The organism is Mesorhizobium sp. M1252 (assembly GCF_040318265.1).
Classification (GTDB): Bacteria; Pseudomonadota; Alphaproteobacteria; order Rhizobiales; family Rhizobiaceae; genus Mesorhizobium.
This window is the reverse complement of record NZ_JAMYLX010000013.1, coordinates 56,229-109,912: the sequence shown is the minus strand read 5'-3', so window position 1 is coordinate 109,912 and position 53,684 is coordinate 56,229. Positions and strand designations below refer to the sequence as shown.

The window sequence follows — 53,684 nt, the reverse complement described above, 5'->3', positions numbered from 1 at the left end:
GAGACGCTGCAGATCTCGCTTGCCGGCGCCATCTTCCAGATCCTGCTGCTCGATCTCGTCTTTTCGATCGATTCGATCATCACCGCCGTCGGCATGACCGACGAGATTGCCATCATGTACATCGCCGTGATCGTGGCGGTGAGCGTGATGATGCTGGCGGCCGGGCCGCTGGCCAACTTCATCGCCAAGAACCCGAGCATCGTCATGCTGGCGCTGGGCTTCCTGCTGATGATCGGCATGACGCTGATCGCCGACGGCATGGGCTATCATGTGCCGAAGGGCTACATCTACGCCGCGATGGGCTTTTCCGCCCTGGTCGAGGGCCTCAACATGCTGGCGCGGCGAAGGAAGAAACCCAGCGGTGGGCATTGAGGCTGGGCGATCGGGGCGATCCTAGCGCCCCGGCACGCCCTTCGGATAACGGTCGCCGATCAGGCCAAGCGACAGGCCCTGTTCCAGCCATGCTTTGGCACCAGCCAACACCAGTGCGAAGCCGTCGGTCGAGCCGACCGCCTGCTTGACCTGCTCGTCGGCGGTGCCGGCGAAGCCGAAATTGCTGACCTCAAGAAAGGTCGCACCGTCAGGCGTTTCGGCGCCGGGCATCTCCGTGAATGTCCAGACCACAGTGGTCGGCGGATCGCTCCATTGCATGACGATCTTCTTGTTCTCGACGATCTCGCTGACATTGACCATCGCCGAGGCGCCGTACATGCGCCACTCCCAGCGAACCTCTTTGCCGCTATCCAGCCGGCCGCTGCTGTGGGTAAACCAGAATTTCGTGGTGATGGCCGGGTTGACGATCGCCTCGAAGACCTCGTCGACCGGCCGCTTAATCAGCATGCCGGCTTCGGCAGTCGGCGTTTTGTGAATTTCCATCGATGCTCCTTCTTGTCCGGTTTGCGCTCACCAGGCGTCAGGCTCGCGCACCATGTGAACGATGCTGGCCGGGTTGGCGATCCAGAAGCCGCGAAAGCCTTCGCCCAGGGGCTCGACCGCGTCGCAACGGACGACGCCGGCCTTGGCGAGATGATCCGCAATGGCTGCAGAATCGTCGGTGAAAAGCTCAAGCCAGACTTCGGCCTGGCTCAGCATCGGCGCCTCGTCGATCCACAGACGGTTGGGGCCGAGCTCGAAGCCGATGGCCGGCGCCTTGGCGGTGAATGGATTCAAGCCGACGACGTCGCGATAGAAGGCGATCGTCGCCTCGTACTGATGCGACGGGACTTTCATGGCGATGTTGATTCCACCTGTCATTTTCGCGGTCATTGCGGGCTCCGTTGCGCGGTTCATCTGTTTGTCTCGTTGGCCGGCTCGCCCCTCATCTCGCCGCGGTAGTAGCCGTCGCGCAGGTTGATGCCGTATTCGACATAGGCCTTCATGCAGGCCAGCATCTGCGACCAGCCCTCGCAATTGAGGTAGGATTTCTGCAGGCCGACCACGCCTTCCGGCCAGCCGGATTCAGCAATGGTCACAAGGGTGCCGCCATCGTCCAGCGGCTCGAAGTTCATCTCGATGCGTGTCTTGTAGGCCGGCCTGTCGTCGGCATCTGTGGCATCCCAGCGCAACACGATGCGGCTGTCCTTGACCACTTCATCGACCTCGACCGGCACTTTTCCCCACCAGACGACACCGATGCCGGCTTCCAGCGGGGCGCTGGCGCCGCCGATGGTGGTGAAGTAGCCGCTGAGCTTCTCCGGATTGACGACTGCGTCGAAGACTTCTGCGACCGGTTTGCCGATGCGCCCGGAAACTCTGAATCCAAGAGACATATCCACAGCTCCTTTCTTGATTGGCTCGACGATATGTTATAGAAACATAACATGTCAAGCCAAACCGCGGACGATCACGTTTTCAAGGCGTTGGCGCATCCGCGCCGTCGCGAATTGCTGGATCGGCTGAAGGATGCGCCGCAGACGACCAGCATGTTGTGCGAGGCGTTTCCCGACATCGATCGCTGCACCGTCATGCTGCATCTCAAGGTGCTGGAAGAAGCTGAACTGGTGGTGGCAAAGCGCGAAGGGCGCGAGCGCTGGAACCATCTCAACGCGCTGCCGATCAAGCACATCCACGACCGCTGGATCAGCCAGTATGCCGGCCATGCGCTCAGCATTATCGACCGGCTGAAGTCCGATCTGGAGGGGTGAACCGGCGCGGCTGGACGAATTGAGCCGATTTATCTATAAGCCGGCCATTCCGACAGAGAACGCCGTGCATCCATCGCGTTGCACCTTGGACGGCTCTGAAAATTTGAGTTCGAGTATCGCGGAAGACGAGGTGAGATCACCTCGTTTCGGGATGCTCTTAGCCTAAGACGACAGGGGTGCCATGGCTGGCCATTCACAGTTCAAGAACATCATGCACCGCAAGGGCCGCCAAGATGCGGTGCGGTCGAAAATGTTTTCCAAGCTGGCGCGCGAAATCACCGTCGCCGCCAAGAGCGGAACACCGGATCCGTCGATGAACCCGCGTTTGCGCCTGGCCATCCAGAACGCCAAGGCGGTGTCGATGCCGAAGGACAACATCCAGCGCGCCATCAACAAGGCATCGATGGGCGATGCCGAGAATTACGAAGCGGTGCGCTATGAAGGCTATGGGCCAGGCGGCGTGGCGCTGATCGTCGAGGCGCTGACCGACAACCGCAACCGCTCGGCCTCGAATGTGCGCGCCGCCTTCACCAAAGCCGGCGGTGCGCTTGGTGAAACCGGCTCGGTGTCGTTCATGTGGAACCGCGCCGGCGAGATTTACTATCCGGCCTCCGCCGGCAGCGCCGACAAGGTGATGGACGCGGCGATCGAGGCCGGCGCCGATGACGTCGAGTCCGACGAGGAAGGCCACACCATCTACTGTGCGTTCGAGAGTATGGGCGAAGTGTCTAAGGCGCTGGAAGCCTCGCTTGGCGAGGCCGAATCGGTGAAGCCGATCTGGCAGCCGCAGAACAATGTCCCGGTCGACGAAGAGCGGGCGCAATCGCTGATGAAACTGGTGGCAACGCTCGAGGACGACGACGACGTGCAGAGCGTCTACGCCAATTTCGAGGTCGACGACGAGACCATGGCCAAGCTCAGCGCGGCGTAGGTCCGTGCAATACAGTCGGATGCGAATATTGCTGTATGACGGCGGCCTGCCTATAGATTAGTCAGTTATCAGGGGGGGGCCGATGACCGACTATAAAGAGGCAAGTTTTGCCGATGCGGTGGCCTGGCCTCGCCGGCCCGGCATATGGCGACGGTTTCTCGCTGCACTCATCGACTACCTTGTAATCCTGATCGCCCTCTATTTGCTCGTAGGGGCTCTATTTCTGCTGACCAACGGTGGCGTAAAAGGCAGCTTTTGGCTGAACTGGAAACTATGCCAGGAGGGTACGGTTCACGGTGCCCCGACACTTGCCCGTTATGATTGGCAGGTGTGTAGAACATCAGTACTCGGTTTGCCGGTCGCCATATGGAGCGTGGGTACGGCGCCGGGCTCAAAGCCTGGAGAAACCTCCTCCATCTCGATCGATTTGGATTCGCAAGGGAATTTCAGGCCTGCAGCATTGGACCTGGGTTTCCTCGAGCTGATCGCTCTGGCGTCTTATCTCCTCATTATGGAGTTGAAGTCCGGCCAATCAATCGGCAAGCGGCTCACGGAGCTCACTGTACATGATGAGGACGACAGACATAGGGTCGGCCTGCCGGCGAGAAAGGCTGTTCGGCGGCAACTTATCAAGTTTCTCGGCGCATTACCGATCGTCCTGACGGGAAGCTGGTATGCTTTTCAGGCTTGGGGCACCGCTCCCGGTGGCGTGCAGGATTACTCCAGCCTGGAAATAGTGGTTGCATCCGCTGCCCTCGTTTTGGTGCTGATCTGGCCGGTCTGGATTGCGATATCCATAGCTCTGGGCGACGACCCGATACACGATCGATTCGCAAATACCACGGTGCGCATACAGGAGGCCCAGACATGAGTGTGCCGGAGAGGCCCCGCGTGGTCATCACCTATTGCACGCAGTGCCAGTGGCTGTTGCGGGCCGGCTGGATGGCGCAGGAACTGCTCTCCACCTTCGGCACGGATCTTGGTGAAGTGACGCTGGTGCCGGGCACAGGCGGCATCTTCACCGTTTCCTGCAACGATGTGCTGGTCTGGGACCGCAAGCGCGACGGCGGCTTTCCCGATGCCGCCAAGCTCAAGCAGCTGGTGCGCGACGTCATCGATCCGGGCCGCGATCTCGGTCATTCCGACCGCAAGGGTCACACGCAAAAGGACCCCGCTTGAGGCGAGGTCCTTGCGTTTGCGAAGTGTCATTTTTCAGAGCAATGCGAACATGAAGCAGGCCATCGACACGATGGCGGTGATGGTGCGGACGTGGTTCCACATCACCCATTGATTCAGATGGTTCGCCCACACGGCTGCGCCATTGGCGCTGGCCGGGTCGACGGCGGCGAGCGCATCGTTGAGCGGCACATTGAAGACCATGGTCACGATCGGGTTGCCGATCAAATAGATCACGGCGCCGGCAAGCAGCCAGTATGAGCCGGACTGGCGCCACCCCATGAGAACGGCGGCGATAAGCACCAGACAGAGCAGGCCGGTGCCGAACAGCGCCGTCATGAAGGTGGGCGTGATCACCGTGATGTTGATCGAATTCATCGCTGCGATGCCTTGGGGGACCGGCAGCCGGGCAAGCGCCGCCATGATAAAGTTGGAAAAGGCGAAGAACACGCCGCCGACGACGCCCGAGCCGATGGCGGCGATGATGGTGAGGGTGGGAAGAAGCTTGATCATCTCAGTTGCTCCAGATGCCGGTTGCAGCGGTTTCATTTGCGTAGGCGGAAAAGTCTTTCGGCGCGCGGCCGAGCACACGCTGGACGCCGTCGGTCAGCGTCTCGTTGCGGCCGTCAAGCACTTCGGTGAACAGCTCGTTGAGCAGCCAGGCGATTTCGGGCGGCAGTTCGTATGCCGCCGTCGCGGCGGTGAATTCGTCATGCGAGATCTTGATATAGCGGATGTCGCGGCCGGTCGCCTTGGCGATCTCGGCAACCGCGTCGGCGAAGCTTAGCAGCCGCGGCCCGGTCAACTCATAGAGCTGGCCGACATGACCCGGTTCGGTCAGCGCAACGAAGGCAGCATCGGCGATGTCGTCGACATCGACGAAGGGCTCGCCAACAGGGCCGACAGGCAAAGCCACTTCGCCTTGCCGCAAGGACTCGACGAGAAAACCTTCACTGAAATTCTGCGAAAACCAAGCGCAACGCAGGAGTGGTCCAGTCAGCGCCCGAGGCTTTGACCATCTCTTCGGCGCGCTGGGCTTCGGTCTCGCCGCGGCCGGAGAGCAGCACCATGCGGGTGACGCCATTTGCCACCGCAAGCCTGGCGAAGGCGCCGACGGTCTCGGCGGCGCCCGGCACGGCGATGTCGGGATAGTAACTGATGTAGACGGCGCCCACGCCCTGCATGGCAGGCTCCCAGGTCGCCGGAACCTCCCAGTCGAAGCGAGGGCTGCCGGAACGCGAGCCGATGCGCACGGGAATGCCCTGTGAGGTCAGCCGCCCGGCGAGGCGACGGCCGGTCTTGCCAGTGCCACCGAGGATCAGGACTGGTTTGGTGTCGGTCATTGTGGTTTTCCTCTGTTTACAAATATGAGTAATCCTCACATTTGCAAAACGTGATAAACCCTCGTATTTTGGGAGTCAAGCCGTCTGTTGGCAGATTTTGTCGAGACCGGAGGCCGTCATGGAAGACACAGCAACGCCCGCATCTGCCCAGGAGCAGGTCGCATCGCCGCGACGGGCGCCCACCCAGCAGCGCAGCCGCGAGCGGGTCGAGCGCATGCTGGCCGCAGCCTCGGCGCTGATTGCCGAGCAAGGCAGCGACGCCATGCGCATGGGCGAGGTGGCGGAACGGGCCGCGGTGTCGATCGGCTCGCTCTACCAGTTCTTTCCCGACAAGCGGGCGATCGTCTGGGCGCTGGCCGAGCGCTACACCGCCGAAAGCCAGGCCTGCATCTCCTCGGCGCTCAAGGATGTCGTCGACGCCGAGGGCCTGCGGCAGGCGTTTTCGGAGCTGGTGGATATCTACTATCAGCTGTTCCTGGCCGAGCCGGTGATGCGCGACATCTGGTCGGGCACGCAGGCCGACAAGGCGCTGCGCCAGCTCGAACTCGCCGACAGCCGGGCAAATGCCGAATTCCTGACCATGGTGCTGAAGCGGCTGCATCCCGGCGCCGATCCGGTGGCGCTGGAGACCACAGCGTTTCTGGTCTGGCAGATGGGCGAGGCTGCCGTGCGGCTGGCGATCTCGGTCGACCGGCAGGAGGGCGACAGGCTGGTCGCCGCCTACAAGCGCATGGCGCTGCGGGAATTGGTGGACGGGTAGGCTCGCCCCACTCTGGGAAGGGTCGCTTCGAAGCAGCAGGGTGGAGGCGTCGGACCGCACCCGACCCTTGGGCCGACCTCCCCACAAGCGGGCGGTATCGGCGCGTAAGCTTGAAGCGACTGACTTTGGCGGCAACAAAAAACCCGCCACAAAGGCGGGTTCTTGATTCAGCGATACAGGTAAACTTTAAAGGCCGAACCCTTCGAAGCGCTTCTTGAACTTCGACAGGCGGCCGCCGCGGTCGAGCAGGGTCTGCTGGCCGCCGGTCCAGGCCGGGTGCGTGGTCGGGTCGATATCGAGGTTCATCGTATCGCCTTCCTTGCCCCAGGTCGAACGGGTCGAGTATTCGGTGCCATCGGTCATGACGACCTTGATGGTGTGGTAGTCGGGATGGATATCGGCCTTCATTGTCGTGCTTCCTGGCTTGTGGCGCTACAGACTGGCCCGCGGCCTGCGTCGATGCGCCCCTTTTTAAAACTCGAAGCCGCAGCTATTGAAAAGCCACGGCTTCTAAAACGGTCGGCGAGCCTATACATCAGCCGGAATTGAATCACAAGGCCACGGCAGGCGCATATTGAACGCGCCCACCTGGAAGCGGCCAGAGGAAACGGTCATGGCGGACATCAGCGGCGAGCAAGACGGGCGCAGGCGCTCGCTCGGGCCGCTCAGGCGCCTGTATCCCTATATATTCCGCTACCGCAAACTGGTCATAGGCGCCCTCATTTCGCTCGCCATCGCCGCGGCGACGACGCTGGCGCTGCCGCTGGCCGTGCGGCGCATGATCGACCACGGTTTCAGTGCTTCCGGCACCGTCTTCATCGCCGAATATTTCGCCGCTTTGGTGGCGATGGCAGCCATTCTGGCGGCGGCGTCGGCCGGACGCTACTACTTCGTCATCACGCTCGGCGAGCGGGTCGTCGCCGACATCCGCAGCGACGTGTTTTCGCATGTCACGACGCTTTCGCCGTCCTTCTTCGACACCGCGCAATCGGGCGAGATCGTCTCGCGGCTTGCCGCCGACACCACGCAGGTGAAATCCGCGGTCGGCGCCACCGCCTCCGTGGCGTTGCGCAACGTCATCCTCGGCCTTGGCGCGGTGGCGATGATGGTCGTCACCAGCCCGAAACTGTCGGGCCTGGTGATCGCGGCCATTCCGCTCATCGTGCTGCCGCTGGTCGCGTTCGGCCGTTCGGTGAGGCGCCGGTCACGGCAGGCGCAGGACACGCTGGCGCAAGCGACCGCCTATGCCAGCGAGCAGATCGGCGCGGTGCGCACGCTGCAGGCGTTCACCAACGAGACGCTGGTCACCGGGCGGTTCTCGGCCGCGGTGGAAGCCGCCTTCCAGGCGGCGCGCTCGTCGATCTTCTCCCGCTCGCTGCTCACCTTCTTTGCCATCTTCATGATCTTTTCCTCGGTCGTGGCGGTGTTGTGGTTCGGCTCGCGTGACGTGCTTGCCGGCACGATGTCGCCCGGCACGCTCGGCCAGTTCCTGCTTTACTCCGTGTTTGCCGCAGGCGCGCTGGGCGCACTGTCGGAAGTCTGGGGCGAGCTTGCCCAGGCGGCGGGTGCGGCCGAAAGGCTGACCGAGATACTCGACGAGACGCCGGCGATTCAACCGCCGGCCAATCCGCTGCCGCTGCCCGCCAAGGCGACAGGCGCGATCAGTTTCGACGACGTCTCCTTCTCCTACCCGGCAAGGCCGGACCGTGCCGCCGTCCACGGCTTGAGTTTTCAGGTCAAGCCCGGCGAGACGGTGGCGATCGTCGGCCCGTCGGGCGCCGGAAAGAGCACCGTCTTTTCGCTGATCCTGCGCTTCTACGATCCCGAAACCGGCCGCATCGCCATTGACGGCGTCGACGTGCGCAAAGCCGATCCGGCTGAAGTGCGGGAGCGCATTGCCATCGTGCCGCAGGATGTCACCATCTTTGCGGCAAGCGCGCGCGACAATATCGGCTTTGGCCGGCCGGGCGCGACGAATGCCGAGATCGAGGCCGCCGCCAGGGACGCGCTGGCCGACGAGTTCATCCTCAGGCTCGACAAGGGCTACGACAGCCAGGTCGGCGAGCGCGGTGTGACCTTGTCCGGCGGCCAGCGCCAGCGCGTGGCGATCGCCCGCGCCATCCTGCGCGACGCGCCGATCCTGCTGCTCGACGAGGCCACGTCGGCGCTCGACGCCGAAAGCGAAACGCTGGTGCAGACGGCGCTGGAACGGCTGATGCAGGGCCGCACCACCATCGTCATCGCCCACCGGCTGGCGACCGTGCTGAAGGCCGACCGCATCCTGGTCATGGATGGCGGCCGCATCGTCGAGGAAGGCACGCACCAGAGCCTGGTCGCCAAGGGCGGAATCTATGCAAGGCTGGCCAAGCTGCAGTTCGAAACCGGAGCAAGCGCCTTCAGGGGTGCCGCGGAGTAGCAACCCGCAATCAGGCGGGACCATACCGCTTGCGGAGATGCTCGGTGAAATACGCGGCGTTGAGCTTTTCCCCGGTGGCGCGCTCAAGCAGTTCGGGCGTCGACCAGCGCGATCCCTGCGACCAGATCTTGTCGCGGCGCCAGTCATTGATGGCGGCGAAATTGCCCCTGGCGAGATCGCTGTCGGCTGAAGGATGGTCGCGCGTCAGCGCAGCCCATTGCTGCGCCGCCATCATGGCGCCCAGCGTATAGGACGGGAAATAGCCGAAGGCGGCGCCCGGCCAATGCACGTCCTGCATCGGTCCGTCGGCTGGGTTGTCGATGGTCGAAAGGCCAAGATACTCCCGCATCTTGGCGTCCCACGCTTCGGGCAGGTCGGCCGCCTGCAGCCGCCCCGAGACCAGCTCCTGCTCCAACTCGTAGCGCAGGATGACATGCAGCGGGTAGGTGACCTCGTCGGCGTCGACGCGGATCAGGCCGCGCTCGACCCGGTGCACATGCGGCAGGATGTCGTCCAGCGACCAGGCCTCGCCGAGATGCTTTTCCACCACCGGCAGCGCCCAGCGCCAGAATTCGGGGTTGCGGCCGATCTGCTTTTCGACGAACAGGCTCTGGCTTTCATGCACCGCCATGCCGCGCGCCTTGCCCAGCGGCCAGTGCGCCCAGGCCTTCGGCAGGTTCTGCTCGTAGAGCGCATGGCCGGTCTCGTGCAGCACGCCCATCAAAGCCGACAGGAAATCGGAGGTCTTGTAGCGGGTGGTGATGCGAACGTCGCTCGGCACCCCGCCGCAGAAGGGATGGTGCGATACCGACAGCGAGCCATGTGTGAGGTCGAAGCCGACCGAAGCCATCATGGCGAGACCAAGCTCGCGCTGCCGGTCGATCGCATAGCTGCCGGAGAGCGGCTTCAGCGGGCGCTTGGCCAGTCGCGCTTCCTGTACGGCCAGCGCTTCCGGCACGAAGCCCTTCAGGAATGTCTTCAGCTCGGTGAACACCGGCGTGATGTCGGCGGCGCGGTTGCCAGGATCGTATTGCTCCATCAGTGCGTCGTAGGGATCGAGGCCGAGCGCGTCGGCGCGCAAAGCGGCTTCCTCGCGCACCAGCGCGATGACACCTTCGAGCGCCGGCAGGAAGCCTGCCCAGTCATTCTTGGCGCGCAGGTCGCGCCAGAGCTGCTCGGAGCGCATACGCGCCACCGTCTGGCGCTCGACGAATTCGACCGGCAGGCAGGTCAGGTTGGTGTATTGGCGACGCAGTTCGCGGACCGCCGCCTGCTGCTCCTCGTTCAGCGCCTCCTGTTCGGCGGCGGCGAGCCAGTCGGCGATCTCCGGCGCGGTAGCCCTGATATGCAGCATCCCGGCCAGGGACGACATGGCTTCGGTGCGCTTCTCGCCGCCGCCGACGGCCATGTGGGTCGCCTCGTCGGCGCCGAGGATAGCGAGCGCATGTTCCAGCGCTTCGAGCTTGTGGCCGAGATCATCGAGCTTCTGAAAAGACATGGCAGGTTCCGCGTTTTGGACCGCGGGAAAAGATACCAACGCGCCAGGATTGGCAACCCTCAAAGGTGGCTTTCGCCGATGCAGCTTGCGCCGATGAGCTGGTGCGTGGAATGCTGGCTGGCGGTGGAACACCGCCATGCAGGGGAGACTAAGATGATCGGCAATATCCTGGTCGGGCTGGTGGCCCTGATCCACCTCTACATCGTCTATCTGGAGATGGTGGCGTGGGACACACCGCGCGGGCACAGGGCGTTCAACCTCAAGCCGGACTTCGCCAGCGCATCGAAGGTGCTCGCCGCCAATCAGGGGCTCTACAACGGCTTCCTTGCCGCCGGGCTGATCTGGGGCCTCTATCTCGGCGCAGCCGGATTCCAGATCAAGGTGTTCTTCCTGCTTTGCATCGCCGTCGCCGGCCTCTATGGCGCGGCGACTGCCAGCCGGAAGATCCTCTATATTCAGACCGTGCCGGCGGTGCTGGCCCTCGCTGCGCTGTGGCTGGGCTGGTGACAAAAAAGACGCCCTCGGAGCCAGATCCGGGGGCGTCAGACAGTCCCTTCCTCATTCCTGGAGATATCAGAGCGGATCTCAGCCGTTCGGATAATTCCCGCCGTCGGAGCCATCACCGATCATGAAGCCGCTGCCGGTGTCGGACATCAGCCTCTGATCGACATTGTCGAGGCGGCGCAGCAGATCGTGATATTGCGCGGCCGGGATCCGGCCATGGTCCGAAGCGGCGACCCGTTCGGCGGCCTGGCCGATATGCGCAGCACGCAGATGCAGCCACTGCGCTTCCGAGGTCGAGATGCCCTTCGTCTCGCGCGCATCCGTGATGCCCTGTTCGACGCCCCGCACCTGCTCGATCAGGCCGGTCACGCGCGGACCGGTCATGTCGGTCGGGTCGCTGGCGTCGAGGGCGCCCTTGTGATGTCCGGCGGCATAGGCGCCGGCGAGTGGAACAGTGATCAGAAGTGTCGTGAGGGTTGCGGTCCTGAGAGTCTTCAAAGAGCGCATGATGTGCGTCTCCTCCTGCTGTGGAAGGGGCAAGCGCTTTCGCTCCGCCTTCCGGAAGCGGGCCGTCCGGTTCCGTCGCGTCGCGATGGGAGGCATCGCCGGCGGTTCTCGGCCCTGCGCGTCAAAGTAGGAGCCCGGAAACGCGAAGTGTAATTAAAGAAAGATAATGTTTTCAGGCCTTGCCGACTTGGCGTTGCGCCCTAGAGCTGAGCCGGCAAACAATTTCGCGTGACTGAAAATCACCGTTCGGTGAGCTTCAGTTCAATGCGTCGGTTCTTGTTGCGGGCGTCTTCGGTGTCGGCGGGGTCGAGCGGTTGGAATTCGCCGAAGCCGGCCGCAACCAGCCGGTTGGCGGGGACGCCGTTCTCGATCAGGAACTTGACCACCGAGGTCGAACGCGCCGTCGACAATTCCCAATTGTCGCGATAGCGGCCGGCGCCGGACAGCGGCTTGTTGTCGGTGTGGCCGTCGACGCGCAGCACCCAGTTGATCTCGGGCGGGATTTCCTTTTGCAACTCGATGATGGCATCGGCGAGCTTCTTCATCTCGACCTTGCCGGCATCGTTGATCACTTCCGACCCGGTCGGGAACAGAACTTCCGACTGGAAGACGAAGCGGTCGCCGACGATGCGGATGTTCTCGCGGTCGGCGAGGATTTCGCGCAGGCGGCCGAAGAAGTCGGAGCGATAGCGGTTCAGCTCCTGCACGCGCTGCGCCAGCGCGACGTTGAGCCGACGGCCGAGATCGGCGATCTTGGTGTTGGAATCGCGGTCGCGCGTTTCGGACACATTGAGGGCGTCCTCGAGCGCGCCGATCTGCTTGCGCAGTGCCGCGATCTGCTGGTTGAGGATCTCGACCTGGCTCAGCGCCTGCTGGCTGATCTGGCGCTGGCTGTCGAGTTCGCCGCCGAGTTCCGCGGCGCGCTGGGTGGCGGCGTCGCCGGCGCCGGCACCTTGTGCCAGCAGCTGCTCGAGCCGGCTCTTCTCAGCTTCGGCGGCCGACAGCGACGCCTGCAGATTGGCCAGCGAATCGTCCTTGTCCTGCGCGCTCGAGCGCTCCAGCGCCAGCAACTGCGTCAGTTCGTTGATCTGCGAGTTGAGGCGCGTGAGCGCCGTATCTTTGCCGGAGAGTTCGCGTCCGAGCAGGAACTGCGCCAGCACGAAAACGGTGAGCAGGAACATGATGGCGAGCAGCAGCGTCGACAGCGCGTCGACGAAGCCCGGCCAATAGTCGATCCGGCGATCGGTGCGCCGGCCCCTGGCGAGAGCCATGCTAGTGGACCCCGGGTTTCTTCAGCGCGTCGGCGATCTTTTCCAGCGTGTTGCGCATCGCCTTCTGCTCGTCCGATTGGGCCTCGACCCAGTCGCGCATGATCTGCTGCTCGGAGCGCATGTTCTTGACCAGTCCGGAAATGCCGTCGGCGAGATTGGCCATGGCGGTGGCGACGCGCGGATTGGAGCCGCCGCCGCTTTCCTGCATGCTGCGCAGCCGTTCCGACAGGACCCGGATCTCGTCGGAGGATTCAGTCTTGGCCGGGTCGGCGACGGCGATGTCGGAGGAGAGATCGGTGACCGAGGACAGCCAGTTTTCAAGCTCGGTATAGAAGCGGGTCTGCGCGCGGCCGGCCTGCAGGTCGAGGAAGCCTAGCACCAGCGACCCGGAAAGGCCGAACAGCGAGGACGAAAAGGCCGTACCCATGCCGGCCAGCGGCGCCGACAGCCCCTGCTTCAGCGAATCGAGCACGGCGGCGGCGTCGCCGGTGCCGGGATCGAGCGATTCGATGGTTTCGCGGATCGAGCCGATGGTGTTGAGCAGGCCCCAGAAGGTGCCGAGCAGACCGAGGAACACCAGCAGGCCGACAAGATAGCGCGAGGTGTCGCGGCTTTCGTCGAGGCGGGTGGCGATCGAATCCAGCATGGTGCGCATCGAAGACGTCGAGAAGGCGACCGTCGAGGAGCGGCCGATCATCGCCTTCATCGGCGCCAGCAGCACCGGCTCGGTGGTTTCGGAACCGGCGCGGAAGGAATTGACCCAGCGCACTTCGCGAAACAGTCGTCCGACCTGGGCGAAGGCGAGCAGGATGCCGACCACAAGGACGCCGACGATGAGGCCGTTGAGGCCGGGATTGCTCCCGAAAGCGGTCGAGATCTGGCGGGTGAGGATGGCGGCGATGAAGGCGACGATGACCAGGAAGATGACCATGGTCAGGAGGAAGACCTGCGGGCTCGACAGTTTGTGCGGATCGTACATCAGGACATCAGAACGCCTGCCCACGCCGAAGGATCTGAGAAAAGCCATCCGTGCCCCGTTTCCGATGCTCTATTTGCCTTGACGCAATTCCGAACGGGAAGCCGCTCATACTTCCCTGGAACCGCTCCAGTGCCGCCGATCACGTAATTCGCGACTCTAAACGGAATTGTGACCAAATTGAATGGCGCTTGGCAATATTGCCCGACTGTCGGGCCGCACCACGCCGCTCAGAGGCGGTTGACGACCAGGCAGTCGACCATGGCGGCAAGATGCAGCCCGGCGCCGGTGACGACAAAGCCGTGCCAGAGGGCATTGTGAAAGTGCAGGCGTTTCCAGGCGAAGAAGATGACGCCGCAGGAGTACACGATGCCGCCGGCGACAATCAGCGCGATCGAGGTCGTCGGCAACGTCGCCACCAGCGGCTTGACCAGGACGACGCCGCTCCAGCCGGTGGCGAGATAGAAGACAATGGCCAGACGATCGAAGCGGCCGGGCAGGAACACTTTCATGGCAATGCCGGTCAAAGCAGCGGTCCAGACAAGGACAATCATCGGCAGCGCCAGCGGCGAGCCGTCGAGCTGGGCCAGAAAGGGCGTGTAGGTCGCGGCGATCAGGAGGTAGATCGCCGCATGATCGAAGCGCCGCAAGATCCACTTCGCCGGCGACGTCACCGGCCACAGATTGTAGGTCAGCGAAATCGACAGCACAGTCAGCAGCGACACCACAAAGAAGGCGGCGGCGATGTATTCGCCGGGACCGGCATGGAAGGCGGCCAGTGCCAGCAAGGCCGAGCCGGCGGCTATCGCCAGCACGATGCCGACCGCATGGACGATGCCATCGGCGATCATCTCCGCACGCGAATAGTGCCAACGCCCGACAAAAGGGATTTCAATTGGCTGGTCTGGCTGCGCTTCTCGCGAGGATAGTGAAGGTATGCTCGTCATAAAAGATCCTGCGTCACCCTTATCTGGGCGGCCGCCGGGCAGTATTTCAAGCTTTGATTGCGGATTTGCGACTGCGGCGCTTCAGCGCGCCGCGCCGGCATGCCAAGTGATCAGCGCGCCGAAAGCGGCTTCTTCACGGCCTTGAGCAGCGCGCGCTGGATGACCTCGTTGCCGGCGACGAGCGAACCCGCCTCGAGCATATCCTGGCCGCCATCCATGTCGGAGACGAAGCCACCGGCCTCGCGGATCAGCAGCAGGCCGGCGGCAATGTCCCAGGCCGAAAGGCCGGTTTCCCAAAAGCCGTCCATGCGGCCGGCGGCGACATAAGCGAGATCGAGCGCGGCGGAACCCAGGCGGCGCACGCCCGAGACCTCGGCCATCACATTGCGCAACTCGACGAGGAAATTGCCGTGCTGGCCGCGGCCGAGATGCGGCACGCCGCAGCCGATGACGCAGTCGGTGAGCTTGCTGCGGCCGGCAACGCGCAGCCGGCGATCGTTCATGAAGGCGCCGCCGCCGCGCTCGGCGGTGTAGAGCTCATCCATTGCCGGATTGTAGATGACGGCGGCGACCAACTGGCCCTGTCGCTCCAGCGCGATCGAGATGGAAAAGATCGGAATGCCGTGCAGGAAATTGGTGGTGCCGTCGAGCGGGTCGACGATCCAACGGTGCTGGTCGTCGTCCCCTGCGATCATGCCGCGCTCTTCCATCAGGAAGGCATAGCCCGGCCGTGCCTTCGACAGTTCGGCAAACAGAATGTCCTCGGCCTTGCGGTCGGCTTGGCTGACATAGTCGCCCGGTCCCTTCATCGACACCTGCAGGTTCTGCACCTCGCCGAAGTCGCGCGACAGCGAGCGGCCGGCCTTCATGGCGGCCTGGACCATGACATTGAGAAGTGCGGAGCGTGCCATCGTATCTGTTCCTGCCTACGCGTCAGTCTGCGCGGCGCATGTAGGTGAGTTCGTTGGTGTCGACGACGATGCGTTCGCCAGCGCCGATGAATGGCGGCACCAGCACGCGGATGCCGTTTTCCAGCACCGCCGGCTTGTACGAGGACGCGGCCGTCTGGCCCTTCACCACCGGGTCGGCCTCGGTGATGGTCAGCGTCACCTGGTCGGGCAGCGAAATGCCGATCGGCCTGTCCTCATAGAGCTGGACCGTCACCATCATGCCGTCCTGCAGGAAGGCGGCGCGGTCGCCGACGAAATCCTTCGCCAGCTCGAGCTGCTCGTAGCTCTGCGTGTCCATGAACACCAGTGCGTCGTCCTGGGCGTAGAGGAAGGAAAAATCCTTCAGGTCGAGCCGGATCTGCTCGACGGTCTCGGCCGAGCGGAAGCGCTCGTTGAGCTTGGTGCCGTTGATCAGGTTCTTCAGTTCGACCTGGTTATAGGCACCGCCCTTGCCGGGCTTGACGGTGTTGGTCCTGACCGCCACCCAAAGGCCGCCATCGTGCTCGATGACATAGCCGGGACGGATTTCGTTGCCATTGATCTTGGCCATGATGAGATTGATCCGGGATGCTACCAACGGCTTGGCCGTTGGTATGGGGATGGTCGCTGGACAAGCGATTTCGGGCTCCCAAGACCACAAATCGGCAGGAGAGGCAAGGGGATGCCAGATCGCCCGACAAGGGCTGGTAGCCTCAAACCTGGGCCGCAATGACTCTGCCGACAGCCTCGACGATGGCGTCCGCAGCCTCAGTCAGCCGGTTGAGATGAGGCGAACGAAGTGCGGCGACCTGCAAGGAAAGGTCGACATCTTCCGTGTTGACGAGCATGAGGCCGTCGGGAAGTCGGCGCCTTGCAAGACGCAACGGCATTAGCCCAAGGCCGTGCCCCCGACGGACCCATTCCATCTGCAAGGCCGGATCCTGTATCTCCGCCGCGATCTCGAAACAACGCCTTCCGCCGACCAGAACCGACATGAGTTTCTGGCGCGCGTCGCAAGGGGCCGGACTAAGCACCCACGGCATGGGTGTCCGGCCACCGTCTTCCGGATCGGGGACGGTGGACGCAGCTATGACGCCAAGACGTTCAGTGCCAAGCGCTTCCGGGCCTGGCTTATCCGACGATCGCAGAACAATCGTCACATCGAGCTCGCCGCGTTCGAACTGATCGATCAGTTCGGCGCTCCAGCCGGTCTTGAGCCGTAGCGACACTTTCGGGAACGCCGCCGCGGCGTTGGCGATGGCCCCGGCGATGTCGCGGTCCGAGAGGCCATGGGCGAGACCCAGGCGGAACAGTCCTTCCGGCTCGGTCTTTCCGGCGAAGGATTTCAGCGCTTCTACGGAAGCGATGATATCGCGGCCGCGCGCCAGCACTTCCAGCCCCGTCGGCGTCAGTCGCGGCGGCTTTTGCCGGCGGTCGAGCAGCGTCGTGCCAAGCATGTCCTCCAGCCGCTGGATCTGCCGGGTCACAGCGGGCTGGGTCAGCGGCAGGCGCCGGGCGACCTTCTGGATCGAGCCCTCCTCGGCAAACAGGGCGAGCGTGCGCAATTCCTCAAGCATAGCCAGAACCATGTCTCGTAGGCATAATCATTGTAAACATTATGAATTTGAAATCCATCGCCTGGCAAGCAATTTTCCTTTCAAACGAAAGGACGACGACAATGAAGGCAATCGAACTGCAGAAGCCGGGCGGCATCGACAATCTCGAGATGGTCGAACGGCCAATGCCGGAACCCGGCCGTCAGGAGATGATCGTCAGCGTCAGGGCGACGGCGCTCAACTACCGCGATGTCGAGATCGCGCGCGGCAGCTATCACACGACATTCCCCTTGCCGCTGGTGCCGCTTTCCGACGGCGTCGGCGAGGTCGTCGCGCTTGGCCCCGAGGTCAGCCGCTTCAAGGTCGGCGACCGGGTCTGCGGCACGTTCTGGCAGCGATGGGTCGGCGGCAGCTTCGCCATGGCCGAACCTTCCTACCAGCGCGGCGGCCCGATCGACGGTTTGCTGAGCGAATTCGCCCGGCTGGACGAACAGGCGGCTGTCATCGCGCCGGCGCATCTCAGCGACGTAGAGGCGGCGACATTGCCTTGCGCCGCCGTCACTGCCTGGCATGCGTTGTTCACCGAGGGCAAGCTCAAGCCAGGCGAAACCGTGCTCAGCCTCGGCACCGGCGGCGTGTCGCTGTTTGCCGTGCAGTTGGCAAGGGCGGCCGGCGCGCGCGTCATTGTTACGTCGAGCAGCGATGAGAAGCTTGCCCGGGCGAAGAGGCTTGGCGCGCATGATGGCGTCAACTACCGCGACGATCCGGATTGGTCGTCGGCCGTGCTGGCGCTGACCGATGGCCGCGGCGCGGATCACATCATCGAAGTCGGTGGTCCCCAAAGTTTCGCGCAGTCGCTCAAGGCGTCGGCGCGCGGCGCCCAGATCAACGTCATCGGTTATCTCGGCGGCAGCGAAGGGGTGATCAATCCGCTCGACATCTTCCGACGCCAGGTGAAAGCACGCGGCATACCGGTCGGCTCGCGCGAGTCCTTCGAAGCGATGAACCGGGCGCTCGCCGTCAATCGGCTGCGGCCGGTGATCGACCGGGTCTTCCCATGGGCAGAGGCAGCGCAGGCCTTTCGCCATCTCGAACACGGCTCTCCCTTCGGCAAGGTCGTGCTGGATCATACACAGTGACGTTGCGTGTCAGGGCAGGCGGTTGGCCTTCTGCAAGGCTTGCTTTGTCTGATCGTCGGTCAGCCCTTGCAGGAAATCGTCCATCTCCGGATCGATAAGGCCGGCGCGGCGGGCGACCACATACCAGGCCCCGGCCAGGATCAGGTCGGGGTCGGTTCCGATGCCGCCCATATAGAGCTTTGCCAACCGGTTCTGGGCAGCGACATTGCCGCCTTCAGCTGCCTGCTTCATCCAGTTGAAGCCGGATTTCAGGTCGCGAACACCGCCCCGGCCCTCGATCATCCAGGCGGCAAGATCGATCTGCGCGGTGTCGTAGTTCTGCCTGGCAGCCTGTGCCAGCAAGCTGCGGGCCTTTCCATCGTCGCGGGTCTTGCCGCCGACGCCATTGGCATAGACCTGCGCCATCGCATACTGGGCGTCGGCAAGCCCTGTCGCCGCGGCACGCTCATAATAAGGCACAGCCCTGGCGATGCCGGCATCGCCCGGATCCTGCTGCACGAGCAATTGCGCGAAGTTGAACTGCGCCAGCCGGTTGCCGGCCTCGGCGGCGGCCTGCATCAGCGCATAAGCTCCCTTCTCGTCCTTCTTGACGTAGCGGCCGTCGAGCAGCATCAGCGCATACTGGAACTGCGATTCAGGAATCCCCTGCTCGGCGGCCTGCGCATACCATTTGGCGGCTTCCGCTGGGTTGAGCGGCACGCCCAACCCGCGCGACAGGATCTCGGCCACCAGCGTTTGCGCCGCCGGGTCGCCATTCTGAGCCCGCACCAACGCCAGATTGTAGGCCGTCTTGTAAAGGCCGCGCTGGAAAGCGCCATAGGCGGGGTCCGCCGGCTTGGCGCCGAAACGTTCGGGGTTGATCGCGTCGGCCGACGGCAGCGGCGCGGTTGTCGCCGGCTGCGGCAGCGGGGTGTCGATCGGCTTGTCGATATGGACGCCGGAATCCGTGGCACCGGCTTTTGGAGCACCCGCATCGGGAGCGATCGCATCCGGCACGCTGAGGGCGGGCGCGCTGGTGTCCGGCCTCGGCTGCGGCAGCGGAACGGTCTCCGCCGCGATCGCTGCCCCGCTCATCAAGGCCGCAACGAGAACCGCGAGAGGAAGTCCATGTCGGCGCACGTCAGCCCTCGAAGCGCGGCGCGGTTTGGTCGAGCAGCGCATTGGCGGCGGCAATCGCCGCCTTCGGATCGGCGCCTTCGGCAAAGACGGCGCTGGACAGCGCCACGAACTCGGCGCCAGTGGCGGCCACCGCTTCTACCGAGGCGATGGCGGAACCGGCCATGACAATGCAAGGGATCTCAATCACGTCCGCCCACCATTGCCCGAGCGACAGGTTGCGCGGATGCGGTTCCGGCTTGTTGTCGTAGCCGAAGCGGCCGAAGAAGATGTAGTCGGGTCTGGTTTCGCCGAGTTCCAGCGCGTCGTCGCGCGTCTTGGCGCCACCGGCGCCGACCATCATCTTGCCCTGGAAGTGTTCGATGGTCTCGGCGAGCGCGTCCTTGGAAACCTCGACATGAATGCCGTCGGCCTGGACACGGCCGGCAATGCGGGTATCGCCGGCGATGATGACGGCGATGCCGGCCGCTTGCGCGGCCGGTACGATCTGTTCTGCAAAGGCCTGGAAGGCAGCCTCGTCCATGCCGCTCTCAGGCAGGATCAGCGAAGCGATATCACCGCCGTCGAAGGCAGCCGCAATGCGCTGCGCCGGAGCGTCCTTGGGTGCGATCAGCACGATGCGGCAGCGGTTGGGGGGTGTTGCGTCGTTCATGGCTTTCGATCCCGGGTTTCGCCTATGCCGGGCGAAGATGGTTGCATTGCGGCATAGAACAAAGCGCCCGCCTTGAACAGGCGGGCGGGGAACGATGCGCTGGCTTTGGTTTACGATCGCCGGCGAGCCGACGCTCTGCGGCTCATTTGACGGCTTGCGGGCTTTCGGCCGGCGATTTGGCCCTCCACAAAGTCCAGCCGAGATTCATGCCGGCGGCGGCGATCAGGATCGCGGCTGCGCCGACGAGCTGGGCCGGATGCAGCCGGTGGCCGAAGGCCATCACATCGACCAGGATCGCAACGACAGGATAGATGAAGGACAGTGACCCCTGGAGATGCGTCGGCAGTTTTTGGATGGCGGCGTACATCAATACGTACACCAGGCCGGTGTGAACGACGCCAAGCGTGGCCAGCATGGCCCAGCTCCAGGCATCGGCGGGCAAATGCGAGAGGTTGGCGAAGGGCGCCAGCATGACGACGCCGACGCAGACCTGGATCAGCGCGATCAGATGCGGCGGGGTGCCCTTGAGCTTCTTGGCGACGATTGCCGCGACAGCCCAGAAGAAGGCCGCTCCGAGCGCCATGACGATGCCGATGACATAATCTGTGCCGGTTATGCCGGAACCGACACCCGCATCGGGCCCTGTCTGCACGATCAGCAGCATGCCGGCGAAGGCGATGCCGAGCCAGGTCAGCTTGGCCAGGGTCAGCCGCTCGCCGAAGAACAGCGCGCCGAAGCCGACCAGCATGAAGGGCTGCGTGTTGTAGACCGCCGTGGCAATCGAGATCGAGGCGCGGGAGAAGGCGCTGAACAGCAACAGCCAGTTGATGACAATGGCCGCGCCGCCAAGAGCGGCGATGGCAACAATGCGCAGCGTCAGACTGCCGCGCAGCAGTCCGAGTGCCGCGCAGGTGATCAGCAGCGCCACCGCTCCGAAAGCGCAGCGCCAGAACACCACGTCCATGACGGGCTGGCCCGACATGACGACAAACCAGCCGATCGTGCCGACGATCGTCATCGCCGCCGTCATCTCGATCGTGCCGCGTACCGTGTTGTCCATGACAATACCTCTATCTGTTGAGGCCATAATCTCATGCCGTCTTGAGGGTTTATATGCCTTATGAAAGGTGATAAGGGGACAACACCTTATTTAATAAGGCGCGCGCTGCCCTTTTGCGAGGAGATGAAAATGCTGGACGAGTTGGACAGAAAGCTTCTCGACATCCTGATCCTGGATTCGCGGACTTCGTTGAAGGATCTGGCGCAGCAGGTCGGGCTGTCGTCGCCGAGCGTCTCGGAACGGCTGCGGCGGCTCGAGGAACGCGGCGTCATCCGCGCCTTCACCATCGAGATCGACCCGGAAGCGCTGGGGTTTCCGTTGCAGGCGATCGTGCGGGTGCGGCCACTGCCGGGCAAGCTGCATATCGTCCAGAAGCTGATCGAGGAGATCCCGGAATTCGGCGAATGCGACAAGGTCACCGGCGACGACTGTTTCGTGGCCCGGCTCTACGTGCGCTCCATCGGCGAGCTCGACAAGCTTCTCGACCGCATCGCCGACAAGGCGGAGACTAGCACCGCCATCATCAAGGCGCAGCCGATCCGGCGCCGTCCGCCGCCACTGAATTAAGCTCCAGCTTGTAGCCGATGTGGCTGGCCTTGAAGCCGAGCCGGTCATAGAAGCGATGCGCGTCCTGGCGGCTCTTGTTGGTGGTCAGCTGGACAATCTTGCAGCCGCGTTCATGGCACTGTTCGATCGCCCATTCCAGCAGACGCTGTCCCAGCCGTTCGCCGCGGCGGTCTGCGACGACGCGCACAGCCTCGATCTGGCCGCGCAAGGCGCCCTGCAGCGACAGCCCGGCGAGATAGCTGATCTGCAACGTGCCGATGACGCGGCCGCTATCCGTCATCACGGCAAGAAACTGGTTGGGGTCGGCGTCGATGGCGGCAAAGGCGTCGCGATAGGCCTTGGCGAGTGGTTCGGTGGCATCCTCGCGGCTGCGGCCAAGCGGATCGTCGGCGAGCATGACTACGATGGCAGACAGGTCGGCCGCTTCGGCGCGGCGGATGTGGGGTTCGCTCATTGTCAAAAACCTGGGGGTCAAAAACCTGGGGCCAAAACCTGATGCAGCGGGGACGGCGCCCTTATGCATCGGCGGCGATCTTGCCGCAAATCCGGAACCGTCGCTTTACGCACAGTTGATCGACCCGGCCCGGCATTTTCCCGGTCGCGGCGCAAGGGTTTCTGGGCTATTGCAGGGCAACCGTCTTCCCTCCAGCCATTTTCAGCTCATGTCAGGTCTGCTCGCCGATCCGTGGTTTTATGCCGCCGCCATTCCGGCGGTGATACTTGTCGGGCTGTCGAAAGGCGGCTTCGGCGGCGCTGTAGGCTTCGTTGGCGTGCCTTTGATGGCGCTGGCCATGCCGCCGGTGCAGGCGGCGGCCATCCTGCTGCCGATCCTGTGCCTGATGGACATCGTTTCGGTGTGGACGTGGTGGGGCGTCTACGACAGAAAGATGCTGGTCGACATGATGCCGGGCGCGGTGATCGGCATTGGGCTCGGCTGGCTGACGGCAGCGCTCGTAACCGAAGAGATGGTGCGGCTGATCGTCGGCGCTGTCGCGCTGATCTTCGTGCTGCGCTGGCTCTATCTCCAGTTCCGCCACGGTTCCGACCATGCGGCGGCGCCCAACCGCATCGCCGCCGCCTTCTGGGGCACCGTCGCCGGCTTCACCAGCTTCGTCGCCCATGTCGGCGGGCCCCCCTTCCAGGTCTATGCGCTGCCGATCCGGCTCGATCCGAAGGTGCTGTCGGGGACATCGGCGATCTTCTTTGCCGCCACCAACGCGCTGAAGCTGATCCCCTACTTCGCGCTTGGCCAGTTCGACACCGCCAACCTGACGGCGTCGGCCGTGCTGATGCCGCTGGCGCCGCTGGCCACCATCGCCGGCGCCTGGCTGGTGCGGCGCATGCGGCCGGAGATTTTTTATCCCTTCACCTACGCGACCGTGGCCGTGGTCGCGGTCAAGCTGCTTTGGGACGGGATCGCCGGCCTGCTCTAAATCCCGCTCAGGCGGCTGCCGGTTTGGTTCGCGGGGCGCTCGCAAAGGTCAGCGATGCACCACCAACGACCACGACCGCCATGGCGCCGAGAGTGGCGATGTCGTGCGCGGTCGGCTTCAGCACCATGTCGGCGACGACGACGATCATGATGACGAAATCGAACTTGACGATCCGTATCATGCGGCGCCCAAACGCTATGGCAGCCGGGGTCATGCCGTCCGCGGCAAGCATTGTGGCAAGCTTTTCGAACGAAGGCTTCAGCACGAGGATACCGGTCAGAAACGCGGCGGCGTAGCCGCAAAGGCCGATGACGACCCAAAGGTCGGAGAAGCCGGTCCATAGCGAAGTCAGCACCAGACCAGAAGCCAGGGTCGCGATAGACGCCGGCACGAACAGACGCAAGCCGAGTTTGTCCGTCGTTCTCAGCATGACCATCAGCGTCTCGTCGTCGCCGTCGCGATCGGCGAGTATCGAAACCAGCAGCATGGCGAAACCGCCGCCGAGCCAGAGGATCGCTGCCATGACATGCAGGAATTTGAAGAGAGAATACCAGTCCATTGCCGCTCCTTGTGCATCGTTCCGGGGGTAAACGCTGCTATCGCGCGTCTGCTTCCGAAGGAGGGCGGATTATCTCCGTACATGTATCCAGAAGATGCCGCGTGGGTGCCGGCTTGTTGCGGTGGCGCCGTCGCCGGATTTTACCGCCAGCCCGCACAATACCCGGCATTTGCCGGATAGACGCCGTGTCGGCATTGGCTGGTTTCGCGGCATGATCCTGAAACCTGCGGGGACTAAGCCGCTCGCGACCGACGCTCCATTTTGGCCGCGCGCGGTCGGACCAAGTCTGCAACAACCAACGAGGGTATCCCATGCAAGGCGTAGCACGAAATTTCTTCACCCTGGCCGTCATCTATTCCCTGTGCGGCATGGCGCTCGGCCTGCATATGGCGATCTCCAATGACCATGGGCAGATGCCGACCCACGCGCACACCATGGTGGCGGGCTGGCTGATGTCGGCGGTGTTTGCCTTCTTCTACCACCTGTTTCCAGCGGTCGGGCAAAAGACGATTGCCGTCGTGCATTTCTGGCTGACGGCAATCTGCGGCATCGCACTGATGATTGGGCTTTACTTTGAACTTGCCGGCCATCCGGAGATCGAGCCGGTGCTGGCTTCCTCCTCGATGGGGTTTTATGCGGCAATGCTGCTGTTCGCCTTCATTTCCTTGCCGGCTGTGTGGAAGAAGGCATGAACAAGCCGACGATCAGGCTTAGGGCACCGTTGTGCTGATACGGCACAGAAGGGCAGCGGTCGATCAAGAAATATCCGCGCCGTTAAGGGTTCATTAAGCTTTACAGGTGTTTACTATGTCCATCCAGTGATCTGGATTCTTACCGAGTGGTTGGAGCCACTTCGTTTGACGCCTCCCTGTTAAACTCCTGAGAGCCGCCTTATCCGCGGCTCTTTTTTTGTCTGCTTTTGGTCCGCTTGGCGCCCCTGCGCAGGCGTTAACCGTTTGTTAAACATGTGCTTGCCTTCGCCGGCGGCGAAGCGCATTTTCAAGCTTCAGTCATCTAGGGTGCCGGCGTGACGGCGAGAAGCCGAATCAGCCGACGGGGCAGTGCAGGGGCGTATCGATGAACGAGCCTTCGAAGGGCATCGCGAAAACCATCAAGCTGGCGGAACGCCGGGTTTTCTCCCAATCCTTCAAACCGCTCTACCAGGAAGGCATGGGCCTGGTCGAACAGGCAGCCGAGTATCTTGACGGCAAGGGCCGGGCCGAGGCCAAGAAGCTGTCCAGGCTGGCGGCGACGCTCTATGCGGCCGAATCGATGCGGCTGACCACAAGGTTGATGCAAGTCGCCTCCTGGCTGCTTTTGCAGCGGGCGGCAAATTCCGGCGAGATGACCCGCGACCAGGTCGCTTCGGAAAAATCCAAGGTGCGTCTCGACACCGCCTCGGCGCATGACGAAGCGGTCGGCTGGGGCGAACTGCCGAAGGATTTCCTCGACCTCGTCACCCGCTCGCTGCGCCTGCAGGCGCTGGTGCGCCGCATGGACGAAGAGATCTATGGCGGCGCGTTTGCCGAGACGCCTGCCGCCGCCCGCCGCGCCAATCCGGTTTCCGACCAGATCACGCTGCTGAACACGGCTTTCGCTCGAGGTTAAACGCCTCCGTTTCCGGTTTGTTCACATTTCGCTGACATCGCTGTGCGCCGGAGGTAGACTTCGCGCATGAGGGAAGCGATTCGCATTATCGGTATCGATCCGGGGCTGAGGCGCACCGGCTGGGGCATCGTCGAGAGCCTCGGCAACTCGCTGCGCTTTATCAGCTCCGGCACTGTACGCTCCGACGACAAGGCGGCGCTGGCGACACGGCTCTGCCAATTGCATGACGGGCTGGCCGAGATCCTGCATGCGGCCATGCCCCAGGAAGCGGCCGTCGAGCAAACCTTCGTCAACAAGGATGCGGTGGCGACACTGAAGCTCGGCCAGGCGCGCGGCATAGCCATGCTGGTGCCGGCGCGCGCCGGCCTTGTTGTGGCCGAATATGCCCCCAATGCCGTCAAAAAGGCGGTGATCGGCGTTGGCCATGGCGACAAGAAGCAGATCCACATGATGGTAAAGGTGCTGTTGCCGAAAGCCGTTTTCGACACCGAACATGCCGCAGACGCGTTGGCTATCGCCATCTGCCACGCGCATCACCGGCAAAGCGTCGCCTACAGGATGGCGCTGGCATGAGGGATCACGCATGATCGGCAAATTGAAAGGCACGCTGGACGAGATCGAGGAGGATTTCTGCCTCGTCGATGTGCACGGCGTCGGCTATGTCGCCTATTGCTCGGCGCGCACGCTGGCCGCGCTGCCTTCGCCCGGCGAGGCGGTGGTGCTGTTCATCGAGACCTATGTGCGCGAGGACATGATCCGGCTCTACGGTTTCCAGTCGGTGCTTGAGCGCGAATGGTTCCGGCTGTTGATGAGCAATGTGCAAGGCGTCGGCGCCAAGGTGGCGCTGGCCATCCTGTCGACGCTGGCGCCGGCAGACCTCGCCAATGCGATCGCGCTGCGCGACATCGCCATGGTCAGCCGCGCGCCCGGCGTCGGCAAGAAGGTGGCCGAGCGCATCGTCACCGAGTTGAAGAACAAGGCGCCGGCCTATGCCGGAACCGCCTCCGGCACCATCGGCCTTAAGCAGGAGCTCGGCGAAGGCGTGGCGCCGGCGCCCATTACCGACGCCGTCTCGGCGCTGGTCAATCTCGGCTATTCGCGCGACACAGCAGCCAATGCTGTCGCGGCGGCGCTGAAGACGGCCGGCGAGGACGCCGATGCCTCGAAGCTCATTCGTTTCGGGCTGAAGGAACTGGCGCGGTGAGTGATTGCTTGTCCGGTCCTTTGCCCTGTGCGAGGAAGGCCGCATGAGCCTTTCACCCCGCCTCATTGCCCCGGAAAAGCGCGGCGAGGATGCTGAGCAGACCTTGCGGCCGCAGACGCTCGCCGATTTCGTCGGCCAAGCCGCGGTGCGGGCCAACCTCAAAATCTTCATCGAGGCCGCCAAGGGCCGCAGCGAGGCGCTTGACCATGTGCTGTTCGTCGGGCCGCCGGGGCTTGGCAAGACAACGCTGGCGCAGATCATGGCGCGCGAGCTCGGCGTCAATTTCCGCTCGACCTCCGGTCCGGTGATCGCCAAGGCCGGCGATCTCGCCGCACTTCTCACCAATCTGGAAGACCGCGATGTACTGTTCATCGACGAGATCCACCGGCTCAATCCGGCAGTCGAGGAAATCCTCTATCCGGCGATGGAGGATTTCCAGCTCGACCTGATCATCGGCGAAGGTCCGGCGGCACGCTCGGTCAAGATCGATCTTGCCCGCTTCACGCTCGTCGCCGCCACCACCAGGCTCGGCCTTTTGACCAACCCGCTGCGCGACCGTTTCGGCATTCCGGTGCGGCTCAATTTCTATTCTGTCGAGGAACTGGAGCAGATCGTGCGGCGCGGCGCCCGCATCCTGCAAATGCCGCTTGGCGACGATGGCGCGCTGGAGATCGCACGTCGCGCCCGCGGCACGCCGCGCATCGCCGGCCGGCTGCTGCGCCGGGTGCGCGACTTCGCCTCCGTTGCCGGCGACGGTCACGTCGACAAGCAGGTTGCCGACGAAGCCCTGACGCGGCTGGAGGTCGACGCGCTCGGCCTCGACGCGCTCGACCGCCGCTATCTCTCGATGATCGCGCGCAATTTCGGTGGTGGGCCGGTCGGCATCGAAACCATCGCCGCCGGCCTGTCCGAGCCGCGCGACGCCATCGAGGACATTATCGAGCCCTATCTGATCCAGCAGGGTTTCATCCAACGCACGCCACGCGGCCGCGTGCTGACCGCCAATGCCTGGCGCCATCTCGGCCTCGACGCACCGAAGGATCTGGCGCAGCAGCAGATCAACCTGTTCCAGGAAGAGTAACGGAGATTTGTCCTCCGGAACGGGCTGTCTGCGCAGAATTTCCTCAAGCCTGCCAGCGTGAAGGCGCATTGCTGGATGCTATCGGGCGTCGTAGTGTCGGCGCGAACTGCTCCGATCAAGCGTCGGAGCCAGAAAAGTGATCACCAGACGCGGGTTCCTGAAATTCGCCGGAGGTTCGTTCCTCTCGCTGGCGTCGCTCAGTGCCTATGCGGTCGGCATCGAGCCGATGCTGTTGACCCATGTCAAGCGCTACCGGCTGACGCCGCCGCATTGGCCGGCGGGCTTGAAGCTGCGCGTCGTAGCACTTGCCGATATTCACGCCTGCCGCCCCTGGATGACGCCTGAGCGGATCGCTTCACTCGTCGAGGGTGCGAACGTGCTGCAGCCCGATCTGATCGTACTGCTCGGCGACTATATCTCAGGCATGTCCCTGGTGACGAACCGGGTGGAGGCCCATGAATGGGCGCCGGCCTTGTCAGGACTGAAGGCGCCGCTTGGTGTCGTGTCGATCCTCGGCAATCACGACTGGTGGCACGATCCTTTCGCGCAGCAGGCCGGAGCGGGGCCGACTGTGGCGCGCAAGGCATTGGAGGAAGCCGGCATCTCGGTTCTGGAGAACGACGCCGTGCGCCTGCAAAAGGATGGATACGGCTTCTGGATCGCCGGGCTCGCCGATCAACTGGCACTGTTACCGAACAAGGCCGCAGGCCGCGACAAATTTGAAGGCCTCGACGATCTCGACGGCACGCTGGCCAAGATCACCGACCAGGCACCGATCATCCTGCTTGCGCATGAGCCTGACATTTTCCCGAAAGTGCCGTGGCGGGTTTCGCTGACGCTGTCGGGCCACACACATGGCGGGCAGGTCAGGCTGTTCGGCTATTCACCGGTGGTGCCGTCCCGCTTCGGCAACCGCTTTGCCTATGGCCATGTCGTCGAGAATGACCGCAATTTGATCGTGTCAGGCGGGCTCGGCTTCAGCATCGCGCCGGTGCGCTTTGGCATGCGGCCGGAGATCCTACAGATCGACCTCGGTTAGAGCATGCCGGTATTCAGGTGATGCCGGCCTGCAAATGAGGTGTTCCTGCGCTTCCGGTAGTCACGGACCAAAGTCCGCTCCGTTCCGGTTCTCGGACCCCTCATTTCCGACTCGGCCTGATCTGGATCTCGACATGCCCTAGGGCTAATGGAGCGAGCGGATTGCATCCATCACGGCGGGTTCGGCCTTTTCGCCGTTGAAGGCATTGACGATGCCGAAGGCGCCGCCAAAACTCCACACCGACCATGAGAAGCCATGCGCCTCGGCGCGCGCGATCATGTCCTTGACATAGGCGGCGCGGTATTTGGGCGGCATCACATAGGGGTTGCCATACTCCTGGCGGATCATGCCGAACTCGCCCAGCGTGATGTTTTCCGGCTTGATGGCGTTGGCCTTCGCCCAGGCCTCGACCTTTTCGAACGGCGCATCGATGACGCCGAGCAGCTTTTCGTCCGTGTCCATGCTGGCGGCTTGTTCATCGAGATAGGCGAGCAGGCCGTTCCGTCTGGTCCATGGCGCCTCGGCTTTTATCTTGGCGCGGATCGCATCCAGCGTCGCATCGAGCTCGGCGCGCGGCACCGCGGTCAGCGGATAGGGCAGCCCGGTAACATAAAGAATGAAATCGCCGGCCCAGGTCGCGCCCTGATGCGTCAGCAGGAACGGGTCGTAGGAGTGGAAGGTCCAGATGAGGTTGTCGTCGGGGATCGACTTTGGGTCGATCTTGACCAGCGAAGCCGCATTGGAATAACAGGCGCCGGTCAGGATCAGCGTCAGCCTGGTGGCCGAGGCGCGCGCGGCCGCGAACAGCTTTTGCTGACGCTCCGGCCACAGGCTGGTGCCATCGCTGTCGCAGTCGACGATAGGCTCGTTCATCGGCTCGAAAGCGACCTGCGCCGGGTCCTCAGTGGCAAGCGTGCGCGCCATTTTGCGGACGACCTCGACATAGGCGTCGAAGGTTGCGGGATCGTCCATCACCTGGCCCATGCCGATCTCGCGGCCGCCGCCGGCGGGGATCAGGTGCATGTCGACGATCACTTTCAGACCGGCCCGGTTGATCATGCGCGCCGAGTCCCGCACGCTGGCATAAAGGTCTTCACGCAGCGCCAGTGTCTGATCCGACATAAACGGCGAGGGATCGACCGGCATGCGCAGAAAGTCGAAGCCGGCGGCCTTCAGTGCCTTGAGGTCATCCTCGTCGAGGAACTTGCGCCATTCCGGATAGGGTAGGATGGCTTGTCGGTCGTTCCATTTGTCTTCCCCGACCCAGGTCGTCCACTGGTCGAGGTTGAGGCCGCGCTTCATCGAAAAGCTCGCGGCCTGACCGGGAAGCGCAGACGCCGCCAGCACCAGCAGCGCTGCCATCACGGTCTTGATCATCGCCGTCAACAGTGCCATCCGGTTTGCTGCGCTGGTGATTTTGGCAAGACAGGTGCCCCGCCGGGGGCAAAAAGGAAAGCGCGATGGACGATCATGGTGAATCGGCGGCGCTTGCCGGCGGGCTTTCCGGAGCCTTGACGGAATTCGGCCATCGGCTGATGGCGCGAGTCTACTATGCCGACACCGATTTTTCCGGCGTCGTCTACCATGCGCGCTATCTCGAATTCTTCGAGCGCGGCCGCTCGGACTATCTCAGGCTGGCGGGCGTCCACCACACAGAACTTCACGAAGGCAAGCACGGCGAACGGATCGTCTGGGTGGTGCGGCGGATGGAGATAGACTTCCGCTCGCCTGCCCGCATGGACGACATCCTGACCATCGACACATCGACGCAGGATATTTCCGGCGCCCGCATCGTCATGGCGCAGCAATTGAAACGCGGGACAGAGGTTCTGGTCGAAGCAAAGGTCGAGGCGGCGATCATCGGCGAGAACGGCCGGCCGAAGCGCTTTCCGAAAGAATGGATCGCGGCCTTTCTACCAGGAGCAAGCTGATATCCAGGCCTGCCGGCCGGCAACGAGCGGCCAATCGGCAGCGCATTCGATTGTGGATGGATGGCCCGCGTCGTGCCTTGGCGCGGCAATGCGCCGCGCCATATTTCCTAACCCATCCTTAACCATAACGGTTCATGAAGAGATCGGTGAAGATTGGAAGAATCCGCGCGCCTTCCTTTCACCAATATTTGCCCTGAAAAGGCCGCCAACGGTGCATTTTGGGGTTAATCCGGAAGCCAAGCGCGAACGGACCACAAGGGATGCCCATGGGCCAGCCGCCAGCGATGCCCGGAAAATCTTAAGGACTGAAGCATGGAAACTACCGCACTCGCCGATCCGGCAGCGCAATTGTCGATTTGGGCGCTGTTCACACAGGCCAGCTGGGTGGTCAAGCTGGTCATGATCGGTCTGCTCTGCGCCTCGGTCTGGACCTGGGCGATCATCGTCGACAAGCTGGTCAGCTATGCCCGCATGCGTCTGTCGCTCAATCGCTTCGAACAGGTGTTCTGGTCGGGGCAGTCGCTGGAAGAGCTCTATCGCACGCTTGCCGACCGCAAGACCACGGGCATGGGTGCGATCTTCGTTGCGGCCATGCGCGAATGGAAGAAGAGCTTCGAGAAGGGGGCCAAATCGCCGCTCGGCCTGCAGACCCGCATCGACAAGGCGATGGACCTGGCGTTGACGCGCGAGATGGAGAAGCTGGAGGGCCGTCTCGGCTTTCTCGCCACCACTGGTTCGGCCGCACCCTTCATCGGCCTGTTCGGCACCGTCATCGGCATCATGACCTCGTTCCAGGCGATTGCCGGTTCGAAGAACACCAGTCTCGCGGTTGTTGCACCCGGCATTGCCGAAGCGCTGCTGGCGACGGCCATCGGTCTTCTCGCCGCCATACCGGCGGTTATCGCCTACAACAAGCTGTCATCCGACGCGAACAAGATCGCGGTGCGGATGGAAGGGTTCTCGGATGAGTTCTCCGCCATACTCTCGCGCCAAATCGATGAAAAAGTAGCGCCTAAGGGCTGAGGTAAGAAGATGGGTATGTCGGTTGGCATGGCAGGACGCGGCGGGCGCGGACACAGGCGGCGCGGCCGCCACCATGCATTGATGTCGGAAATCAACGTCACGCCGATGGTCGACGTGATGCTGGTGCTCTTGATTATCTTCATGGTCGCCGCACCTATGTTGACGGTCGGAGTGCCGGTCGACCTGCCGGAGACGAAGGCCAAGGCTATGAACGCCGACACCCAGCCGATCACCGTTTCGATCGACGCGGCCGGCAAGATTTTCCTGCAGGAGACCGAAATCCCAAGGGAAGAGCTGGTCGCCAAACTGCAGGCGATTTCCAAGACCGGCTACGAAGAGCGCATCTTCATCCGCGGCGACAAGGCGACCAACTATGGCGCCGCGATGGAGGTCATGGCCCTCATCCAGGCCGCCGGCTACAAGAATATCGGCCTGATTTCACTGCAGCAACAGGATCAGTAGACGCACGATGAAGACCGGCCTCACCACATCGGTGATACTGCATACGGTGGCACTGGCTTTCGGCCTGTTCACCCTGTCGGCGCCGGCCGCGCTGCCGTCCACGGATGTGGAGTCGATAGCGGTCGACATCGTTCCCATGGAAGCCATTGCGCAGACGCTGCAGGGCGACAAGAAGGCGGTGATGCACGAAAAGCCGGCGCCGATGCCGACCAAGCGTCCCGACATCGTGCCAGATGCACAGAAAATCGGCGAGAACAGCGTTGATACCGACAAGCCGGTGACGGACGAGCCCAAGCCGAAGCCGGTGGAGAAAACAGCGACGGCTGCTCCGGCGCCGACCCCGACCGAAAAGCCGAAGACCGAGGACACGCCGAAGCCAAAGGAAGCGCCGAAGCCGACACCTGCGACGGAGGTGGCGCCGGAGCCGCAGCCGAAGGAAGAGGTCAAGCCCGAGCCGGTGAAGCAGGTTGAACCGAAGCCGACCCCGGTGAAGGAGCCTGCACCAACACCGCAGCCGGACACGACCGCCGCCATAGAGCCGAAGCCACGCGTGAAGCCCGATGCGGTCGCCGAAGCCATATCGGATCAGCAGCCTCTGGAAGAAGCGCAGCTTCCGACTTCCGCTCCTGCTCCCGAAGCACGGCCGAAGCCGCAGCCGGCGCAGGCCGAAAGCGCGAAGGCACCGGACCGCAAGGACGCTGACAAGCCAGTCAAGGAAGCCTCGTCGAAGCCGAAGTCGGATGACAAGCAGTTCAATGAGGCTGACATCAAGGCTTTGCTCGACAAGCAGAAGCCATCCGGCGGCGGCGCCAAGCGCTCGACCCAACAGGCATCGCTAGGCGGCGACAAGGATCAAGGCCAGAAGCTGTCGAAGTCCGAGCAAGGGGCATTGGAAGAACAACTCGGTGGCTGCTGGACCCTCCCGGTTGGGCTTGAGGGTTCTGAGGATTTCACCGTGGTGATCCGTTTCAGCCTGGATGCCTCCGGCAAGCTGGAGGGCCGTCCGACCGTCGAGAAGTCCAGCGGCAACCCCCAGTTCGACAGCAGCGCGGTTCGCGCTGTGCAGAAATGCGATGTCGCCGGCCTGCAGGTGCCCGCCGGAAAGCATGACATTTGGTCCGACGTTCGCGTCAACTTCGATCCCAGAGCGATGCTTGGCCTGTAGCCTGAGCACCCAGAAATCAGCAAGAGAAGCGAGAAGACATGAAATCCATCCTCAAGCCGCTCCTGATGGTCGCCGCGATGGCGATGGGCATGAACGCCGTCGTCACCTTGCCTGCTCGAGCAACCCTCGAGCTCAACGTCAACAAAGGCAATGTCGAACCGATGCCGATCGCCATCCCAGATTTCCAGGGAGGGCTCGGCGCGCAGATTTCCGAGATCGTCACCGCCGACCTGAAGCGCTCCGGTCTCTTCGCACCGATAGACAAGAACGCCTTCATCGAGAAGATCGCCAATCCGGATGCGCAGCCCCGTTTCGACGACTGGAAGGTGATCAATGCGCAGGCGCTGGTCACCGGCAGCGTGAGCAAGGAGGCGGACGGCCGAATCCGCGCCCAGTACCGACTATGGGATATTTTTGGCAACCAGCAGATAGCCGGGGAGCAGTTTTTCGCCAACGACGCAAATCAACGCCGTGTCGCCCACATCATCGCCGATGCGATCTATGAGAAGCTCACCGGCGAGAAGGGCTATTTCGACACACGCGTCGTCTTCATCGACGAATCCGGCGCCAAGAATGCGCGTAAGAAGCGGCTCGCCATCATGGACCAGGACGGCGCCAATGTGCGCTATCTCTCCGATGGCCGCTCGATCGTGCTGACGCCGCGTTTCTCGCCCAACCGGCAGGAAATCACTTACATGTCGTATGAAAGCGGCCAGCCGCGGGTCTATCTGCTGCAGATCGAGACCGGGCAGCGCGAACTGGTCGGCAACTTTCCCGGCATGACCTTTGCGCCGCGCTTCTCGCCCGACGGCCAGAAGGTGATCATGAGCCTGCTGCGCGATGACGGCAATTCCAACATCTTCGCCATGGACCTGCGAAGCCGCTCGACCACCCGGCTGACCAACTCGACCGCCATCGACACCTCGCCCTCTTATTCGCCCGACGGCAGCAAGGTGGTATTCACTTCCGATCGTGGCGGCCGTGCGCAGATTTATGTGATGGGCGCCGACGGCTCGGGCCAGACCCGCATTTCGTTCGGCGACGGCGTCTATTCGACGCCGGTGTGGTCCCCGCGCGGCGACCTCGTCGCCTTCACCAAGCAGACCGGCGGCGAATTCCAGATCGGCGTCATGAAGACCGACGGTTCGGGCGAGCGCATCCTCTCCTCGGGCTTCCAGCAGGAGGGACCGACCTGGGCGCCCAACGGCCGCGTGCTGATGTTCTTCCGCGACTCCGCCGGCGGCCCAAAACTGGTTTCCGTCGATCTCACCGGCCGCAACGAACAGTCGATCCCGACCGCGAATTTCGCGTCGGATCCCGCCTGGTCGCCGCTGCTGGAGTAGTTTCGGCCGAATTGCCACACCTGCTAAAAAGGGGCCCGTTTGGCCCCTTTTCCATTCATTAGTCGCGTTTCGGCCGCATTTCCGCCTAGGGTCCGCGCCAACTGTGACCGTGGATTTGAAGGTCGTGGACGGACGATCGAAACCAAACATTAACCGTATTTCTTGAATGCCGGTTAACCCAAACGTGGTTACTGGGTGATCAACGAAATCACTCGAAATACGATCACTCGAATACGAAGGAGAGGCGGCATGGGCCGTATCGCAGCACTTACCAGAAACCCGGCGATGATCGCCCTGATCGCGATGCTCGCCATCACCGGTTGCGCCTCGAAGAAAACCCCGAACAACGCTGCCGATCTCGGTCTCAATGGCGCGGGTGCCGCAACGCCGGGCTCGGCGCAGGACTTCACCGTCAACATTGGCGACCGCATCTTCTTTGACACGGACTCGACCGCGATCCGCGCCGATGCGCAGACGACGCTGTCGCGGCAGGCACAGTGGCTCAACCAGTACAAGCAGTACGCCATCGTCGTCGAAGGCCATGCTGACGAACGCGGCACACGTGAATACAATCTGGCTCTCGGCGCCCGCCGCGCCGCCGCCACTCGCGACTTCCTGGTCGCCAGGGGCGTCTCGGCGAGCCGATTGAAGACGATTTCCTACGGCAAGGAACGTCCGGTCGCGGTCTGCGACGACATCTCCTGCTGGTCGCAGAATCGCCGCGCCGTCACCACGCTCTCCGGCGCCGGCTCCTGATGAGTAAGACGGCGGCGCGCCTTCTTCTTCCGCAATTCCGGACGGAAAACCGTTTCACACTTTTCCTGGAATTGCTTGTGTCGCATAATTGCAACACCTCCATGCGAAAGGCGGCCTTGTGGCCGCCTTTTTCAGTTTCGGCCCCGGAAACAAACCCGGAAACAAAATTTGGCCGAAGTCTCGCCTCCTGCTAAGAACCGAGGGCGTCGTGCCGGTCCCACTGTGATCGGAAGGCGCGAACAGGCTCACGATATTCACGGCGAGAGGCACATGCATTTCAGATCGGTCTTGAGCGGCACGCTTGCGCTGCTGCTCGTATCAGGCTTCGCGGCTTCTGCGAGCGGCACCGGACAACCCGCGGATAGCGGCTTTTCCTTCCATCTGCCGACGCTCGGCATTTTCGGCAAGAAGGAGAAGCCGGAGCAGCAACAGATCGCGCAGCAGCAGGACGGCACCGCCGCCGCGGGGCTGGAAGATCAGCTCCGGCAGATGAACGGCAAGCTCGAGGAACTCAACTTCCAGATCCTGCAGATGCAGGAGCAGATGCGCAAGCAGCAGGAAGACAACGAGTTCCGCTTCCAGCAGTTGGAAGGCGGCTCCAGCGGGCAGCCGCCGGCCCAGAAGAAATCGGAGGCCGCGCCGCAGGACGGTGGCGCGGGCACCGGCGTCGCCGAGGCCCCGGCAGACCAGGCGCCGGCCGATGCCGGCGCGCAGTCGGATGGCGGCCAGAGCGTCGGCGAGGTCATCGTCGAATCGCAGACCGGCGATCCCGGCAAGGTGATCAACGGCACGCCGCCCAAGACCTTCGGCACCATCACCGTCGACAAGAACGGCAATGTAATCGACGCCAGCGGCAACACGCAGGCAGCGGCGCCGGCGGAAGGTGCGGCTCCCGCCGCCGAGGCGCCGGCTGCCGGGGCTAAGACCGGCAAGTCGGACGGCACGGTGGTGGCGGCGCTGCCTGCCACCAACAACCCGGAAGAGATCTACCGCAACTCCTACCAGTTCATCCTGTCGGGCGACTACAGCACCGCCGAGCAGGGTTTTCGCGACCACATCGCCCGCTTCCCGAAGGACGCCAAGGCGGCGGACGCGCATTACTGGCTTGGCGAATCGCTGCTTGGCCAGCAGAAGTATCATGACGCTGCCGAGGTTTTCCTCTCCGCCAGCAAGGACTATCCGAAGGCCAAGAAGGCGCCTGACATGCTCCTGAAGCTTGGCGTGTCGCTGGTCGGCCTCAAGCAGAAGGATGTCGCCTGCGCCACCTTCGGCGAGATCGGCAAGCGCTATCCCGATATTTCGGCCGCGCTCAAGGAACGCGTCAAGCAGGAGAGGGCGCTGGCGGCGTGCTAGTCTTTGCCGTGTTGTCCCAGAACCGGGACCACTTTTACGCGACATGCACTGATGCTCGATACCGAGCCTGACCTTTCGAATTTTTCGCAGATCGACTTTACCAACGGCGCACTTGCGGCCGTATCCGGCGGCAGCGACTCGACCGCCCTCCTTCTTCTCCTCAAGGCTCACCTCGACCGCAGCGCCCCGACAGCCCGGCTGCTGGCGGTGACGATCGACCACGGCCTGCGTCCGGAAGCAGCAGTCGAAGCGCGCAGCGTGGCAAAGCTTTGTGCCGAGCGCGGCATCGCGCACCGGACACTCAACTGGTCCGGCGCCAAGCCGTCGGCCGGCCTGCCCGCGGCGGCGCGCGAGGCGCGCTACCGGTTGCTGGCCGAGGCAGCGCAGGCGCAAGGCATTGGTGTGATCGTGACCGGCCACACCGCCGACGACCAGGCCGAGACCGTCCTGATGCGAGCCGCGCGGAATGATGGGCGAGAGCTTGCAGGCCGAGGTCTGGCCGGCATGGCGCCTGCCACTCTCTATGACTGGCGGACCTGGATCGCGCGGCCGCTGCTCGGCGCGCGGCGCGCGGCGTTGCGCGCCTTCCTGCAGTGCGAACATGTCGGCTGGGTTGAGGATCCGACCAACATCGACACGAATTTCGAACGCCCGCGCATCCGCGCCGTGCTCGGCGAAGACCGGAGCGGGCAGCGTTTTGCCGAAGCGATCGGCCTGGCCAGGCGGGCCGCCGGCGAGCGCGAACAACTCGGTCGCCGCGCCGCCGCCCTGATCGGTGAATTTGCCAGCCGGCCGGCGAGGGGTCTCATCCGTCTCGATCCCGGTCTTGCCGAAGCTGACGACACGCGAGCCGCGGTCTATGCGCTGCGTGTCCTGCTGGCGGCGACGGGCGGCACCGCCTTGTTGCCGGACCAGGCGCGCGGCGAAGCGCTGTTCGAGCAAATGCGGGCCGGTCGGCTTTGCGCCACATTGTCGCGGGCGGTCGTCGAAATCAGGCGAAACGGCATCTTCCTGCGCCGTGAATCGCGCGACCTGCCGCGTTCCGCGCCGATAGCTGGCACTCTGCTTTGGGACGGTCGCCGGCGGATCACGCCAGACATCGAAGCCGGGGCGATCACATTGGGCGACAGTTCGGGTGCATGGTTGATCGCGCCGCTTGGCGCTGCTGCCGCCGCCAAAACGCCGATTGCCGGGGATGGCGCGCCGCCAAGCCTTGTGCGCGCCGCCCTGGCTGCGGAACCGGCGCTATGGCGCGGCGGCGAATGCCTTGGTTTTGCAGGGGATGTAGCGGCGGCGGCGGCAATCGCCGTCAGTCCCGCCGTTGCGCCCTTTGCCCGTTTTCTGCCGTGCTTCGATCTGGTGTTGGCGCAGGCCGTGGCCGAGTTGATCGGCGCACCGCCTGTCTCGGCTTGCCCTTTGGCCGCCACAGTGCCGGTTGATCATGGCGCGAAAGCTTAACCCAGACGTGCTGTTATGCTTGGCAAGGGGGGGCGCTCTCCCTATGTTAGGCGCAAGTTTCCTCTCATGACGCGTGTCCCAGCGGGCACCAACGGGACAATTGATGAATCCGAATTATCGCAATCTCGCGCTCTGGGCGATCATAGCGGTCCTGCTCATTGCTCTCTTCAATCTGTTCCAGACGCCGCAGACTCGCGGGGCCTCGACCGACGTTCCCTATTCGCAGTTCCTGCAAGAGGTCGCGGCCGGCCGGGTCAAGACGGTGGTCATCGCCGGCGCCCGCATCACGGGCACCTACGCCGACAACGCCAATGGCTTCCAGACCTATTCGCCTGGCGATCCGCAGCTGGTCTCGCGGCTGCAGGACAAGAACGTCACAATCAATGCGCGGCCTGAGTCGGACGGTTCCAACTCGCTGTTCAGCTATCTAATCTCCTACCTGCCAATGCTCCTGATCCTTGGCGTGTGGATATTCTTCATGCGCCAGATGCAGTCCGGCTCCGGCCGCGCCATGGGTTTCGGCAAGTCGAAGGCCAAGCTTCTCACTGAGGCGCATGGCCGCGTCACCTTCCAGGATGTCGCCGGCGTCGACGAGGCCAAGGAAGATCTGGAAGAGATCGTCGAGTTCCTGCGCGATCCGCAGAAGTTCCAGCGCCTCGGCGGCAAGATCCCGCGCGGCGTGCTTCTGGTCGGACCTCCCGGCACCGGCAAGACGCTGCTCGCCCGCTCCGTCGCCGGCGAAGCGAATGTGCCGTTCTTCACCATTTCGGGTTCCGACTTCGTCGAGATGTTCGTCGGCGTCGGCGCAAGCCGTGTCCGCGACATGTTCGACCAGGCCAAGAAGAATGCTCCCTGCATCATCTTCATCGACGAAATCGACGCTGTGGGCCGCCATCGCGGCGCCGGCCTCGGCGGCGGCAATGATGAGCGCGAACAGACGCTGAACCAGCTGCTGGTCGAGATGGACGGATTCGAGTCCAACGAGAGCATCATCCTTATCGCCGCCACCAACCGGCCCGACGTGCTCGATCCGGCGCTGCTGCGTCCGGGTCGCTTCGACCGCCAGGTGGTGGTGCCGAACCCCGACATCGTCGGCCGCGAGAAGATCCTCAAGGTGCATGTGCGCAACGTGCCGCTGGCACCGAATGTCGACCTCAAGGTGATCGCACGCGGCACGCCGGGCTTCTCGGGCGCCGACCTGATGAACCTTGTCAATGAATCCGCTCTGATGGCGGCGCGCCGCAATAAGCGCCTTGTCACCATGGCCGAGTTCGAGGACGCCAAGGACAAGATCATGATGGGCGCCGAGCGCCGCTCGTCGGCCATGACCCAGGCCGAAAAGGAACTCACGGCCTATCACGAGGCCGGCCACGCCATCCTGGCGCTCAACGTGCCGTCGGCCGATCCGCTGCACAAGGCGACCATCATCCCGCGCGGTCGCGCGCTCGGCATGGTCATGCAACTGCCGGAAGGCGACCGCTATTCGATGAGCTACAAATACATGATCTCGCGGCTTGCCATCATGATGGGCGGCCGCGTCGCAGAGGAGTTCAAGTTCGGCAAGGAGAACATCACCTCCGGCGCGTCCTCGGACATCGAGCAGGCGACAAAGCTGGCGCGCGCCATGGTCACGCGCTGGGGCTTCTCCGACAAGCTCGGCCATGTCGCCTATGGCGACAACCAGGAAGAGGTTTTCCTCGGCCATTCGGTGGCGCGCACGCAGAACGTCTCGGAAGAGACCGCGCAGATCATCGACGCCGAAGTGCGCCGGCTGATCGACGAGGCCTATGTCACGGCCAAGTCCATCCTGACCAAGAAGAAGAAGGAATGGATCGCTCTGGCGCAGGGCCTGCTCGAATACGAGACGCTTTCGGGCGAAGAGATCAAGCAGCTGATCGCCGGGCAGAAGCCCGCGCGAGATTTGGGGGATGACACCCCCACAAGCCGCGGCTCGGCTGTGCCGAAGTCCGGCCGCCGCAAGAAGGGTCCCGAGCCCGAAGGCGGCATGGAGCCTCAGCCGTCGAGCTGAGCTGACATCACTTGATGCAAGAAAACGCCGCGGCTCAATCCGCGGCGTTTTGCTATTCAGGGTCTCTCAAATAGCATGCGGGATGGATGCATTTGCTTTGCCGGGGCGCACACCGTCAGTCCGGCCAGCATGTTGCTTGCCCCATCTGGCCAGCGGGATCAGGGCATTGTCCAGCTCGATGCCGAATTCGGTAATCGAGTATTCGACCCTCGGCGGCACCTCGGGAAAGATTTCGCGATGGACGATGCCGTCGGCCTCCATTTCGCGCAGCTGTTGGATCAGCATCTTTTCGCTGATGTCAGGCACCAGCCGCTTCAGCTCACCGAATCGTGCCGGCGCCTTGTGAATCTGCCAGAGCAGTAGCGCCTTCCATTTGCCGCTGATGACCTCCAGCGCCGGCCCCAATCCGCAACTATCTGGCTGTTTCTTTCCCATGTTTCATCCAATTCTGAGCAATCGGTGGGTAGCTTACATTTTTGTCGGTACTTGAGAAAAACCAAGCCGGTCCATAGCTTCAAACCAGCTCGCCGGCATCGGCGAACACCACAACACCATATCGGTACCTCGCTTCGACCTGCAAAGGCCGTCGGCGGCCGGATTTGTCAAAAAGGGATGGATCATGACACGATACGCAAACAAGAAGGCCGTTGTCATCGGCGGGACGCACGGCATGGGGCTCGCCGTTGCCGAAGCCCTGATCGAAAGCGGCGCCGAGGTCCTGGTCACCGGCCGCGACCAGCGCAACATCGAGGCCGCGCGAGCCAAGCTGCTTTCGCGAGCTCATGTCGTGCGGTCCGATATCTCAGACATGGCCGATATCGTCACGCTCGGTGCCGAAGTGGGGCAGAAGCTTGGCCAGATCGACTTCCTTCACGTCAATGCCGGGGTGGCCAATCTCGAACCCGTGGAGCGGGTCACCGAGGACAGTTACGATCGCACCTTCGACATCAACACCAAAGGCGCTTTCTTCACCGCGCAGCGCCTGCTGCCCCTCATCAGGGATGGTGGCGCCATAGTCTTCACCTCGTCGATCGCCGACGAACCGGCACTGGCGGCATGAGCGTCTATTCCGGATCGAAGGCGGCACTGCGCGCCTTCGCCAAGGTCCTGGCCGCCGAGCTTCTGCCGCGCCGGATCCGCGTGAATGTGGTCAGCCCTGGTTTTATCGATACGCCGACGATGGGTGTGGCCGACGCCTCGGCCGAGGAGCGGGCCGCCTTCATGGCGATCGGCGACGCGGTCACGCCGATGAAGCGCCACGGCACGATGGAGGAGGTGGCGCGCGCAGTGCTGTTCCTGGCGTTCGACGCGACCTTCACCACGGGCGCGCGGCTGACCGTGGACGGTGGCCTTGGCCAGGACCTGACCCCGACACCGGCGTAACCGCGCAACCAAACCAAGGAGAAGCAGAATGAGCGACATAACAGTAATCGGTCTCGGCGCCATGGGCACTGCGCTTGCCGAAGCCTTTCTGAACCAGGGACATGCGGTAACGGTGTGGAACCGTTCTCCGGCAAAGGCTGAGGCTTTGGCAGCCAAGGGCGCCATTGTGGCCAAGAGTGTCGAGGAAGCCGTCAGATCGAGTCCACTGATCGTGGCGTGCCTGCTTGTCTATGACACCGTTCGTGAGGTGCTCGGCCCAAGCCGAGACGCGCTGTCGGGCCGCACATTGGTCAATCTCACCAACGGCACGCCCGAGCAGGCGTGGGCGATATCGGCCTGGGCGGTGAGCCAGGGCGCCAGCTACATCGACGGCGGCATCATGGCGGTGCCGCCGATGATCGGCGGGCCGCACGCCTTGATTCTCTACAGCGGTTCGCGCCAGGCGTTCGATGCCTGTTCGGGGCAGCTCGGAGCGCTCGGCACCAGCAAATTCCTCGGTGAGGATGCTTGCCTCGCGCCGCTCTATGATATCTCGCTTCTGAGCGGCATGTACGGCATGTTCGCGGGCGTTCTGCAGGCGTTGGCATTGACGGGCGCAGCAGGGATCCCGGCCGGCGAGTTCATGCCGCTGCTGGCCTCCTGGCTTCAGTCGATGCAAGGCCTGCTGCCGAAGTGGGCGGAACAGATCGACAGTGGCGATCACACCAGCAATGTCGTTTCCAACCTGGGCATGCAGGCTGATGCCTACGTCAATCTTATCGATGCCAGCAGGTCGGCTGATGTCAGCACCGAACTCGTCTTGCCGATGCAAAGCCTGATGAAGCGCGGGGTGGCTGCCGGCCAGGCCAATGCCGATCTTACAAGCCTGGTCGCACTGCTCCAGCTCTCGAAACAAGGCGCTTGACGGGGCAAGACCCAAGAGAAGGCCCGCCAACCTTGCGGTTGGGGGCCTTCGATCTTCAAACGCTGCTGGTCGATCAGCTCTTCAGCTTGGCGTTGCAGAGGCTGTAATAGCCGCCGCCCTTCTGGATCCAGCGAAGGCCGTTCAACGTACCCGCGTCCTTGTTGCCGTGGTAGCCCTGCAGGCAGGTCTTCATACGCGCCTTCGAGGGCTTCTCGGTCTTGAATTCGGCGGCGAGGGTGGTCGGGAATGTCACGCCCGTCGGCGCTACAGCGGGGGCGACCGCCGCGCTGGTTTCCTTCTGCGACTGCGGCTCGGTTTTGACCGCATCCGCATTGGCACTCTCCGCAGCTGACGTCGCGCATTTCTCGGTGCGGAAAGCGGTCCAATCCATGCCGTTCAGAGTGCCGCCTTCCTTGGCTGTGCGATAGGCCTCGCCGCATTCCTTCATCGTCAGTGCGCTTGCAGGGGCGACGCTCCACGCAATCCATGCCGTCACAGCCAATGCCGCCAATTTCAATCTGGACATAAGACCCTCCTGGTTGACAAAAGTTCGATGTGCTTTTGTATACCATTTGTTCTGCATATGTTCAATTGGAGTCTTTGCGAACCACCGATATGTCTGGCGGTGGGCAGTGTGGGCGAATAGATGATGCCGACAGCTTCCGCGGTATGTAGACGCGAGCAACGCCGGGTGTGTTCGAGCGCGACAAAAGGCCCGCGCATGCTGCGATACGCGGGCCATTGTCTGGAGAATACGGCTACGGGATCAGCTCTTCAGCTTGGCATTGCAGAGGCTGTAGAAGCCGCCGCCCTTCTGGATCCAGCGCAGGCCATTCAGCGTGTTGGCGTCCTTGTTGGCATAATACACCTCGAGGCAGGTATGCATGCGGCCCTTGGCCGGCGTCTCGCCGGCGTATTTCTTTGAGATCGCGGCCGGGAACTTGACACCTTTGGGAGCGCTGACCGAGGGCTTCTCGGGCTCGCTGGTATAGGTCGCCTCGCTCGGAGCCGGCACGGTGTCGTCGTCATCTGCGCCGGCGCCGCATTCGGCCTTGCGGAAGTCGTTCCACTTCTTGCCACCCAGCGCATTGGCAGACTTGGCAGCCTGGTACTTGGCGCTGCAATCGGCCATGCTCAGGCCCTTGCCGCTGCTGTCGGCAGCTGCCTTGGTGGTTGCCTTGGCGGGTGCTGCCGCGGCCGAGGCCCCGGCGGCGCATTCGGCCTTGCGGAAGTCGTTCCACTTCACGCCGTTCAGCGTGCCGGCGGCCTTTGCCGCCTGGTACTTGGTGCCGCATTCCTTGGCCGTCAGGCCCTTGGCGCCATCGTCGGTTGTGGCTGCGGCCTTGGTCGTGGCCGGTTCTGCCGCGGCGGATGCGCCGGCGGCGCATTCGGTCTTGCGGAAGTCGTTCCACTTTGCGCCATTGAGCGTACCGGCGGCCTTGGCAGCCTGGTACTTAGCGCTGCATTCCTTGGCCGTCAGACCCTTGGCGCCATCATCAGCAGCGGCGGCCTTGGTCGTGTCCGTCTTGGCCGCAGCGGCCTTCTTGGCCGCCGGCTTTGCGGTCTCGGTGGTGGCCGCCGCGTCGGTGCCGCACTCGGCCTTCCGATACTGATTCCAGGTCTGCCCGTTCAGCGTGCCGGCGTCCTTGGCGGCATTATACTTGGTACTACACTGGGCCATGGTCAGCGCGCTGGCGGGCGCCGCCATGAACAAGGTTGCGACGGCAAGACCCGTCAAAGTTGCAAGTCGGTGGATGAGCATGGCGTTCTCCCGTTGCTGCGCCCATAGGTTGTATCTGTGTCAATCAATAGCTCTCAACGCTAGGCTGCGCCAGATGCTAAACGGCGTTCTCCCGATAAGGTGATGGACCCTTGCGATCTGCCCCTCCAACAGTCCGGCTTACCGGCCCAATCTGCGCAGTGTGGCCCAGTGTGAATGTTATATTGCGGCAACACCGTGTCATGATACGCTGCCAACGCTCCGAACAGCCTGCTACAATGATTTTCTAAGAATTGGTAATATACAATCACACAATGTGATAGTCGGGCTCGGACCAATTGTGGCATTACGAGCCGGCTGAAAACCGACGGGGATTCTGGCAAGCATGGCAGGACGTTATTTTGGCACCGACGGCATTCGCGGGCGCGCCAACAAGTTTCCGATGACGGCTGAGATCGCGATGCGGGTCGGCATGGCCGCCGGCCTGTCGTTCCAGCGCGGCAGCCATCGCCACCGCGTCGTGCTCGGCAAGGACACCAGGCTGTCCGGCTACATGATCGAAAACGCCATGGTGTCCGGCCTGTGCGCGGCCGGCATGGATGTGTTCCTGCTCGGCCCGATCCCGACACCGGCGGTCGCCATGCTGGTGCGCTCGCTGCGCGCCGATATCGGCGTCATGATCTCGGCCTCGCACAACCCTTATTACGACAACGGCATCAAGCTGTTCGGTCCCGATGGCTACAAGCTCTCCGACGAGATCGAGGAGCGCATCGAGAGCATGCTCGACAAGGATATCGAACTGGCGCTCGCCGATTCCGACGGGCTCGGCCGCGCCAAGCGCGTCGACGGCGTGCATGACCGCTACATCGAATTCGCCAAGCGCACGCTGCCGCGCTCGATGTCGCTGTCGGGTCTCAGGATCGTCGTCGATTGCGCCAATGGCGCAGCCTACAAGGTGGCGCCCGCCGCACTTTGGGAACTGGGCGCCGAGGTCATTGCCATCAATGTCGATCCGAACGGTTTCAACATCAACAAGGAATGCGGCTCGACCCATCCGGCCGGCCTGCAGAAGAAGGTGCATGAAGTGCGCGCCGATATCGGCATCGCACTCGACGGCGATGCCGACCGTGTCGTCATCGTCGACGAGAACGGCGCCATCGTCGACGGTGACCAGATCATGGCGCTGATCGCCGAGTCCTGGCACCAGAGCGGGCGACTGGCCGGCGGCGGCGTCGTCTCGACGGTGATGTCCAATCTCGGCCTCGAACGCTTCCTTGGCGACATGAAGCTGCAGCTGCATCGCACCAAGGTCGGCGACCGCTATGTCGTTGAGCATATGCGCGCGCACGGGTTGAATGTCGGCGGCGAGCAGTCGGGCCACATTGTGCTGTCCGATTTCTCGACCACTGGCGACGGGCTGGTCTCGGCTCTGCAGGTGCTGGCCTGCATCAAGCGGCAGAACCGGCCGGTCAGCGAATTGTCGAAGAAATTCGAGCCGGTGCCGCAACTGTTGAAGAATGTCCGCATCGCCGGCGGCAAGCCGCTTGAAGAAGCCTTAGTCAAGGCGGCGATCGAAGATGCGCGCAACCGTCTAGGCAAGGCCGGCCGCCTGGTTATCCGGCCCTCGGGCACCGAGCCGCTGATCCGCGTCATGGCCGAGGGCGACGACCCACAGCTGGTCGAGGCCGTGGTCAACGACATCGTCGACATCATCTCGGAAACGCGCAGCGCCGCCTGATTGCGCTGCCTCCGACGGGCAGGGGCGAACTGCCGGCTCAAGACTTCAAGCCCGCCTGCAGGCGGGCTTTTTGTTTCGGCCAGGGTTGGTCCCAGCGTCATGCCGGCGGAGGCCGTTTGGTAAAATGTCGAGAATTCGTGGTTAATTGACAGGGTTAAACGCCTTTTAACTTTTGCAATTCATTATCCACAACTGAGGTCAAACACATTCGAGCGGATTCAAAGTTCCGACGGGTTCTCAGGGGTGACAAACATGTTCAATACAGCAAAAAGGGCTTTCCTAGCCGCGCTGTTCGCAGGCGTGGCCGGGCCAGTATTCGCCGCCGATCTGGCGGAGCCGCCAGTGGTCGAAGAGGCGCCGGCGCCGATCGCCTATGAACAGCCGGCCGATTTCGGCGGCTGGTACATCCGCGGCGATATCGACTATCACTGGTCGAAGTTCCGCGGTGGTGACTACACCACCTACAGCCCGGCACCGCCCCAACTCCCCGGTTCGTTCGCCTCCGGCAAGTTGAAGAGTTCCTTTTCGGCCGGCGCCGGTGTCGGTTACCAGGTCAACCGGTACTTCCGCACCGATCTGACCTTCGACTGGATGGGCAAGTCCAATTTCCGCGGCTCGACCAATGGTTTCTGCGGCGGCGGCATAGCTTGTACCTCCGTCGACACATCGTCCTATTCGGCGATGCTGCTCCTGGCCAATGCCTATGTCGATATCGGCACCTGGCACGGCGTGACGCCCTATGTCGGCGCCGGCATCGGTGGTGCCTGGGTCAAGTGGGATACGCTGCACAATACCGATCTCGATGGCTCCTTCGAGCACAGCGGCGGCAAGGGCTGGCGCTTTGCCTATGCCCTCATGGCCGGCGCCTCCTACTGCCTGACCGACCGGGTCAAGCTCGATCTCGGCTATCGCTACAGCCACATCAATGGTGGCAAGATGTTCAACTACGCCTCCGACAGCGATGTCGGCCCGGGCTTCGATCGCGGCATCAACGTGCACGAAGTGCGCGGCGGCCTGCGCTACCAGTTCGGCCGGTCGGACTGCGCCCCGCCGCCGGAGCCCTACGTTCCCGAACCGGAGCCGGTCTACACCAAGTAGTCGCTTCGAAATCCAGGAATTTGCGAACCGCCCGGCCATGCCGGGCGGTTTTTGTTTGCCGATTGCGGTGCACTTCCAGGCCGCGGCGTGCGGAGAGAAAGCCTATCGAAATCAAATCGGTAACGTCGCGTTATCCTTAACCCGCACTTAACCACTATGGTTAACAATGCCCACTGAAACGGCGCTTGCGATCAAAATGAAGAGCGCCAATTTCAGGAGCCGGGGACCCATGAATTTCAAATTGCTGACAGCGCCGGCACTTGCCGCACTCGCACTTGCGCTGCTGACGCCGGCGCAAGCCGCGGACTACGATCCGCCGATCTATGTCGATCAGGCGCCGGACTATCAACCGGTCGAGGTCGGCTCGGGCTGGTATCTGCGCGGCGATGTCGGCTACGCGTTCAGCCATCCCTTCGAGCATGAGGAAGCGACAACCGGCCCGCTTAACAGCTTTACCGATGAGAGCAGCCTTTTCACAGGCAGTTTCGGTATGGGGTATCATGTCAACGACTATCTTCGGGTCGAGCTGAACGGCGGGATTCTTCCGACCGACAAATTCGGGGAACACGCCAAGTTGGCAGCCACTTGCGACGGCCATACGCTTGTGGACGACGGTTTTGGCACCATCAATTCCGTCGCGGCTACGCAGGCATGCGATCTTTCCGACAATGCTTCCAACAAAGGCTACAGCATCATGGCCAATGGCTATGTCGATCTCGGCACCTATGTTGGGATCACTCCATATCTTGGCGGAGGGATCGGTGTCGCATACAATAAATATTACAGGAGCATTGGGGCGAAGGATTGCGTGGAAGTGGCCCCCAATTCGTCCGGCACGGGCGGGTTCTCTTGTGACGATCCGGCCGGTTACGAGGGTGCAACGGATAAGGAGGGCAAATTCAACCTTGCCTATTCGATCGGTGCCGGCCTTTCCTATCAGGTGGCCAAGAACGTGTCGGTTGACCTTGGCTACGAATATTTCTCGGTGCCGGAGGGCAAATACGTCGCCTATGACAGCGGCGCCTTCAACATCCACAAGGGCATCAATTATCAGACGGTCAAGCTCGGGCTGCGCTACGACCTCTGGTAGGCTGGCTGCAGATACGAAACCCGACGGCGGATCTCTTCGATCCGCCGTTTGCGTTTGGGCTCACGAAATCCTGATCCCGGACTGCTTCTATCTTGTCAGCGACAAAAACTTTCCTCTTGACGCCTGAGGGCTGAACGCATATCGCCGTCCGTGGGCCACCCCTCCCCAACGAGGGGCCACTATCTGGAAGGATAGACCACGATGACGACGCATACGAAGCCCGGACTCCGTCCGGCAAACCCCAATTTCTCCTCAGGTCCCTGCGCAAAACGCCCCGGCTGGTCGGTCGAGGCGCTGAAGAATGCTGCGCTCGGCCGTTCGCACCGCGCCAAGATCGGCAAGACCAAGCTCGAACAGGCCATCGAGTTGACGCGCGAGATTCTCCAGGTTCCGGCCGATTACCGTATCGGCATCGTGCCGGCGTCGGACACGGGTGCTGTCGAGATGGCGCTGTGGTCGCTGCTCGGTGAACGCGGTGTCGACATGGTGGCATGGGAAAGCTTTGGCTCGGGCTGGGTGACCGATGTCGTCAAGCAGCTGAAGCTCGCCGATATCAGAAAGGTCGAGGCAGGCTATGGCGAACTGCCGGATCTCACCAAGATCGATTTCGACCGCGATGTGGTCTTCACCTGGAACGGCACGACCTCAGGCGTGCGCGTGCCGAATGGCGATTTCATACCGGCGGATCGCAAGGGCCTGACCATCTGCGATGCCACCTCAGCGGCATTCGCGCAAAAGCTCGATTTCCAGAAGCTCGACGTCGTCACCTTCTCCTGGCAGAAAGTGCTGGGCGGCGAGGGCGCACACGGCATGCTGATCCTGTCGCCTCGCGCCGTCGAGCGACTGGAAACCTACAAGCCGGCGTGGCCGCTGCCGAAAATCTTCCGCCTGACCTCGGGCGGCAAGCTGATCGAAGGCATCTTCAACGGCGAGACCATCAACACGCCGTCGATGCTGTGCGTCGAGGACTATCTCGATGCGCTTCATTGGGCGAAGTCGATCGGCGGTCTCGATGCGTTGATTGCCAGAGCCGATGCCAATGCCGCCGTGCTCGATGGCTTTGTCGACAAGTCGTCCTGGCTCGGCCATCTCGCGGTCGATGCGGCGACACGGTCCAACACGTCCGTATGTCTGTCCTTCACCGACGCCGATGTCGCGGCGCTCGACGCCGACGGGCAGGCGGCTTTCGCCAAGGCGATCGTCTCTGTGCTCGACAAGGAAGGCGTCGCGTACGACATCGGCTCCTATCGTGACGCACCTCCCGGTCTGCGCATCTGGTGCGGCGCCACAGTCGAGACCTCCGATCTCGAAGCGCTGCTGCCTTGGCTCGACTGGGCCTTCGCCACGCAGAAGGCTTCGCTGAAGGCCGCAGCCTGAGATTTCGTGGCGGCCTGCGGGCCGCCCTTTCCCGACAATCCAGTTCAAGGAGGCCGCCATGGCGCCCCGCGTTCTCGTCTCTGACAAACTCTCCACCACCGCCGTCCAGATATTCAAGGACCGCGGCATCGAGGTCGACTATTTGCCCGATCTCGGCAAGGACAAGGAAAAGCTGCTCGAAGTCATCGGCCAGTATGATGGCCTTGCCATCCGCTCGGCGACCAAGGTCACGGAAAAACTGATCAACGCAGCGACAAGACTCAAGGTCGTCGGCCGCGCCGGCATCGGTGTCGACAATGTCGACATCCCCGCAGCGAGCCGCAAGGGCATCATCGTGATGAACACGCCTTTCGGCAATTCGATCACCACGGCCGAACATGCGGTGGCGATGATCTTTGCACTCGCACGGCAGATCCCGGAGGCCAATGCCTCGACCCATGCCGGCAAATGGGAAAAGAACCGCTTCATGGGCGTCGAGATCACCGGCAAGACGCTGGGTGTCATCGGCTGCGGCAATATCGGCTCGATCGTCGCCACGCGCGGGGTCGGCCTGAAAATGCATGTCGTTGCCTTCGATCCGTTCCTGTCGGACAAGCGCGCCGAGGAACTCGGCGTCGACAAGGTCGAGCTGGACGAGCTTTTCGCCCGCGCCGATTTCATCACGCTGCACACGCCGCTGACCGACAAGACGCGCAACATCATCGACGCGGCGGCGATCGCCAAAATGAAGAACGGCGTGCGCATCATCAATTGCGCGCGTGGCGGGCTCATCGTCGAAGCCGACCTGGTCGCGGCGCTGAAGAGCGGCAAGGTGGCGGGCGCCGGCGTCGATGTGTTCGAGGTCGAACCGGCGGAGAACAACGCGCTGTTCGGCATGGAGAATGTGGTGGCAACGCCGCATCTGGGCGCCTCGACAGCGGAAGCGCAGGAAAATGTCGCGCTCCAGGTGGCCGAGCAGATGGCCGACTATCTGATCAAGGGCGCGGTTTCGAATGCCATCAACATGCCCTCGATCACGGCCGAGGAAGCACCGCGGCTAAAGCCGTTCGTCAAGCTCGCCGAAGTGCTCGGCGCCTTTGTCGGCCAGGTCACCGAGGACCCGATCAACGAGGTCGAGATCCTGTTCGATGGCTCGACCGCGACGATGAACACGCGTGCCCTGATCAGTGCCGCGCTTGCCGGACTGATCCGGCCGCAGGTCGCCGACGTCAATATGGTGTCGGCGCCGATCATGGTGAAGGAGCGCGGCATCATCGTCGCCGAGGTCAAGCGCGACAAGTCGGGCGTGTTCGACGGCTACATCAAGCTGACGGTGAAGACCGAGCACATGACGCGCTCGATCGCCGGCACCTGCTTCTCCGACGGCAAGCCGCGCTTCATCCAGATCAAGGGCATCAATCTCGACGCCGAGGTCGGCCAGCACATGCTCTACACAACCAATGCCGATGCGCCCGGCATTATCGGCCTGCTCGGCACGGTGTGCGGCGAGAACGGCGTCAACATCGCCAACTTCCAGCTCGGCCGCAACCGGCCGGGCGGCGACGCGATCGCGCTGCTCTATCTCGACGCGCCGTTCCCGGAGAAAGTGCTGGAACAGGTCAAGGCGCACAAGTCCATCGACTCGGCCAAGCGGCTGCAGTTCGACATCAACGCAATGTAGTTGACGGCGTGGCGGATGCGGCGGTCCTCCCCCCATCGTTGGGGCGGCCGTCGCAGAGGCCGGTTCAGGTCAATTCGTCTGAGCCGTCGGAGACGCCCACGCGATGCCGATAGACCAATTCCCAGCCCTTCCAGCCTGTAAACAGCAGGACCAGAACCACGATCAGCGATAAGATAAAGCCGGTCGGGATCACGGCCGCCGCTCCAGCGACATAACGCGAGTACCAGTTATAAAGCTCGATCAGCACGACGAGAACGTTGCCGCCGGCATGGAGCCATGCCGTCGTGAGATTGCGGATCTGAACATCGCCGAGGACATCCGTCAGGCCGGTAAGAGCGGCCAAGGCGCCCATGATCATGCCGGCGCCGAGAAGCCAAAGCGATCCGGTGACCCACCCGGGATCGGCTGTCTGCCAGAAAATCAGATCGCAAACGAAGGTACCGACAAAGAAGGCGATCGGAAACGGAATCAGCATTGGATGAATGGGGTGACCGGCAATGCTTGCTGTGCTGCGAGGGTTATGGCTCATCTTGTTGCCTCCCACGCAAGCAAACTCCGCCAGAGGTAAAATGTTCCAGGTCGGCGCGCGGCAGCAGTTATCGCGACGGCGGCGCAGCGCGGCAGCAGCCAAATGTTATCCGCGGCGGTTCGGTGCCGCCATCTTGCGCCCGCTGTATTCGGCGAGCGAAATGCCGCCCAGCACCAGGACGAGCGCCAGCGCCTGGTAGAGCTGGAATGTCTCGCCGACGATCAGCACTGACAGCAGCGTGCCGAAGATCGGCACCAGATTGATGAACAGCCCGGCACGGTTGGCGCCGATCAGTTCGTTGCCCCTGATGTAAGTGATCTGCGAAATGACCGAAGCGCCGATCGCGGTATAGACGATGACCACCCAGCCGCTGATATCGGGGACGATAACCTTGCCGGCGGCGACCTCCCACAGGAAGAACGGCAGCGAGGTGATGAGGGCAGCGATCGCCAGGGACAACATCAGGCTCTGCCAGCGCATCACCGGCTTCAGCCGCAGCCCGACCGAATAACCGCTGTAGAGGACGACCGCGACCAGCATGATGGCGTCGCCGAAATTGAGTTCCAATGTGAGCAGCCGGCGCGGATCGCCGTGGCAGGCAGTCAAGATGACGCCGAAGATGGTCAGCACCACGCCCGCAATCTGAGCCCAGCTCACGCGCAGGCGGAAGAAGAAGAAATTGGCAATGATGATCAAGACCGGCATCGCCGCCTGTTCGATCGAGACATTGATCGCCGTCGTGTAGTTGAGCGCGGTGTAGAAAATGGTGTTGAACAGAGTGAAGCCGCTGGCGCCAAGTGCAGCCAGGACGAACCAGTGTTTGCGCACCACCGGCCAGTCCTCCCTGATCGTGCGCCAGCCGATCGGCAGCAGGATCGCGACGGCCAGCACCCAGCGCAGGAAGACCAGCGTCATCGGCGAGACGTGACCGACCGCCAGCTTGCCGGCGACGGAATTGCCGCCCCACAGCAAGGTGGTCAGCAGCAGGAACAGGTAGGTGCGTCGATGCATGCGGGATTCCGGCCGCCTGGGAAGTTGTGTTTGCCGGCCTATTGCCCCCGCCGACGCAAGTAAATGATGTCAAAGCCGAAAATTGTTGTGCCTCAGGGCATTTTCGACGGCAAAGAAAGGTCGCGCTTGCGAGGTCTTGACGCTATAGAGGCCTGTCGTTTCGAACCATATCCAGGCCGCCAGGGCGGCATCTCAAGGGAAAAGAAACATGGCCAATGTGGTGGTCGTCGGCTCGCAATGGGGCGACGAAGGCAAGGGCAAGATCGTCGACTGGTTGTCGGAGCGCGCCGACGTGGTCGTGCGCTTCCAGGGCGGCCACAATGCCGGCCATACGCTGGTCGTCGATGGCAAGGTCTACAAACTGTCGCTGCTGCCGTCGGGCGTGGTGCGGCAAGGCAAGCTGTCGATCATCGGCAATGGCGTCGTCTTCGACCCGCACGCCTTTGTCGCCGAAGTGGCAAAACTCAAGGCGCAAGGCGTCGAGGTCACGCCGGACCGCCTGAAAATAGCCGAAAACACCGCGCTTATCCTGTCGCTGCACCGGGAGCTGGACGGATTCCGCGAGGACGCCGCCTCCAATTCCGGGACGAAAATTGGCACGACGCGTCGTGGCATCGGCCCAGCCTATGAAGACAAGGTGGGCCGGCGCGCGGTTCGGGTGATGGATCTGGCGGATTTGGAAACGCTGCCCCTCAAGGTCGACAGGCTGCTGACGCATCACAATGCGCTGCGTCGCGGGCTTGGCCATGGCGAAGTCACGCATGAGGCGATCATGACCGAGCTGACCTCGGTCGCCGATGAGATCCTGCCCTATATGGACCGCGTCTGGAAAATCCTCGACGACAAGCGCCGCGCCGGCGAACGCATCCTGTTCGAGGGCGCGCAAGGCACGCTGCTCGACATCGACCACGGCACCTATCCGTTCGTCACCTCGTCCAACACCGTTGCCGGCCAGGCAGCCGCCGGCTCGGGGGTGGGCCCCGGCGCCATCGGCTATGTCCTGGGCATCACCAAGGCCTATACGACGCGTGTCGGCGAAGGCCCGTTCCCGACCGAGCAGAAGAACGAGATCGGCGAATTTCTCGGTACGCGTGGCCACGAATTCGGCGTCGTCACCGGGCGCAAACGCCGTTGCGGCTGGTTCGACGCCGTGCTGGTGCGCCAGGCCGTCGCCGTCAACGGCATCAAGGGCATCGCCCTGACCAAACTCGACGTGCTCGACGGGCTGGATGAGATCA

The 53,684-nt window shown here is 63.0% G+C and carries 57 protein-coding genes and 2 pseudogenes (2 of these 59 cut by a window edge); 34 read left to right on the top strand and 25 right to left on the bottom strand.

The window, feature by feature from the left end:
* Nucleotides 1-372 carry the 3' end of a TerC family protein gene (locus tag NKH22_RS24025; RefSeq protein ID WP_352911266.1) on the top strand. 390 nt of this gene lie to the left of the window's left edge, so the window shows 372 of its 762 coding nt (coding positions 391-762); its start codon lies beyond the left edge, outside the window; the stop codon is at nt 370-372.
* 21 nt (nt 373-393) lie between these two features.
* Here NKH22_RS24025 and NKH22_RS24020 read toward each other — a convergent pair whose 3' ends face one another.
* Genes NKH22_RS24020 through NKH22_RS24010 form a run of 3 tightly spaced genes read right to left on the bottom strand, consistent with a single transcriptional unit; the run spans nt 394 to nt 1,769 of the window.
* Nucleotides 394-876 (bottom strand): SRPBCC family protein, encoded by a 483-nt coding sequence (locus NKH22_RS24020; protein WP_352911264.1) that lies wholly within the window; start codon nt 874-876, stop codon nt 394-396.
* A 27-nt stretch (nt 877-903) separates the two neighbouring features.
* Nucleotides 904-1,266 carry a VOC family protein gene (locus NKH22_RS24015; RefSeq protein WP_023728642.1) on the bottom strand — a complete coding sequence of 121 codons (363 nt, stop codon included), beginning with the start codon at nt 1,264-1,266 and terminating at the stop codon, nt 904-906.
* A 20-nt stretch (nt 1,267-1,286) separates the two neighbouring features.
* Nucleotides 1,287-1,769, bottom strand: a complete 483-nt coding sequence (locus tag NKH22_RS24010) for an SRPBCC domain-containing protein (RefSeq protein ID WP_023684154.1) — start codon at nt 1,767-1,769, stop codon at nt 1,287-1,289.
* A gap of 51 nt (nt 1,770-1,820) precedes the next feature.
* Here NKH22_RS24010 and NKH22_RS24005 point away from each other — a divergent pair, with 51 nt between their 5' ends.
* The 4 genes from NKH22_RS24005 (at nt 1,821) to NKH22_RS23990 (ending at nt 4,254) form a co-directional block, all read left to right on the top strand.
* On the top strand, nt 1,821-2,144 hold the full coding sequence (locus tag NKH22_RS24005; protein WP_352911261.1) for an ArsR/SmtB family transcription factor: 324 nt from the start codon (nt 1,821-1,823) through the stop codon (nt 2,142-2,144).
* Nucleotides 2,145-2,325: 181 nt separating this feature from the next.
* Nucleotides 2,326-3,075 (top strand): YebC/PmpR family DNA-binding transcriptional regulator, encoded by a 750-nt coding sequence (locus tag NKH22_RS24000; RefSeq protein ID WP_023668740.1) that lies wholly within the window; start codon nt 2,326-2,328, stop codon nt 3,073-3,075.
* 82 nt (nt 3,076-3,157) lie between these two features.
* Entirely contained in the window at nt 3,158-3,946 is a 789-nt protein-coding gene (locus NKH22_RS23995; protein WP_023700267.1) for an RDD family protein, read from the top strand.
* Nucleotides 3,943-4,254, top strand: a complete 312-nt coding sequence (locus NKH22_RS23990; protein WP_023668742.1) for an Rdx family protein — start codon at nt 3,943-3,945, stop codon at nt 4,252-4,254. The genes NKH22_RS23995 and NKH22_RS23990 overlap by 4 nt, the downstream gene beginning before the upstream one ends.
* A gap of 33 nt (nt 4,255-4,287) precedes the next feature.
* Here the strand turns inward: NKH22_RS23990 and NKH22_RS23985 are convergent, their stop codons facing one another.
* Nucleotides 4,288-4,764, bottom strand: a complete 477-nt coding sequence (locus NKH22_RS23985; RefSeq protein ID WP_352459888.1) for an anthrone oxygenase family protein — start codon at nt 4,762-4,764, stop codon at nt 4,288-4,290.
* A gap of 1 nt (nt 4,765) precedes the next feature.
* Nucleotides 4,766-5,594 (bottom strand): annotated as a pseudogene (locus NKH22_RS23980) (NAD(P)H-binding protein).
* A gap of 118 nt (nt 5,595-5,712) precedes the next feature.
* Here NKH22_RS23980 and NKH22_RS23975 point away from each other — a divergent pair.
* Nucleotides 5,713-6,354 carry a TetR/AcrR family transcriptional regulator gene (locus NKH22_RS23975; protein WP_023684159.1) on the top strand — a complete coding sequence of 214 codons (642 nt, stop codon included), beginning with the start codon at nt 5,713-5,715 and terminating at the stop codon, nt 6,352-6,354.
* A gap of 186 nt (nt 6,355-6,540) precedes the next feature.
* Here NKH22_RS23975 and rpmE read toward each other — a convergent pair whose 3' ends face one another.
* Nucleotides 6,541-6,762: a 50S ribosomal protein L31 gene (gene rpmE / locus NKH22_RS23970; RefSeq protein ID WP_023668748.1), complete on the bottom strand. Its 222-nt coding sequence runs from the start codon at nt 6,760-6,762 to the stop codon at nt 6,541-6,543.
* Nucleotides 6,763-6,967: 205 nt separating this feature from the next.
* Here rpmE and NKH22_RS23965 point away from each other — a divergent pair, with 205 nt between their 5' ends.
* Nucleotides 6,968-8,770 (top strand): ABC transporter transmembrane domain-containing protein, encoded by a 1,803-nt coding sequence (locus NKH22_RS23965; protein WP_023744980.1) that lies wholly within the window; start codon nt 6,968-6,970, stop codon nt 8,768-8,770.
* 10 nt (nt 8,771-8,780) lie between these two features.
* On the opposite strand, the gene NKH22_RS23960 is transcribed toward NKH22_RS23965, so the two are convergent.
* A complete protein-coding gene (locus NKH22_RS23960; RefSeq protein WP_352911258.1) occupies nt 8,781-10,268 on the bottom strand; it encodes a carboxypeptidase M32 in 1,488 nt (495 codons plus the stop codon).
* Between the two features lie 153 nt (nt 10,269-10,421).
* On the opposite strand from NKH22_RS23960, the gene NKH22_RS23955 reads away from it, so the two are divergent.
* The gene (locus NKH22_RS23955; protein WP_023806573.1) at nt 10,422-10,775 is read left to right on the top strand and encodes a DUF1304 domain-containing protein; all 354 of its coding nucleotides are present in this window, start codon (nt 10,422-10,424) and stop codon (nt 10,773-10,775) included.
* A gap of 78 nt (nt 10,776-10,853) precedes the next feature.
* Here the strand turns inward: NKH22_RS23955 and NKH22_RS23950 are convergent, their stop codons facing one another.
* The 7 genes from NKH22_RS23950 to NKH22_RS23920 form a co-directional block, all read right to left on the bottom strand.
* Nucleotides 10,854-11,279: a hypothetical protein gene (locus NKH22_RS23950; RefSeq protein ID WP_023688945.1), complete on the bottom strand. Its 426-nt coding sequence runs from the start codon at nt 11,277-11,279 to the stop codon at nt 10,854-10,856.
* Between the two features lie 239 nt (nt 11,280-11,518).
* A complete protein-coding gene (locus NKH22_RS23945) occupies nt 11,519-12,550 on the bottom strand; it encodes a peptidoglycan -binding protein (RefSeq protein ID WP_023684164.1) in 1,032 nt (343 codons plus the stop codon).
* Nucleotide 12,551: 1 nt separating this feature from the next.
* Complete coding sequence (locus NKH22_RS23940; protein ID WP_023668754.1) at nt 12,552-13,577, bottom strand: MotA/TolQ/ExbB proton channel family protein; 1,026 nt, start codon at nt 13,575-13,577, stop codon at nt 12,552-12,554.
* A gap of 179 nt (nt 13,578-13,756) precedes the next feature.
* Complete coding sequence (gene trhA / locus NKH22_RS23935; RefSeq protein WP_502908594.1) at nt 13,757-14,473, bottom strand: PAQR family membrane homeostasis protein TrhA; 717 nt, start codon at nt 14,471-14,473, stop codon at nt 13,757-13,759.
* Nucleotides 14,474-14,583: 110 nt separating this feature from the next.
* Nucleotides 14,584-15,384, bottom strand: a complete 801-nt coding sequence (locus NKH22_RS23930) for an inositol monophosphatase family protein (protein WP_023684166.1) — start codon at nt 15,382-15,384, stop codon at nt 14,584-14,586.
* Between the two features lie 22 nt (nt 15,385-15,406).
* On the bottom strand, nt 15,407-15,973 hold the full coding sequence (gene efp / locus NKH22_RS23925) for an elongation factor P (RefSeq protein ID WP_023668757.1): 567 nt from the start codon (nt 15,971-15,973) through the stop codon (nt 15,407-15,409).
* Between the two features lie 142 nt (nt 15,974-16,115).
* Entirely contained in the window at nt 16,116-16,979 is an 864-nt protein-coding gene (locus NKH22_RS23920) for a LysR family transcriptional regulator (protein WP_352911253.1), read from the bottom strand.
* 101 nt (nt 16,980-17,080) lie between these two features.
* Between NKH22_RS23920 and NKH22_RS23915 the strand changes: the two genes are divergently transcribed.
* Nucleotides 17,081-18,097: a zinc-dependent alcohol dehydrogenase family protein gene (locus NKH22_RS23915; protein WP_352911251.1), complete on the top strand. Its 1,017-nt coding sequence runs from the start codon at nt 17,081-17,083 to the stop codon at nt 18,095-18,097.
* 9 nt (nt 18,098-18,106) lie between these two features.
* On the opposite strand, the gene NKH22_RS23910 is transcribed toward NKH22_RS23915, so the two are convergent.
* The 3 genes from NKH22_RS23910 to NKH22_RS23900 form a co-directional block, all read right to left on the bottom strand.
* A complete protein-coding gene (locus NKH22_RS23910; protein ID WP_352765346.1) occupies nt 18,107-19,171 on the bottom strand; it encodes a tetratricopeptide repeat protein in 1,065 nt (354 codons plus the stop codon).
* A gap of 46 nt (nt 19,172-19,217) precedes the next feature.
* Nucleotides 19,218-19,865 carry a thiamine phosphate synthase gene (locus NKH22_RS23905; protein ID WP_352741537.1) on the bottom strand — a complete coding sequence of 216 codons (648 nt, stop codon included), beginning with the start codon at nt 19,863-19,865 and terminating at the stop codon, nt 19,218-19,220.
* 142 nt (nt 19,866-20,007) lie between these two features.
* Complete coding sequence (locus tag NKH22_RS23900) at nt 20,008-20,925, bottom strand: DMT family transporter (protein ID WP_352911247.1); 918 nt, start codon at nt 20,923-20,925, stop codon at nt 20,008-20,010.
* Between the two features lie 129 nt (nt 20,926-21,054).
* Here NKH22_RS23900 and NKH22_RS23895 point away from each other — a divergent pair, with 129 nt between their 5' ends.
* Nucleotides 21,055-21,492, top strand: a complete 438-nt coding sequence (locus NKH22_RS23895) for an Lrp/AsnC family transcriptional regulator (protein ID WP_023704892.1) — start codon at nt 21,055-21,057, stop codon at nt 21,490-21,492.
* Here the strand turns inward: NKH22_RS23895 and NKH22_RS23890 are convergent.
* Nucleotides 21,449-21,946 (bottom strand): GNAT family N-acetyltransferase, encoded by a 498-nt coding sequence (locus tag NKH22_RS23890; protein ID WP_352911244.1) that lies wholly within the window; start codon nt 21,944-21,946, stop codon nt 21,449-21,451. The two genes, NKH22_RS23895 and NKH22_RS23890, sit on opposite strands and share 44 nt — an antisense overlap.
* Before the next feature lie 208 nt (nt 21,947-22,154).
* On the opposite strand from NKH22_RS23890, the gene NKH22_RS23885 reads away from it, so the two are divergent.
* Nucleotides 22,155-22,925: a sulfite exporter TauE/SafE family protein gene (locus NKH22_RS23885; RefSeq protein ID WP_023668765.1), complete on the top strand. Its 771-nt coding sequence runs from the start codon at nt 22,155-22,157 to the stop codon at nt 22,923-22,925.
* A 7-nt stretch (nt 22,926-22,932) separates the two neighbouring features.
* On the opposite strand, the gene NKH22_RS23880 is transcribed toward NKH22_RS23885, so the two are convergent.
* Nucleotides 22,933-23,484, bottom strand: coding sequence for a DUF2269 family protein (locus tag NKH22_RS23880; protein ID WP_023694595.1), 552 nt, complete (start codon nt 23,482-23,484; stop codon nt 22,933-22,935).
* A 311-nt stretch (nt 23,485-23,795) separates the two neighbouring features.
* Here NKH22_RS23880 and NKH22_RS23875 point away from each other — a divergent pair, with 311 nt between their 5' ends.
* The 6 genes from NKH22_RS23875 to NKH22_RS23850 all read left to right on the top strand — a co-directional run bounded on the left by NKH22_RS23875 (nt 23,796) and on the right by NKH22_RS23850 (nt 28,416).
* The gene (locus tag NKH22_RS23875; protein WP_023668767.1) at nt 23,796-24,176 is read left to right on the top strand and encodes a hypothetical protein; all 381 of its coding nucleotides are present in this window, start codon (nt 23,796-23,798) and stop codon (nt 24,174-24,176) included.
* A gap of 385 nt (nt 24,177-24,561) precedes the next feature.
* On the top strand, nt 24,562-25,092 hold the full coding sequence (rcdA, locus tag NKH22_RS23870; RefSeq protein WP_023668768.1) for a protease adaptor protein RcdA: 531 nt from the start codon (nt 24,562-24,564) through the stop codon (nt 25,090-25,092).
* Nucleotides 25,093-25,158: 66 nt separating this feature from the next.
* The gene (gene ruvC / locus NKH22_RS23865; protein ID WP_023668769.1) at nt 25,159-25,665 is read left to right on the top strand and encodes a crossover junction endodeoxyribonuclease RuvC; all 507 of its coding nucleotides are present in this window, start codon (nt 25,159-25,161) and stop codon (nt 25,663-25,665) included.
* Nucleotides 25,666-25,675: 10 nt separating this feature from the next.
* On the top strand, nt 25,676-26,296 hold the full coding sequence (gene ruvA, locus NKH22_RS23860; protein ID WP_023668770.1) for a Holliday junction branch migration protein RuvA: 621 nt from the start codon (nt 25,676-25,678) through the stop codon (nt 26,294-26,296).
* A 43-nt stretch (nt 26,297-26,339) separates the two neighbouring features.
* Nucleotides 26,340-27,377: a Holliday junction branch migration DNA helicase RuvB gene (ruvB, locus tag NKH22_RS23855; RefSeq protein ID WP_352911242.1), complete on the top strand. Its 1,038-nt coding sequence runs from the start codon at nt 26,340-26,342 to the stop codon at nt 27,375-27,377.
* 136 nt (nt 27,378-27,513) lie between these two features.
* A complete protein-coding gene (locus tag NKH22_RS23850; RefSeq protein WP_352911240.1) occupies nt 27,514-28,416 on the top strand; it encodes a metallophosphoesterase in 903 nt (300 codons plus the stop codon).
* Nucleotides 28,417-28,560: 144 nt separating this feature from the next.
* Here the strand turns inward: NKH22_RS23850 and NKH22_RS23845 are convergent, their stop codons facing one another.
* Nucleotides 28,561-29,811, bottom strand: a complete 1,251-nt coding sequence (locus NKH22_RS23845) for a glycoside hydrolase family 5 protein (RefSeq protein ID WP_023822462.1) — start codon at nt 29,809-29,811, stop codon at nt 28,561-28,563.
* 65 nt (nt 29,812-29,876) lie between these two features.
* Here NKH22_RS23845 and ybgC point away from each other — a divergent pair, with 65 nt between their 5' ends.
* The 9 genes from ybgC (at nt 29,877) to ftsH (ending at nt 39,936) form a co-directional block, all read left to right on the top strand.
* Nucleotides 29,877-30,347, top strand: coding sequence for a tol-pal system-associated acyl-CoA thioesterase (ybgC, locus tag NKH22_RS23840; RefSeq protein ID WP_023673845.1), 471 nt, complete (start codon nt 29,877-29,879; stop codon nt 30,345-30,347).
* A 312-nt stretch (nt 30,348-30,659) separates the two neighbouring features.
* Nucleotides 30,660-31,370 (top strand): protein TolQ, encoded by a 711-nt coding sequence (tolQ, locus tag NKH22_RS23835; protein ID WP_023673844.1) that lies wholly within the window; start codon nt 30,660-30,662, stop codon nt 31,368-31,370.
* A gap of 9 nt (nt 31,371-31,379) precedes the next feature.
* On the top strand, nt 31,380-31,832 hold the full coding sequence (tolR, locus tag NKH22_RS23830) for a protein TolR (protein ID WP_023673843.1): 453 nt from the start codon (nt 31,380-31,382) through the stop codon (nt 31,830-31,832).
* A gap of 7 nt (nt 31,833-31,839) precedes the next feature.
* Nucleotides 31,840-32,997 carry a cell envelope integrity protein TolA gene (gene tolA / locus NKH22_RS23825; RefSeq protein ID WP_023699374.1) on the top strand — a complete coding sequence of 386 codons (1,158 nt, stop codon included), beginning with the start codon at nt 31,840-31,842 and terminating at the stop codon, nt 32,995-32,997.
* 38 nt (nt 32,998-33,035) lie between these two features.
* Entirely contained in the window at nt 33,036-34,340 is a 1,305-nt protein-coding gene (gene tolB, locus NKH22_RS23820; protein WP_023673841.1) for a Tol-Pal system beta propeller repeat protein TolB, read from the top strand.
* Nucleotides 34,341-34,589: 249 nt separating this feature from the next.
* Nucleotides 34,590-35,096, top strand: coding sequence for a peptidoglycan-associated lipoprotein Pal (gene pal / locus NKH22_RS23815; protein ID WP_023684182.1), 507 nt, complete (start codon nt 34,590-34,592; stop codon nt 35,094-35,096).
* 270 nt (nt 35,097-35,366) lie between these two features.
* Nucleotides 35,367-36,449: a tol-pal system protein YbgF gene (gene ybgF / locus NKH22_RS23810; protein WP_023711976.1), complete on the top strand. Its 1,083-nt coding sequence runs from the start codon at nt 35,367-35,369 to the stop codon at nt 36,447-36,449.
* A gap of 51 nt (nt 36,450-36,500) precedes the next feature.
* Complete coding sequence (gene tilS / locus NKH22_RS23805) at nt 36,501-37,907, top strand: tRNA lysidine(34) synthetase TilS (protein WP_352911236.1); 1,407 nt, start codon at nt 36,501-36,503, stop codon at nt 37,905-37,907.
* 103 nt (nt 37,908-38,010) lie between these two features.
* Nucleotides 38,011-39,936, top strand: a complete 1,926-nt coding sequence (gene ftsH / locus NKH22_RS23800) for an ATP-dependent zinc metalloprotease FtsH (protein WP_352911233.1) — start codon at nt 38,011-38,013, stop codon at nt 39,934-39,936.
* 66 nt (nt 39,937-40,002) lie between these two features.
* On the opposite strand, the gene NKH22_RS23795 is transcribed toward ftsH, so the two are convergent.
* Entirely contained in the window at nt 40,003-40,371 is a 369-nt protein-coding gene (locus NKH22_RS23795; RefSeq protein WP_352911231.1) for a winged helix-turn-helix transcriptional regulator, read from the bottom strand.
* Nucleotides 40,372-40,555: 184 nt separating this feature from the next.
* Here NKH22_RS23795 and NKH22_RS23790 point away from each other — a divergent pair.
* Nucleotides 40,556-41,319 (top strand): annotated as a pseudogene (locus NKH22_RS23790) (SDR family oxidoreductase).
* Nucleotides 41,320-41,347: 28 nt separating this feature from the next.
* The gene (locus NKH22_RS23785; RefSeq protein WP_023742246.1) at nt 41,348-42,223 is read left to right on the top strand and encodes an NAD(P)-dependent oxidoreductase; all 876 of its coding nucleotides are present in this window, start codon (nt 41,348-41,350) and stop codon (nt 42,221-42,223) included.
* Between the two features lie 73 nt (nt 42,224-42,296).
* Here NKH22_RS23785 and NKH22_RS23780 read toward each other — a convergent pair whose 3' ends face one another.
* On the bottom strand, nt 42,297-42,749 hold the full coding sequence (locus NKH22_RS23780; protein WP_023688968.1) for a hypothetical protein: 453 nt from the start codon (nt 42,747-42,749) through the stop codon (nt 42,297-42,299).
* Nucleotides 42,750-42,989: 240 nt separating this feature from the next.
* The gene (locus tag NKH22_RS23775; protein WP_352911228.1) at nt 42,990-43,985 is read right to left on the bottom strand and encodes a hypothetical protein; all 996 of its coding nucleotides are present in this window, start codon (nt 43,983-43,985) and stop codon (nt 42,990-42,992) included.
* A gap of 343 nt (nt 43,986-44,328) precedes the next feature.
* Here NKH22_RS23775 and glmM point away from each other — a divergent pair, with 343 nt between their 5' ends.
* The 5 genes from glmM to serA all read left to right on the top strand — a co-directional run bounded on the left by glmM (nt 44,329) and on the right by serA (nt 50,906).
* Nucleotides 44,329-45,681 carry a phosphoglucosamine mutase gene (glmM, locus tag NKH22_RS23770; protein WP_023688970.1) on the top strand — a complete coding sequence of 451 codons (1,353 nt, stop codon included), beginning with the start codon at nt 44,329-44,331 and terminating at the stop codon, nt 45,679-45,681.
* 252 nt (nt 45,682-45,933) lie between these two features.
* Nucleotides 45,934-46,779 carry an outer membrane protein gene (locus NKH22_RS23765; RefSeq protein WP_023711972.1) on the top strand — a complete coding sequence of 282 codons (846 nt, stop codon included), beginning with the start codon at nt 45,934-45,936 and terminating at the stop codon, nt 46,777-46,779.
* A gap of 229 nt (nt 46,780-47,008) precedes the next feature.
* Nucleotides 47,009-47,869, top strand: coding sequence for an outer membrane protein (locus NKH22_RS23760; protein WP_352911225.1), 861 nt, complete (start codon nt 47,009-47,011; stop codon nt 47,867-47,869).
* Nucleotides 47,870-48,070: 201 nt separating this feature from the next.
* Nucleotides 48,071-49,246 (top strand): phosphoserine transaminase, encoded by a 1,176-nt coding sequence (locus tag NKH22_RS23755; RefSeq protein ID WP_352911222.1) that lies wholly within the window; start codon nt 48,071-48,073, stop codon nt 49,244-49,246.
* A 58-nt stretch (nt 49,247-49,304) separates the two neighbouring features.
* Nucleotides 49,305-50,906 carry a phosphoglycerate dehydrogenase gene (gene serA, locus NKH22_RS23750; RefSeq protein WP_023806564.1) on the top strand — a complete coding sequence of 534 codons (1,602 nt, stop codon included), beginning with the start codon at nt 49,305-49,307 and terminating at the stop codon, nt 50,904-50,906.
* Between the two features lie 64 nt (nt 50,907-50,970).
* Here the strand turns inward: serA and NKH22_RS23745 are convergent, their stop codons facing one another.
* On the bottom strand, nt 50,971-51,435 hold the full coding sequence (locus NKH22_RS23745; protein ID WP_352911311.1) for a DUF2231 domain-containing protein: 465 nt from the start codon (nt 51,433-51,435) through the stop codon (nt 50,971-50,973).
* A 105-nt stretch (nt 51,436-51,540) separates the two neighbouring features.
* Nucleotides 51,541-52,446 (bottom strand): DMT family transporter, encoded by a 906-nt coding sequence (locus NKH22_RS23740; RefSeq protein ID WP_352911218.1) that lies wholly within the window; start codon nt 52,444-52,446, stop codon nt 51,541-51,543.
* A 208-nt stretch (nt 52,447-52,654) separates the two neighbouring features.
* On the opposite strand from NKH22_RS23740, the gene NKH22_RS23735 reads away from it, so the two are divergent.
* Nucleotides 52,655-53,684: the 5' portion of an adenylosuccinate synthase gene (locus tag NKH22_RS23735; protein ID WP_023684197.1), read on the top strand. 269 nt of this gene lie beyond the right edge of the window; 1,030 of the gene's 1,299 nt are visible here — the first part of the coding sequence; its start codon is at nt 52,655-52,657; the stop codon falls past the right edge of the window.

What these genes read in the sequence shown, in the direction of transcription:
- NKH22_RS23975 (WP_023684159.1), top strand. Translation starts at nt 5,713, where the DNA reads ATGGAAGACACAGCAACGCCCGCATCTGCCCAGGAGCAGGTCGCATCG.
- NKH22_RS23900 (WP_352911247.1), bottom strand. Translation starts at nt 20,925, where the DNA reads ATGGACAACACGGTACGCGGCACGATCGAGATGACGGCGGCGATGACG.
- NKH22_RS23890 (WP_352911244.1), bottom strand. Translation starts at nt 21,946, where the DNA reads ATGAGCGAACCCCACATCCGCCGCGCCGAAGCGGCCGACCTGTCTGCC.
- NKH22_RS23920 (WP_352911253.1), bottom strand. Translation starts at nt 16,979, where the DNA reads ATGCTTGAGGAATTGCGCACGCTCGCCCTGTTTGCCGAGGAGGGCTCG.
- NKH22_RS24015 (WP_023728642.1), bottom strand. Translation starts at nt 1,266, where the DNA reads ATGACCGCGAAAATGACAGGTGGAATCAACATCGCCATGAAAGTCCCG.
- tolQ (WP_023673844.1), top strand. Translation starts at nt 30,660, where the DNA reads ATGGAAACTACCGCACTCGCCGATCCGGCAGCGCAATTGTCGATTTGG.
- NKH22_RS23845 (WP_023822462.1), bottom strand. Translation starts at nt 29,811, where the DNA reads ATGGCACTGTTGACGGCGATGATCAAGACCGTGATGGCAGCGCTGCTG.
- NKH22_RS23950 (WP_023688945.1), bottom strand. Translation starts at nt 11,279, where the DNA reads ATGCGCTCTTTGAAGACTCTCAGGACCGCAACCCTCACGACACTTCTG.
- NKH22_RS23880 (WP_023694595.1), bottom strand. Translation starts at nt 23,484, where the DNA reads ATGGACTGGTATTCTCTCTTCAAATTCCTGCATGTCATGGCAGCGATC.
- rcdA (WP_023668768.1), top strand. Translation starts at nt 24,562, where the DNA reads ATGAACGAGCCTTCGAAGGGCATCGCGAAAACCATCAAGCTGGCGGAA.
- NKH22_RS23940 (WP_023668754.1), bottom strand. Translation starts at nt 13,577, where the DNA reads ATGGCTTTTCTCAGATCCTTCGGCGTGGGCAGGCGTTCTGATGTCCTG.
- NKH22_RS23755 (WP_352911222.1), top strand. Translation starts at nt 48,071, where the DNA reads ATGACGACGCATACGAAGCCCGGACTCCGTCCGGCAAACCCCAATTTC.
- NKH22_RS23915 (WP_352911251.1), top strand. Translation starts at nt 17,081, where the DNA reads ATGAAGGCAATCGAACTGCAGAAGCCGGGCGGCATCGACAATCTCGAG.
- NKH22_RS24010 (WP_023684154.1), bottom strand. Translation starts at nt 1,769, where the DNA reads ATGTCTCTTGGATTCAGAGTTTCCGGGCGCATCGGCAAACCGGTCGCA.
- pal (WP_023684182.1), top strand. Translation starts at nt 34,590, where the DNA reads ATGGGCCGTATCGCAGCACTTACCAGAAACCCGGCGATGATCGCCCTG.
- NKH22_RS23895 (WP_023704892.1), top strand. Translation starts at nt 21,055, where the DNA reads ATGCTGGACGAGTTGGACAGAAAGCTTCTCGACATCCTGATCCTGGAT.
- tolB (WP_023673841.1), top strand. Translation starts at nt 33,036, where the DNA reads ATGAAATCCATCCTCAAGCCGCTCCTGATGGTCGCCGCGATGGCGATG.
- rpmE (WP_023668748.1), bottom strand. Translation starts at nt 6,762, where the DNA reads ATGAAGGCCGATATCCATCCCGACTACCACACCATCAAGGTCGTCATG.
- NKH22_RS23875 (WP_023668767.1), top strand. Translation starts at nt 23,796, where the DNA reads ATGCAAGGCGTAGCACGAAATTTCTTCACCCTGGCCGTCATCTATTCC.
- NKH22_RS23910 (WP_352765346.1), bottom strand. Translation starts at nt 19,171, where the DNA reads ATGAGCGGGGCAGCGATCGCGGCGGAGACCGTTCCGCTGCCGCAGCCG.
- ruvA (WP_023668770.1), top strand. Translation starts at nt 25,676, where the DNA reads ATGATCGGCAAATTGAAAGGCACGCTGGACGAGATCGAGGAGGATTTC.
- NKH22_RS23930 (WP_023684166.1), bottom strand. Translation starts at nt 15,384, where the DNA reads ATGGCACGCTCCGCACTTCTCAATGTCATGGTCCAGGCCGCCATGAAG.
- efp (WP_023668757.1), bottom strand. Translation starts at nt 15,973, where the DNA reads ATGGCCAAGATCAATGGCAACGAAATCCGTCCCGGCTATGTCATCGAG.
- ftsH (WP_352911233.1), top strand. Translation starts at nt 38,011, where the DNA reads ATGAATCCGAATTATCGCAATCTCGCGCTCTGGGCGATCATAGCGGTC.
- NKH22_RS23945 (WP_023684164.1), bottom strand. Translation starts at nt 12,550, where the DNA reads ATGGCTCTCGCCAGGGGCCGGCGCACCGATCGCCGGATCGACTATTGG.
- NKH22_RS23955 (WP_023806573.1), top strand. Translation starts at nt 10,422, where the DNA reads ATGATCGGCAATATCCTGGTCGGGCTGGTGGCCCTGATCCACCTCTAC.
- ybgC (WP_023673845.1), top strand. Translation starts at nt 29,877, where the DNA reads ATGGACGATCATGGTGAATCGGCGGCGCTTGCCGGCGGGCTTTCCGGA.
- NKH22_RS23960 (WP_352911258.1), bottom strand. Translation starts at nt 10,268, where the DNA reads ATGTCTTTTCAGAAGCTCGATGATCTCGGCCACAAGCTCGAAGCGCTG.
- NKH22_RS24005 (WP_352911261.1), top strand. Translation starts at nt 1,821, where the DNA reads ATGTCAAGCCAAACCGCGGACGATCACGTTTTCAAGGCGTTGGCGCAT.
- ruvB (WP_352911242.1), top strand. Translation starts at nt 26,340, where the DNA reads ATGAGCCTTTCACCCCGCCTCATTGCCCCGGAAAAGCGCGGCGAGGAT.
- NKH22_RS23740 (WP_352911218.1), bottom strand. Translation starts at nt 52,446, where the DNA reads ATGCATCGACGCACCTACCTGTTCCTGCTGCTGACCACCTTGCTGTGG.
- NKH22_RS23885 (WP_023668765.1), top strand. Translation starts at nt 22,155, where the DNA reads ATGTCAGGTCTGCTCGCCGATCCGTGGTTTTATGCCGCCGCCATTCCG.
- NKH22_RS23990 (WP_023668742.1), top strand. Translation starts at nt 3,943, where the DNA reads ATGAGTGTGCCGGAGAGGCCCCGCGTGGTCATCACCTATTGCACGCAG.
- tolR (WP_023673843.1), top strand. Translation starts at nt 31,380, where the DNA reads ATGGGTATGTCGGTTGGCATGGCAGGACGCGGCGGGCGCGGACACAGG.
- glmM (WP_023688970.1), top strand. Translation starts at nt 44,329, where the DNA reads ATGGCAGGACGTTATTTTGGCACCGACGGCATTCGCGGGCGCGCCAAC.
- NKH22_RS24020 (WP_352911264.1), bottom strand. Translation starts at nt 876, where the DNA reads ATGGAAATTCACAAAACGCCGACTGCCGAAGCCGGCATGCTGATTAAG.
- NKH22_RS23745 (WP_352911311.1), bottom strand. Translation starts at nt 51,435, where the DNA reads ATGAGCCATAACCCTCGCAGCACAGCAAGCATTGCCGGTCACCCCATT.
- NKH22_RS24000 (WP_023668740.1), top strand. Translation starts at nt 2,326, where the DNA reads ATGGCTGGCCATTCACAGTTCAAGAACATCATGCACCGCAAGGGCCGC.
- NKH22_RS23795 (WP_352911231.1), bottom strand. Translation starts at nt 40,371, where the DNA reads ATGGGAAAGAAACAGCCAGATAGTTGCGGATTGGGGCCGGCGCTGGAG.
- NKH22_RS23785 (WP_023742246.1), top strand. Translation starts at nt 41,348, where the DNA reads ATGAGCGACATAACAGTAATCGGTCTCGGCGCCATGGGCACTGCGCTT.
- NKH22_RS23985 (WP_352459888.1), bottom strand. Translation starts at nt 4,764, where the DNA reads ATGATCAAGCTTCTTCCCACCCTCACCATCATCGCCGCCATCGGCTCG.
- ruvC (WP_023668769.1), top strand. Translation starts at nt 25,159, where the DNA reads ATGAGGGAAGCGATTCGCATTATCGGTATCGATCCGGGGCTGAGGCGC.
- serA (WP_023806564.1), top strand. Translation starts at nt 49,305, where the DNA reads ATGGCGCCCCGCGTTCTCGTCTCTGACAAACTCTCCACCACCGCCGTC.
- NKH22_RS23760 (WP_352911225.1), top strand. Translation starts at nt 47,009, where the DNA reads ATGAATTTCAAATTGCTGACAGCGCCGGCACTTGCCGCACTCGCACTT.
- NKH22_RS23780 (WP_023688968.1), bottom strand. Translation starts at nt 42,749, where the DNA reads ATGTCCAGATTGAAATTGGCGGCATTGGCTGTGACGGCATGGATTGCG.
- tolA (WP_023699374.1), top strand. Translation starts at nt 31,840, where the DNA reads ATGAAGACCGGCCTCACCACATCGGTGATACTGCATACGGTGGCACTG.
- NKH22_RS23965 (WP_023744980.1), top strand. Translation starts at nt 6,968, where the DNA reads ATGGCGGACATCAGCGGCGAGCAAGACGGGCGCAGGCGCTCGCTCGGG.
- trhA (WP_502908594.1), bottom strand. Translation starts at nt 14,473, where the DNA reads ATGACGAGCATACCTTCACTATCCTCGCGAGAAGCGCAGCCAGACCAG.
- NKH22_RS23995 (WP_023700267.1), top strand. Translation starts at nt 3,158, where the DNA reads ATGACCGACTATAAAGAGGCAAGTTTTGCCGATGCGGTGGCCTGGCCT.
- ybgF (WP_023711976.1), top strand. Translation starts at nt 35,367, where the DNA reads ATGCATTTCAGATCGGTCTTGAGCGGCACGCTTGCGCTGCTGCTCGTA.
- tilS (WP_352911236.1), top strand. Translation starts at nt 36,501, where the DNA reads ATGCTCGATACCGAGCCTGACCTTTCGAATTTTTCGCAGATCGACTTT.
- NKH22_RS23905 (WP_352741537.1), bottom strand. Translation starts at nt 19,865, where the DNA reads ATGAACGACGCAACACCCCCCAACCGCTGCCGCATCGTGCTGATCGCA.
- NKH22_RS23765 (WP_023711972.1), top strand. Translation starts at nt 45,934, where the DNA reads ATGTTCAATACAGCAAAAAGGGCTTTCCTAGCCGCGCTGTTCGCAGGC.
- NKH22_RS23775 (WP_352911228.1), bottom strand. Translation starts at nt 43,985, where the DNA reads ATGCTCATCCACCGACTTGCAACTTTGACGGGTCTTGCCGTCGCAACC.